This is a genomic window from Herbiconiux sp. (genome assembly GCF_004297105.1).
Classification (GTDB): Bacteria; Actinomycetota; Actinomycetes; order Actinomycetales; family Microbacteriaceae; genus Herbiconiux.
The window spans coordinates 1-56,459 of the sequence record NZ_SCVE01000006.1 but is presented as its reverse complement, the minus strand read 5'-3'; the positions used below and the strand labels follow the sequence as shown (position 1 = coordinate 56,459).

The window sequence follows — 56,459 nt, the reverse complement described above, 5'->3', positions numbered from 1 at the left end:
TCGGCGCGATCGTGTTCGTGGCGAGTGGCCTGCTGATCAAGGTGCATCGCGTAGACTGAAGGTCGCATCGGGTTCACCCGCTCTTCGCGTCCGCCGAGACCCCGTCTCGTTGCCCGGCCGCATGCTGCCTTTCGGAACAGGCACCCTTTGCGTTCCGCCTCACTCCCAGGAGAACGATGTCAAGGTCCGGCAATCGCCGAACACGCACAGCCGACAACACCGGCCTCATCCCGATCCTCGCGCGCAAAGTGCGCGAGGTCGAAGCCGCCGCGCAGCGGGGCAAAGTCGCCCCCGCCAATCGCACGAAGTTCCTCGTGGTGGCTCTGCTCATGCGCGAGGAACGCGCCTCGATCAAGACGGATGCGGCACTCAGCGACGCCGAGCGCGCCGAGCAGCTGAAGCGGCTCGACGGAATCGCCTCGATCCTGGCGCGCACCGCCGCGCGGGACACGTCGCTCATCGCCCTGCTCGAGAACGACGCCACCAGCCTCTCGCCGGCGGCCAAGAAGCTGCGTCGCGAGTACCTCGAAGACGCCGGCTACGACGTGCCCGACGACGAGCCCGACGTGATCGCACCCACCGCGACGGTCGTGCCACCCGAGCTCGCCGAGCGCCAGGTGGTGCCCACTTCGGTGAAGTCGCGGCAGCTCGCCAACCCGTTCATGGCCCCCGACCTCACCCCGGCCAAGCCGCACGGTGCGGGCCGGCTCAGCAACTGGGAGCTGCTCGGGCCCCTCTACCGTGCCTTCGAGTACGGGGCCGGCGGGCGGGCCGCCAGCATGGAGCTGCCCGAGGCGCCCACCATCGACCGGCTCTCACCTCCCGGTCACGAGCTCATGGTGCACCAGTCCCGGTTCCTGCAGAGCGTGCAGGCCGGGCACCGCACCTTCCTGCTGGCGGATGAGCCCGGCCTCGGCAAGACGGCTCAGTCGCTGCTGGCCGCATCCGTCGCCGACGCGTACCCGCTGCTCGCGGTGGTGCCGAACGTCGTGAAGATGAACTGGGCCCGCGAGGTCGAGATCTGGACGCCGCACCGCCGCGCCACCGTCGTGCACGGAGACGGCGAGAACCTCGACGCCTTCGCCGACGTCGTGGTGGTGAACTACGAGGTGCTCGACCGGCACCTGTCGTGGCTCGGCACCATGGGCTTCCGCGGCATGGTGGTCGACGAGGCGCACTTCATCAAGAACATGTCGTCGCTGCGCTCGCGCAACGTGCTGGCGCTGGCCGACCGCATCCGGCACACGGCCCCCGGCGGCAACCCGCTCATGATGGCGCTCACCGGCACGCCGCTCATCAACGACGTCGACGACTTCCGCGCGATCTGGCAGTTCCTCGGCTGGATCGACGGCACCAAGCCCACGCCCGTGCTCATGGAGCGACTCGAGGAGGTGGGCCTCACGCCCGCCGACACCGGATTCTTCGCCGAGGCGCGTGAAGCCGTGATCGACATGGGTATCGTGCGCCGCCGCAAGATCGACGTGGCCGCCGACCTGCCCTCGAAGCGCATCGTCGATCTGCCCGTCGAGCTCGACGACGACCTCGGTCGCTCGATCCGCGACGCCGAGCGCGAGCTGCAGGCCCGCCTCGTCACCCGCTACCGCCGCCTGGTCGCCGCTCGCGCGGCGTCCCGCGGCGACGAGGTCGACGACCTGCCCGACGACGACCTCATGCGCCTCGTGGCCCGCCAAGAGCTCGAAGACACCCAGGCCACCGAACAGGGCCTCAACGTGTTCACCATGGTGCGTCAGATCGGCACCGCGAAGGCCGGCCTCGCCGCCGACTACGCGGCGCAACTGGCCCGCTCGGTGGGAAAGGTCGTGTTCTTCGCGAAGCACATCGCGGTGATGGATGCGGCCGAGGAGCTCTTCGCCAAGCGCGAGCTCAAGACGGTCTCCATCCGCGGCGACCAGTCGGCCACGCTCCGCCAGCGCGAGATCGATGCCTTCAACAACGATCCGGATGTCTCGGTCGCGGTGTGTTCGCTCACCGCCGCCGGCGTCGGCCTCAACCTCCAGTCGGCGTCGAACGTGGTTCTCGCGGAGCTCTCCTGGACGGCGGCCGAGCAGACCCAGGCCATCGACCGGGTGCACCGAATCGGCCAGGAAGAGCCGGTGACGGCCTGGCGCATCATCGCCGCCCAGACCATCGACACGCGCATCGCCGAGCTGATCGACTCGAAGCAGGGCTTGGCGGCCCGAGCCCTCGACGGCTCCGACGCCGAGGTCGGCTCGACCGACAGCGTGCAACTCGACGCCCTCGTGTCGTTGCTCCGCTCAGCCCTCGAAGACTGAGTGCACAGCAGCGCGACGCCTAGCGTGGACTTCGCCAAGCTAGCCGCACAGCGGCGCCGATAGCGCCTCGCTGTGCGCCTCGTTTGGCCTTCTCCGCGGATGAAGCGCCGAACGGGCTCTCAGTCGGCGCGGCCGAGCACGTCGAGCAGCCAGGCGTACTCGTAGGCGACTTCCTCCCAGCGGGCGTAGCGGCCCGAGACGCCGCCGTGGCCTGCCGACATCTCCGTCTTGAGCAGCACCGGGGCGTCCACCTCACGCAGACGCGCCGTCCACTTGGCCGGCTCCACGTAGAGCACGCGGGTGTCGTTGAGGCTGGTCACCGCGAGGATGCGCGGGTAGGTCTGCGCGGTCACGTTCTCGTAGGGCGAGTACGACTTCATGTAGGCATAGACCTCGGGGTCGTGCAGGGGATCGCCCCACTCGTCCCACTCGATCACCGTCAACGGCAGCGACGGGTCGAGGATCGAGGTGAGTGCGTCGACGAAGGGCACCTGCGCCAGGATTCCCGCGAACAGCTGCGGGGCGATGTTGGCCACCGCGCCCATCAGCAGCCCCCCGGCGCTGCCACCCTGGGCCACGAGCTGCTCAGGGGTGGTGAGGCCCAGCGCGATCACCCGTTCGGCGCACGCCACGAAGTCGGTGAAGGTGTTCTTCTTCGTGAGCGTCTTGCCGTTCTCGTACCAGTGCCGGCCCATCTCGCCGCCGCCCCGGATGTGCGCGATCGCGAACACCACGCCCCGGTCGAGCAGCGACAGCCGCGGAATCGAGAACGACGGGTCGATCGACGCCTCGTAGGAGCCGTAGCCGTAGAGCACGAAGGGAGCCGGCGTGCCGGAGGAGAGGATGCCCCGGCGTGCCACGATCGAGATCGGCACCTGCGTTCCATCCGGAGCCGTGGCCCACTCGCGCCGCTGCTCGTACTCGCCGGCCGAGTACCCGCCGAGCACCGGCGCCTGCTTCAGCAGCGTCGAGGTGCCCGTGTGCACGTCGTAGTCGAACACCGACGAGGGCGTGACGAACGAGGTGTAGCCGTAGCGGATGGTGGGCTGCTCCCACTCGGGGTTGCCCGAGGTGCCCACCGAGAAGAGCGGTTCGTCGAAGCGCAGTTCGGTGAACGCCGCACCCGCGAGAGACGTGGTGCCGGCGTCAAGCGGCAGCACCGCCACGCGGGTGAGTCCGTCGCGGCGGTAGTCGAGGGTGAGGTGCCCGGCGAAGGCGTCGACGTCTTCGAGCCGAACGGCGGGGTCGTGCGCCCGCACGGTCTGCCAGCGAGAGCGATCGGATGGCGCATCCGGAGCCACCGCGATCAGCTCGAAGTTGAGGGCGCCGTCGTTGTGCAGCACGAGCAGGCGGTCTTCGCCGCCCACCACCGCATGTTCCACCGAGTACTCGATACCCTCGCGGCGTGGCCAGACCACCTGGAACGTGGCATCCGGATCGGTCGTGTCGAGCAGGTGCACCTCGCTCGTGATCTTCGAGCCCAGGGCGATCTCGAGGTACTTCTTGCTGCGCGTGAGCCCCACGCCCACCCAGTAGCGCTCGTCGGGCTCGGTGAACACGGTCTCATCCGCACCGGCGGAGGTGCCCACCGTGTGCCGCCAGATGGTGTCGGGCCGCCATGACTCATCGACCGTGGGGTAGAAGACGCTGGTGCCTTCGCCCGAGAACACCGCACCGGGGAAGGTGTTCTCGACCACGTCGGGCAGGTTGTCGCCCGTGTCGAGGTCGCGGATGCGGAGCGTGTACCGCTCGTCGCCCACGGTGTCGACGGCGTAGGCGAGAAGCCGGCCGTCCGGACTGACGTCGAAGGAGCCGAGCGAGTAGAAGTCGTGGCCCTCGGCTTCGATGTTGTCGTCGAGCACGATCTGCTCGCCGGGCACGGGCACGCCGGGTTCGAGCGACGGGGGAGTCCAATCGTCCGGCCCGCTCACGGCGGCGCGGCAGTGCACACCGTACTGGGCGCCCTCGACGGTGCGCGTGTAGTACCAGAAGCCGCCGTCGCGCACGGGCACCGACAGATCGGTCTCGCGGGTGCGTGCCTTGATCTCGTCGAACAGTCTCGCGCGGAGGGGCGCGAGGTGTGCGGTGGCCTCCTCGGTGTACGCGTTCTCGGCCTCGAGGTAGGCGATGACCTCGGGATCGTTCTTGTCGCGCAGCCACTCATAGGCGTCGACCACGGTGTCGCCGTGGTGAACGCGATCGAGGGGCTTGCGGGCGGCGACGGGAGGGCGCATGTGACGAGCCTAATCCGTGCTCGTTCCGCGCCGCCGCTTCCACGGCGCGGTTCGGAGTTGACCTCGACTGGGGGGAATGCGATCATCGTGTCGGCTCAATCGATGCCACCCCCAGTGCATGAACAGCCGATGAAATCTCGGGATGCGCGCCACACACGAGATCAGTCGGGAGAACACGCGGGTGGACCTCACCGTCATCGTCGTGTTGGTGATCGCCCTCGCCCTGTTCTTCGACTTCACCAACGGCTTTCACGACACCGCCAACGCCATGGCGACACCGATCGCCACGGGAGCCCTGAAGCCGAAAGTGGCCGTCGCGCTGGCGGCCGTGCTGAACCTGGTCGGCGCCTTCCTGAGCACCGAGGTGGCGAAGACCATCTCGGGTGGCCTCATCAAAGAGGGCTCGAACGGTGTGCAGATCGTTCCCGAGATGATCTTCGCGGGGCTCATCGGTGCCATCGTCTGGAACCTCGTCACCTGGCTCTTCGGCCTGCCGTCGAGCTCGTCACACGCCCTCTTCGGCGGCCTCATCGGCGCGGCCATCGTGGGCGCCGGCTTCGGTGTCGTCGACTACTCCGTGCTGGTCAGCAAGATCATCCTCCCGGCCCTCGTGGCCCCGCTCGTGGCCGGTCTCGTCGCTTTCATCGCCACTCGGCTCGCCTACGCGATCACCCGGATGCCGGCCTCGAGCGCGCAGTCGGGCGTGCGCGGGCGGTTCCGCTACGGCCAGATCTTCTCCTCCTCGCTCGTGGCGCTCGCGCACGGCACCAATGACGCGCAGAAGACCATGGGCGTCATCACTCTCACCCTCATCTCGGCGGGTCTGCTCGATGCGGGCAGCGGACCCAGCCTCTGGATCATCGTCACCTGTGCAGTGGCCATCGCCCTCGGCACCTACATGGGCGGCTGGCGCATCATCCGCACGATCGGCACCGGACTCACCGAGGTCAAGCCGGCCCAGGGCTTCGCCGCTGAGACCGGGACCGCGGCGACCATCCTCGCCTCGAGCCACCTGGGCTTCGCACTCTCGACAACGCAAGTGGCCTCCGGATCGGTGATCGGATCGGGACTCGGCCGCAGAGGCGCCTCGGTGCGCTGGCGCACCGCGGGGCGCATCGGCCTCGGCTGGCTGATGACCCTCCCGGCCTCCGCGATCGTCGGCGCCCTGGCCGCGTTCGTGGCCCGCACGGGCGCCACGGGCATCGTGATCGACCTCGTGGTGGGCCTCGGGGTGATCGTCACGATCTTCGTGCTCTCGCGCCGCAACCGCGTCGACTCGAGCAACGCCATCAGCGAGGTCGACGCGGCCACGATCGCGGTGCGCAGCCCCAAGGCCACGAGGCGCAAGCGGAAGGCGGCACGATGATCGACTGGGGTGCCTTCATCGTGGTGGCTCTGGCGTCGCTGCTGGCGACCGCCGTGGTCGTGAGCCTCTACTCGTTCGGCCTGCGCTTCCGCTTCCTCACGAAGCCGGATGCGCAGACAGGCCGGCAGTCCAGGCCGGCCTACGCCACCGTGCTCTCGTCCATCTGCTTCGCCCTCAGCGCCCTCGCCGTGCTCTTCGGGATCTACCTGATCGTGCCCTTCTTCCACGGCTGACACCCTTCTACGATGGGGTCATGACTCTGGAGTCCACCGCGATACCCGTCAGTCCCGTCGTGCCCATCGTGCGCTCCGCGTTCGACCAGGGCGTCACCACCTCCCTCGCGTGGCGCATCCGTCAGCTGAAGGCCTTGAAGAGCATGCTGATCGAGCGGTCGTCCGAGATCGAGGATGCGCTGTTCCACGACCTCGGCAAGAACCCCGCCGAGGCGCAGCTCACCGAGATCGGCATCGTGATCGCCGAGATCGAGCACACGCTCGCGCACCTGCGCGGCTGGCTGCGACCGAAGCGGGTAGCGGTTCCGCTCGCGCTGGCTCCGGCGAGCGCCTCCACGATGCTCGAGCCGCTCGGCGTGGTGCTCGTGATCGCACCCTGGAACTACCCGCTCCAGCTGCTGCTGGCTCCTGTCGCGGGTGCCCTGGCGGCCGGCAACGCGGTGGTGATGAAGCCGAGCGAGCTGGCACCGGCGACATCCGCTCTCATGGCCGAGCTGGTGCCGCAGTACCTCGACTCGCGCGCGGTGGCCGTGGTGGAGGGCGGGGTGGAGGAGACCACCGAGCTCCTGGCCGAGCGGTTCGACCACATCTTCTACACGGGCAACGGTGCCGTGGGCCGCATCGTGATGACCGCGGCCGCCAAACACCTCACACCGGTCACCTTGGAACTCGGCGGCAAGTCGCCGGTGTACGTCGATGACACGGTCGACCTCGCCGCCGCCGCGCGGCGCATCGCCTGGGGCAAGTTCATGAACGCCGGCCAGACCTGCGTGGCCCCCGACTACCTGCTCGCCACCGCCGAGGTGTCCGAGCAGCTCGTGCCGCACCTGGTCGACGCCATCGCCGAGCTCTACGACGGCGATCCCCGTTCGAGCTCGAGTTACGGCCGCATCGTCAACGAGAAGCAGTACACCCGGCTGCGGGGGCTGCTCGAGGGCCAGACCGTACTCACCGGGGGCCGCACCGACGACCGCAGCCGCTACATCGCTCCCACCGTGCTCGGCGACGTCGACCCCTCCTCGCCGGTGATGACCCAGGAGATCTTCGGTCCGATCCTGCCGATCGTGACGGTGGGCGGCCTGGATGACGCCATCGCCTTCATCCGCGCCGGGGAGAAGCCCCTGGCGCTCTATGCCTTCACGAACTCGCGAACCACGGCGAAGCGCATCCTCACCGAGACCTCCTCGGGCGCGGTCGGCTTCGGCGTGCCCGTGGCACACCTGAGCGTCACCGGACTGCCGTTCGGCGGCGTGGGGGAGAGCGGCATGGGCAACTACCACGGCCGCCGCAGCATCGAGACGTTCAGCCACGAGAAGGCGGTTCTGTCGAAGCGCCTGGCGCCCGACACCCTGAAGCTCGTGTACCCGCCGTTCACCGAACGCAAGGCGGGATTCATCCGCGGCCTGATGCGCAAGCTCAGCTAGAGTCGTGTCGTCCAGCCACAAGCGATACGACAAGCAATGGAGCTCTACATCGTGACCACCCCTGACACGACCCCTACGAACACCGACGTCCCCGCCACCACCACCACTCGCACGGAGACCGACAGCCTCGGCTCGGTCGAGATCCCCCGAGACGCCTACTGGGGCATCCACACGGCCCGCGCCCTCGAGAACTTCCCGGTGAGCCGCCGCCCCATCTCGGTCTACCCCGACCTCATCAACTCGCTCGCCATCGTGAAGCAGGCCGCGGCACGCGCGAATCGCGAGATCGGGGTGCTCGACCCCTGGAAGGCGGAGTGGATCGAGGAGGCGTGCGAGCGCATCCGCACCGGTGAGTTCCACGACCAGTTCATCGTGGGGGTCATCCAGGGCGGTGCGGGCACCTCGACCAACATGAACGCCAACGAGGTCATCGCGAACGTGGCGCTCGTGGCTCATGGTCACCCGCAGGGTGCGTACGACATCCTGCATCCGCTCGACGACGTGAACCGCAGCCAGAGCACCAACGATGTGTACCCCACGGCCGTGAAGCTCTCGATGTGCTTCGGCCTCGAGCGTCTGCTCGCCGAGCACGAGCTGCTGCGCGACTCGTTCGCCGCGAAGGGCCTCGAGTTCGCCCACGTGCTGAAGGTGGGCCGAACCCAGTTGCAGGATGCGGTGCCGATGACCCTCGGCCAGGAGTTCCACGGTTTCGCCACCACCCTCACCGAGGATCTCGAGCGGATGCGGTCGGTGCTGCCGCTGCTCTGGGAGATCAACCTGGGCGCCACCGCCATCGGAACGGGCATCACCGCCGACCCCAACTACGCCGCCACCGTGTGCCGGCACCTGCGGGAGCTCACCGGATTCGAGCACGTCACCGCGGCCGACCTCGTGGAGGCCACGAGCGATGCGGGCGTCTTCATGACCCTGTCGGGCATCCTGAAGCGTTCGGCCATCAAGCTGTCGAAGATCTGCAACGACCTCCGGCTGCTCTCCAGCGGCCCTCAGGCGGGCTTCGGTGAGATCAACCTCCCGGCGCGCCAGGCCGGCTCGAGCATCATGCCCGGCAAGGTCAACCCCGTGATCCCCGAGGTGGTGAACCAGGTGGCGTTCTCGGTGGCCGGTGCCGACATGACCATCACGATGGCGGCCGAGGGCGGCCAGCTGCAGCTCAACGCCTTCGAGCCCGTGATCGCCCACTCGCTGCTGCAGAGCCTCGCGTGGATGACGGGCGGCTGGCGCACCCTGCGGGTGAACTGCGTCGACGGGATCACCGCGAACCTCGACCGGCTCGACACGATGGTGTCGACGTCCGTGGGCGTGGTCACGGCGCTCACGCCCTACATCGGGTACGCCGCGGCATCCGCCCTGGCGAAGACGGCGTTGCTCACGCACCGCAACATCGCCGACCTCGTGGTGGAGGCCGATCTGATGAGTCGCGAGCGCGTGATGAAGCTCATCTCACCCGCACGGCTGTCGGGCATCGAGGCGATCACGTCGGCGATCCCGATCATCGAGCTCGACGAATCCAGCCCCCGCCCGCTCTGAATAGGATGGCGGGATGGTCACCGCTTCGCCCATCCCGCCCTCCGACCTGATCGCCCGCCTGCATGCGATCGTGCCCGGCAGGCTGCTGACCGAGGGCGCCGCGCTCGAGGCGACGCGCACCGACAGATCGGGCTGGTGGTCGGCCGCCGCCCCGCTCGCGCTCGTCGAGGCGGAGTCGGCCGAGGAGGTGCAGGCGGTGATGCGTCTGGCCTCCGAGACGGGAACCCCCGTGGTGCCGCGCGGTGCGGGAACCGGTCTGGCCGGGGGAGCGACGTCGACCCCCGGATGCATCGTGCTCAGCGTTCTTCGGATGAACCGCATCCTCGAGATCTCGCTCGACGACGAGCTGGCCGTGGTCGAGCCCGGGGTCATCAACCAGCACCTGAGCGACGCCCTCGCCCCTCACGGCTACGTGTTCTCGCCCGACCCGGCGAGCAAGGCGATCTCGACCGTCGGCGGCAACATCGCCACCAACGCTGGGGGCCTGATGTGCGCCAAGTACGGAGTCACGCGGGAGGCCGTTCTGGGTCTGTCGGTCGTGCTCGCCGACGGTGAGCTGCTGACCACCGGCCGGCGCACGGTGAAGGGGGTGACGGGATACGACGTCACAGCTCTGATGACCGGGTCGGAGGGCACTCTCGGAGTGATCGTCGGAGCCACCGTTCGGATCCGGCCGATCCCCGCGGGGGCCGTGTGGACGGTCGGGGCCTTCTTCGACGATGTGACCGCAGCGGCGGCCGCGTGCGCCTCGGTGACGGCGGCGAGCATCCGGCCCGCGGTGATGGAGCTCATGGATGCGGCGGCCTGCGCCGCCGTGAGCCTCTATCTCGGGCGTGAGCCGATCGCGCCGGGCGCGGCCTTCGTGCTCGTGCAGGCCGACGGTGCCGGCGCGGCCGAGGAGGCGCGTGCCGTCGAGGGTGTGCTGCGGAGTTCGGGAGGGCATCGCGTGATGGTGTCCGACGACGAGGTGACGGGGGAGGAGCTGCTCGCGTTCCGGCGCAGCTTCGGCCATGCGCTCGACGCCCAGGGCGAGGTTCTGGTGGAGGACGTGTGCGTGCCGCGCACTCAACTGGCCGCGATGTTCGCCGAGATCGAGCGAATCGGTGCCGCCTACGGGCTCGAGATCCCCACCGTCGCGCATGCCGGCGACGGCAACCTGCACCCCAATTTCGTGATCCCGCGCGATCGCACCGAGCCCGGGGAGTTCGTGCCCGATTTCGTGTGGCAGGCGGCCGACGAGCTCTTCACGGCGTGCGTGCGGCTCGGCGGCACGCTGACCGGAGAGCACGGGGTGGGCCTGCTCAAGAAACGGTGGCTGGCCGGTGAGCTCGGAGAACGCGGACTCGACATCCAACGGCAGATCAAGCAGGTGTTCGACCCCGCGGGCATCCTGAATCCGGGCAAGGTGTATTGAACCGGCTGCAGTACGCTGGCAGCGACCGCGAACGTGAGGAAAGCTCTTGACGCTCTTCGATCCCCAGATCCCCCAGGCGGCAGGTACGGGCAGCGCCGTGGCGCAGCCGCCTGCGCTGCCTGGCCGTGCCGCCGACGCGCTGCCGCCGATGCCCGTGCTGCCGGCACCCGGTTCTGCTCCCCGACGATCGACCACCACACTCGTGCTCGGCATCGTGGGGATCATCGTTCTCGGTTTCGTCTTCCTGGCGGTCATCGGCTACCTCGTGCTGGGTCTCGGCCCCGCCGCCTTCGTGATCTGCGCCGTCATCGCGCTCGTCCCGCTCGCGGTCGTGATCACGGTCATCACCCTCATCGACCGGTGGGAGCCCGAGCCGCGGCCCGCGCTGTGGTTCGCTTTTCTCTGGGGGGCTGCGGCATCCGTCGCCATCGCGCTCATCGTCGACTTCAGCGTGCAGCTCATCGTGGAGGTGGCGAGCGACGGCACGGTCTCCCCGAGCGACCTGTGGTCGTCGGTGATCCAGGCGCCGGTCGTGGAGGAGAGCGCCAAGGCGGCGGGTGTGCTCATCCTCCTGCTGTTCTTCCGCAAGCAGTTCGATGGGCCGGTCGACGGGCTCGTATACGGAGCCACGGTGGCGGCCGGGTTCGCGTTCACCGAGAACATCCTCTACTTCGGGCAGTCGCTGATCGAGTCGGGTGGCGTCGGGCTGGGCTTCACGTTCGTGCTGCGCGGCATCATGTCGCCGTTCGCCCACGTGATGTTCACGGCCTGCACCGGTGTCGCTCTCGGCTTCGCCGCGCGACGCAGGGGATGGCTGCCGGGCGTCGGTATCTTCCTGCTCGGCCTGCTGCTGGCCATCGGTCTGCATGCGCTCTGGAACGGCTCCACGTTCCTGGTCGAGGGCCTCGGCGGGTATTTCCTGCTCTACTTCGTGGTTCAGGTGCCGCTCTTCGTTCTCGCGGTGGTGTTCGTGGTGCTGCTGCGCAGGTCCGAGGCGAAGCTCACCCGCGCCCGTCTCACCGAGTACGCCGACGCGGGCTGGTTCACCGCGGCTGAAGTCGACATGCTCTCCACGGGAGCGGGCCGCCGCCAGGCGTTGCGCTGGGCGAAGACGTTGCCCGGCGACGGGGCTGCCGCGATGCGATCCTTCACCCGGCACGCGACGCGTCTGGCGTTCGTGCGGCAACGCCTGCTCGTGGGCCGCTCGGCCATCGCCCCGCGGCAGGACGAGTCCGAGCTGCTCGACGCCGTCCTGGGCGACCGCCTGGCGCTCTCCGCCGCGGCGGGCATCCGCCTCACCTGAGGGCGCCGGCCGGGGAGCTTTTGACCTCCGCGGCGGGGTGGGCTTGGATGGATGCATGACAGATTCAACGAACTCCAAGCCCGAGATCGACATGCCCGAGGGGCCGGCGCCCACCACCCTCGAGATCGTCGACATCGTCGAGGGAACCGGAGCAGAAGCCACCCCCGGCGCCACCGTCGAGGTGCACTACCTCGGTGTCGAGTACGAGACCGGCGAAGAGTTCGACTCCTCCTGGAACCGCGGCGAGACCATCACCTTCCCCCTGAACGGCCTCATCGCCGGCTGGCAGGAGGGCATCCCCGGCATGAAGGCCGGCGGCCGCCGCAAGCTCACCATCCCGCCGCACCTCGCCTACGGCCCCGCCGGAAGCGGCCACTTCCTGGGCGGCAAGACGCTCATCTTCGTGATCGACCTCGTCGAGGTTCCGTAACCGCGAGGTAACCGCCGCGTCACCCCCTCTGCGTCATCCTCCCGGGATTCGGCGAGTAGACTTGCTTGCCGGATTCCGGGGAGGTTCTGTGGCGGAAACAGAGTTGGCGCGAGAGCGTGAGTACGTGGCTGCGCTCTACGAGCGCCTTGACCGTCTCCGCACCGAGGCAGAGGCCGAGCTCGTCACCGTCCGGCGCGAGAACGTCGGCGGCAACCACCAGTCCCGCTCCGAACGCGACGCGTTCGCGCGGGTCTACGAAGACCGCATCGCCCAGTTGCGCGAGGTGGGCGAGCGACTCGCCTTCGGGCGTCTCGAACTCACCGATCCGGATGCGGGTGGCAGCACCCTGCGCTACATCGGCCGCATCGGTCTGCGCGACGAGAACCTCGAACCACTGCTGCTCGACTGGCGCGCCCCGCAGGCCCGCGCCTTCTACCAGGCCACCGCCGCGACGCCGCTCGGCGCCCGTGCCCGCCGGCACCTCACCACGCGCGGGCGCGACGTCATCCGTATCGAGGACGAGGTGTTCGACAGCACCCTGCTCGATGAGGAAGGCACCCAGCTGCAGGGCGAGGGCGCACTGCTCGCCGCGCTCTCGGCGCAGCGCACCGGGCAGATGCACGACATCGTGTCCACCATCCAGGCCGAGCAGGACAGGGTCATCCGCTCCGACCTCGCCGGCTTCCTCGTGGTTCAGGGCGGCCCCGGCACCGGCAAGACCGCCGTGGCCCTCCATCGCGCCGCCTACCTCCTCTACACGCACAGGGACCGGCTCGGGTCGAGCGGGGTGCTCGTGGTCGGGCCGTCGCGCGCCTTCCTGCAGTACATCAACGCGGTGCTGCCGAGCCTCGGCGAGACCGGCGTCGTGCTCTCGAGCCTCGGTCAGCTCTACCCGGGGCTCGATGCGACGGCGGAAGACGCGCCCGCAGTGGCCGCGCTCAAGGGCTCGGCCGAGATGGCGGCGCTCATCCGTCGCGCGGTGCGCTCGCGTCAACGCGTGCCCGAGGCCGACGTGCGGCTTGAGATCAACGGGGAGTCGCTCATCCTCCAGCCCCAGCTGATCGCGGATGCGATGGCCAAGGCGCGCGAGACCGGAAAGCCCTACAACGAAGGCCGGGTGTCGTTCGTGAAGAACGTGCTCGGGCAGCTCACCCGGCAGCTCGCCGACCAGCTGCGCCGGCGCGGCAGCACGGTCGACGACGCCGACATGGCCTACCTCCGTGAAGACATCCGCACCGCCTACGACGTGCGCGTGGCGCTCAACACGGCGTGGATCCCGCTCACCCCCGAGAAGCTGCTCGAAGACCTCTACGCCCGCCCGCAGTGGCTCGCCACGCTCACGGGACACTGGTCGAGAGCCAAGCGCGAACTGCTCCGCCGCGAGCGCGGCGCTGCGTTCACGGTGTCGGATGTGCCGCTGCTCGACGAGGCCGCAGAGCTGCTCGGTGACTACGACCAGGGCGACGTGGCGAAGAAGCGCGCGGAGAAGGCGCAGCACAAGCGCGACCTCGAGAACGCGAAGAACGCGATCCGCAACATGGACGTGGCGGGCCAGGTGTCGGCGGAGTCGGTTGTGGCCGGGTTCGCCGAGTCGGTGGTGAGCCTCACCACGGCGGAGCGCGCGGCATCCGATCGCAGTTGGACCTACGGGCACATCGTGGTCGACGAGGCGCAGGAGCTCTCACCGATGCAGTGGCGGGTGCTTCTGCGCAAGTCGCCGTTGCGCTCGTTCACGATCGTGGGCGATGTTGCGCAGGCCAGCTCCGCGGCGTCGTCGACGAGCTGGGAGGCCACGCTGTCTCCGCTCGTGGGCGAGAACTGGCGGCTCGAGGAGTTGACGGTGAACTACCGCACGCCCTCGCAGATCGTGGATGCCGCCGAGCGCGTGGCCGAGGCCAACGGTCTCCGGGTGACGCGGTCGCAGTCGGTGCGCACGACGGAGTGGCCGGTGACGGCGCTTGCGACGTCTGATCTGGGCGGGCTCGACGCCGCCGTGGTGGACGAGCTCACGTCGATGCTGCGCGCGGGCGGAACCGCGGCGGTCATCGCGCCGGAGTCGCTGTTCGATCGCCTGCGCTCGGTGCTCTCCGCGGAGTTCGAGGGCGCGATCGGCGTGGGCGTCGCCGGGCTCACCCGCGACATCGCACTCCTGACGCCCGCCGACGCCAAGGGCCTCGAGTTCGACTCGGTGGTGGTGGTGTCGCCGGCCGCGCTGATCGCGGAGAACACGCGCGGCGCATCCGCTCTGTATGTGGCCATGACGCGGCCCACGCAGCGACTCAGCCTCGTGTTGGCGCCGGGCGAGCACCCGCCCGCGGGCCTATAGCGGAACTCAGGGCTGTGGGTCGAGCGCGTCGTAGGCGCGGAAGCTGTGCACGAAGCGCACGATGACGGCCGCCACCACCACGATCGCCAAGCCGCCCACGAGTGGCGGGAACCACAGGGCGGCGAACACCGAGAGCGCGCCCACGTAGAGGTCGCCGATGCGCGGCCCGCCCGTCACCACCACGGTGAAAACGCCCTGCAGCCGCCCCCGCATGTTGTCGGGCACGGCGGTCTGCAGCATGGTGCTGCGGAAGATGGCGCTGACCTCGTCGCTCGCGCCGGCGCCCACGAGGGCGAGCGCAGCGAGCACGATGGCCACGACGTTGGCGTCGGCGAGGTCCTGGCTCGCGGGGGTCCCCGAGAGGAACGCCACCAGGATGACCACGCCGAACAGCGCGATGAACACCCCGTAGCTCTGCACGGCCCGGGCGATCGCCCGCCCCTGCCACCGCACGTGGCCGAGCCGCCCCGAGAAGATCGAGGCCAGCATCGACCCCACCGCGAACGTGGCGGTGAGGATGCCCACCGTGATCGGCCCGCCGCCGAGCACCAGCACGCCGAGCGCCGGATAGAGCACACGCGGCTGCCCGAAGGTCATGGCCGCGATGTCGATCAGGAACGACGCCCGGATGTTCGGGGCACGCTTGAGGAACGCGAAGCCCTGTCGCAGCGACTCGAGCCCGGGCCGTCTGATCTCGCCCTCAGGCAGGATGCGCGGCAGCCCGATGATGCCCACGAAAGCGGCGATGAAGAGCACGACGTCGGCGGAATAGGTCCACCCGTACCCGACCGTGGCCACGAGCACACCCGCGAGTGCGGGGCCGAGAGTCACCATGATCCCGATGGTGATGCCGTTGAGCGCGGCCGCGGCCGGCAGCAGCTCGCGGGGGAGGATGCGCGGGTAGATCGCCGACCGGGTGGTCTGGATGACGGTCGCGGCCACGGCATTCACCGTGGCGAGGGCGTACAGCGCCGCCACGCTGTCGGCTCCGCCCCAGGCGAGCGCCGCGAGCAAGGCCGTCGACGACCACGCCACGATCGCCGCGATGAGTGCCACCCTGCGGCGGTCGAAGGCGTCGGCGAGCATGCCGCCGTAAAGACCGGCCAAGACGATCGGAACCAGCGCGAACAGGGCGACGCCCGACACGGCGAGGGTGGATCCGGTGAGGCGGTAGACATCGAGACCCACCGCCACGATGGTCATCTGGCTGCCGATGCCCGAGATGGCCTGGCCGGCCCAGAGTCGCGCGAACGCGGGGCTCGCTCTCAGCGGCGTGAGGTCGACGAACGGATTGCGACGCTTCGCCGGTTCGCCGGCCGGGCCGCCGACGGTTCCGCCGACCTTCGGAGGCGGGGGCGTCGACGGCTCGGGCGCGGGCTCCGGGGGAGGTGCTCCGGTCTCCCCGCTCACGCCTGGTTGTTCTGCGCGGCGGCGGCCGCGTTGCGCTCCACGAGGTCGGAGTGGTGGATTGCCGCGACATCCGGGTGCGCGCGGAGACGGCTCTTGAACGCGTTGTCACCGTAGGTCGAGAAGATCGGGTTGGTCGGATCGACCGTGATGCCCTTCGCCTCGGCCGCGAGTGCCTCGGGCAGCGGCAGCACGGGGATCGTGGAGTCGAGCGCCGGGGCGTAGAAGAAGGGGATGGAGATGCGGTCGTCGCCGATGCGCGGCGAGATGACGCGGTGCACGGTGGCCTTGAGGTAGCCGTTGGTGGCGACCTCGAGCAGTTCGCCGATGTTCACCACGAAGGCGTCGTCCATCGGGGGAGCGTCGATCCACTCGCCGTCCTTCTCCACCTGCAGGCCGCCCTTGCCGGGCTCGACGAGGAGGAGGGTGAGAACGCCGCTGTCCTTATGGGCGCCCACGCCCTGCTTGGGCTCCGGGTCGCTCTTGCCGGGGTAGCGCACGATCTTGATGAGCGTGGACGGTCGCTCGGCGAAGGCCTCGTCGAACACGTTCTCAGGAGCGCCGAGAGAAACCGCCCAGGCGCGGAGGAGGGTGAGGCTCACACGGGACAGCTCGTCGTACCACTCGGCGACCGTCGTCTGCAGCTCGGGCAGAGCATCCGGCCACTGGTTCGGACCCTCGAGTCGCATGTAGTCAGGAGTGTCGGCAGTGATCTCGACGGGCTCGCGTTCGGTGCCGATGTCGATCTGCTCGCGCCAGTCGACCTTGCCCTGGGTGAGCTCGCCGCCCACGCGGGTGTAGCCGCGGAAGTGCGGGCTCGTGATGTTCTCGATGGCCAGCTTGTCGGCCTCCGGGAGATCGAAGAAGGCGCGAGCCGTGGTCATCACGCGCTCGATCAGCTCGTGGGGCACGCCGTGGCCCACGAGATAGAAGAAGCCGTAGTCGTGGGTGGCCTCGCGGAGGTCGATGCGGAAGGCCTCTGCATCGGCATCAGAGCCGGAGAGGCGAGAGAGGTCGAGCACGGGGAGGGTGTCGGTGCTGAGGGGCGAACCGAGTGTGGTGAGTGTCATAGTTGAATCCGTTCCGAGGTCTACCAACGCTGTTCCAGTCTGGTGTGTTCCCGCCGCGGGGTCGAACTGGGCTGCTGATTGTTACGGCCGTGTTTCTGCTAGGCTCTACAGGTTGCCGTGAAAACGGCCGCGGATAAAGAGAGCCGCAGCACAAGGCTGGACGGCACCGCGCAACGAGAGAAAGGGGATCCCATCTATGGCACTCGAAGCAGACGTCAAGAAGGCGATCATCGACGAGTACGCTACCCACCCCGGTGACACCGGATCCCCCGAAGTGCAGGTCGCAATGATGACCCGTCGCATCAAGGATCTCACCGAGCACCTCAAGGAGCACAAGCACGACCACCACTCACGTCGTGGTCTGCTGCTGCTCGTGGGCCAGCGCCGCCGCCTCCTGGGTTACCTCCAGGACATCGACATCGACCGCTACCGTTCGCTCATCGAGCGACTCGGCCTGCGCCGCTAGTCGAAGCAGCACCTCGTCACGAATCGTCGTGACTCCTTCGAAAGGGCCGTCATCCTCCGGGATGGCGGCCCTTCTCGTTCGCGGGAATAGATTCCGCGACGAGTTGTTGAGTAGATTATTCATGCAAACGCATTGAAATGATCACGACCCAGGAGTCGACCATGCAGTTCGGAATCTTCACCGTCGGAGACGTCACCACCGACCCGACGAACAACACCACCCCCACCGAGAACGAGCGCATCAAGGCCATCCTGACCATTGCGCAGAAGGCCGAAGAGGTGGGCCTCGATGTCTTCGCCCTCGGCGAGCACCACAACGAGCCCTTCGTTCCGTCGAGCCCCACGACGATGCTCGGCTACGTCGCGGCCAAGACCGAGAACCTCCTGCTGAGCACGGCCACCACGCTCATCACCACCAACGATCCGGTGAAGATCGCCGAAGACTACGCGATGCTCCAGCACGTGGCCGACGGCCGCGTCGACATGATGATGGGCCGTGGCAACACCGGCCCCGTCTACCCGTGGTTCGGCAAGGACATCCGCCAGGGCATCCCCCTCGCCATCGAGAACTACGCCCTGCTCCGCCGCCTCTGGGATGAGGACGTCGTCGACTGGGAGGGCACGTTCCGCACTCCTCTGCAGGGCTTCACCAGCACACCGCGCCCGCTCGACGGGGTCGCTCCGTTCGTCTGGCACGGCAGCATCCGCAGCCCTGAGATCGCCGAGCAGGCCGCCTACTACGGCGACGGGTTCTTCGCGAATCACATCTTCTGGCCGAAGGAGCACTTCCAGCGCCTCATCGCCTACTACCGCCAGCGCTTCGAGCACTACGGCCACGGCCAGGCCGACCAGGCCTACGTCGGCCTCGGCGGGCAGGTCTTCATGGCCAAGAACTCGCAGGACGCGGTGAACCAGTTCCGCCCGTACTTCGACAACGCTCCGGTGTACGGCCACGGCCCGAGCCTCGAGGACTTCACCGAGCAGACCCCCCTCACGGTGGGCAGCCCGCAGCAGGTCATCGACCGCACGCTCACGTTCCGCGACACCTTCGGTGACTACCAGCGCCAGCTCTTCCTGATGGACCACGCAGGCCTGCCCCTCAAGACCGTTCTCGAGCAGCTCGACATGCTCGGCGAGCTCGTGGTGCCCACCCTCCGCAAGGAGATGGACGCCAAGCGCCCCGCCCACGTTCCGGACGGCCCCACCCACCAGTCGCAGATCGAGCGGATGGCGGCCCGCGCCGCGGCCCGCGAGGTCGCCGAGGCCGATGCCCAGTCGGTCGTGGCCGCCGAGGCCGCCCGCAGTGGTGCACTGGCCGGAGCCGGGGCGGGCGCCGGCACAGCACGCAGCGCCGGAACCGGCGCCGCCTTCGGCATCAAGGGAGCCTGATCATGACCGAGAACACATCCAGCCCCAAGAAGCTCGTGGCCGTCTCCGCAGGCCTCAGCCAGCCCTCCTCCACGAGGCTCCTGGCCGACCGGCTGGCGGAGGCGACGGTCGCCGACCTCCGCGACCGCGGCATCGACGTGGAACTCACCATGATCGATCTCCGCGACGTGGCGAACGACATCACGAGCAACCTCATGACCGGCTTCGCCAGCTCGAAGCTGCAGGGGGCGATCGATGCGGTCTCCAACGCCGACGGTCTGATCGCCACCACGCCCATCTTCACGGCGAGCTACAGCGGTCTGTTCAAGTCGTTCTTCGACGTGATCGACAACACGGCCCTCACCGGCCTCCCGGTGCTGATCGCCGCCACCGGTGGCACCCCGCGGCACTCGCTGGCCCTCGACCACGCGATGCGCCCACTGTTCAGCTACCTGCGCGCATCCGTGCTCCCGACGAGCGTGTTCGCCGCCACCGAGGACTGGGGGCACGGCGCTGCGGATGACGGCTTCCCCACGCTTCCCGACCGCATCCGCCGTGCGGCAGGCGAACTCGCCGCCGCGGTGGCGGTGTCGAAGCGCTCCACCGAGGTCAAGGACCCGTTCGCCCTCGACTCCTCGTTCAGCCCGATCGGTGCCTACGGCGCCCAGTAGGCCCGACACAGCCACACCTGCTTGGGCTGGGTCGCAAGATTTGTCGCCTGACCGGTACTTTGGCGACAAATCCTGCGACCCTGTGCGCTCAGTGGGTGTGCTCAAGGGTTCGACCGGTGGGACATTGCTGCGATAGGCCCATGCAGGCACATGATCGTGCTTACATGGGCCTATGGCAGTGAGCGTGCGAACCATCCAGACCGCGATTCCGGCCACAGTCCTCAGGCAGCCCCAGGTGCGCGACGTGTTCGCGTCGCAGCCCGGCCTCACCCGGCTCGGCACCCGCCTCGTCTCCGCCTCCTTCGACGGATCGGGCATCGACACGCGCTACACCGTGATCGACGAGCTCACCCTCGACACGCAGACGGAGCATCCGCAGTTCTTCGACCTCGCCAGCGGCCACCTGCTCGCCCCCTCCACGAAGGCGCGCAACGAGCTCTACATCGAGCGCGCCAGCGCCCTCTACGTGGAGGCGGGCCGCAAGGCGCTCGACGCCGTCGAGGGAATCACCGCCGCCGACATCACCCATGTGGTGACCGTGTCGTGCACCGGCTTCTTCGCCCCCGGCCCCGACTACGTGCTCGTGCGCCAACTCGGCCTCGCGCCGAGCACCCTCCGCTATCACGTGGGCTTCATGGGCTGCTACGCCGCGTTCCCCGCGCTCCGGATGGCCAAGTCGTTCTGCGAGGCCGAACCGGATGCCGTCGTGCTGGTGGTGAGCGTCGAACTCTGCACCCTGCACATGCGCTCGTCGAACGAACCCGACCAGATCGTGGCGTCGTCGGTGTTCGCCGATGGGGCGGCGGCCGCGATCGTGACGGCGCGTGACCTGCCGTCATCCTCGCCCGTGCTCGACCTCGATGCGTTCGAGAGCGTGCTCACCCCGGTCGGCGAAGAGGACATGGCGTGGAAGATCGGCGACGAGGGCTTCGAGATGATCCTCAGCTCGTACGTGCCCAAGATCATCGACCAGCACATCTCCGGCGCGCTCGAGCCGCTCCTGGCGCGCGAGACGCAACTCGTGGATGCCCCGCACGAGTCGATCGCTCACTGGGCGATCCACCCCGGCGGCCGGAGCATCCTGGACAAGGTGGAGGCGAAGCTGCAGCTCTCCGAGGCTCAGCTCACGCCCTCGCGGGGCGTGCTGCGCGAGTACGGCAACATGTCGAGTGCCACGATCCTCTTCGTGCTGAAGGCGATCATGGACGGCTGGCCCGGTTCGGTCGATGACGGCGGGGCATCTGCCGGCGACCGCGTGTGTGCCATGGCGTTCGGCCCCGGCCTCACCGTGGAGACGGGACTGATGACACTGCGGTCCGCCCGGGAGGCCTAGAGCGTGGCGTTCGGAATCCCCTCGATGCGCAAGCGCGCGGTCGATGCGCGCGAACGCATGGACGAGCCGGACTGCAATCTGCTCACCCTCAACCGCACCTACGAGCAGTTCCGGCTCGTGAACCGGGTGGTGGCGGGCTGGCACGACACGTACCGGCGACGCATCCGGCCGCTCCTGTCGCGCACCGAGCCGTCGGCGCTGCTGGACATCGGATGCGGCGGGGGAGACGTGGCCCGTGCCCTCGCCCACTGGGCGGCCAGAGACCGACTGCTGCTCGAGGTGACGGCCATCGATCCCGACCCGCGCGCCCTGGACTTCGCCGAGCGCGCGCCGAACCCCGACGGCGTGCGCTTCCTGCGCACCACGAGTGCGGCCCTCGTGGAGATCGCGGTGCGCTTCGACTTCGTGATCTCGAACCACGTGCTGCACCACCTCGATGCCGAGCAGCTCGCCGACCTGCTGATCGACTGCGAGCTGCTCTGCCGAGGCCTCTCGATCCACAGTGACATCCGGCGCAGCCCGCTCGCCTACGCGGCGTTCTCGGTGGCGACACTGCCACTGCGCAACTCGTTCATCCGCGAGGACGGCCTCACCTCCATCCGTCGCAGCTACACCGAGGGCGAGTTGCGCGTGGCCGCACGCCGCGACTGGATCGTGGAGACCCAGGCGCCCTATCGCGTGCTGCTGAGCTACGCCGCGAGTGCCGCCGCCCGCGACACCGTGCCGATTCCGGATGCCTGACGGGGAGTCGCCTGCGCCGGAGCTCCCACGCTCCGCAGCCGCCGACGGGCCTGCCCCGCGGATACACGATGTCGCGATCGTCGGGGCAGGCCCGGTCGGCGTGTTCTTCGCGGCGGCCCTGGCCCAGCGGGGGATCGACGTCGTGGTGTTCGACAAGCGCTCCCGAGCGCATCGGCACTCCCGGGCGATCGGTATCCACCCGCCCTCGCTCGCCGCGCTCGGGCGGCTGGGCGTTCTCGACGAGATCGTGGTGGCGGGCGTGCGGATCGACCGCGGTGTGCTGCGCATCCACGGCCGGGAGCGCGCCCGGCTCGACTTCGCCTCGACCGGCGCGCAGCTGCCGTTCGTGGTCTCGCTGCCACAGCTCGAGACCGAGCGGATCCTGCGCACGCGACTCGCCGAGCTGGCTCCGGATGCGCTGCGCACCGGCGTGGAGGTGCTGCGGGTGGGGCGGGAGGCGGCATCCGTTCGCCTCGATCTCGGTGGCGGCCTCCCCTCGGTGCGAGCGAGGATGGCGGTGGGCGCGGACGGCCTGTCGGGGGTGGTCGCGGCCGCGCTGGGTCAGCGGGGTGCCGGCCGGAGCTACCCGTATCGCTACCTCATGGGCGACTTCGCCGACGCGACCGGCGACGGCGCGCTCGCGGTGCTGCACCTGCACCCGTCGGGGATCGTGGAGTCGTTCCCGCTCCCTGCCGGGCGGCGACGCTGGGTGACGCATCTCCCCGCGGGCGTCGGCGACGAGAGCGCGGATGCGGCACTGCTGGCACGGCTGATCGCCGAGCGCATCGCGCCTGAAGCCGCGCCCGACCCCGCCACCGCGACGATGAGCAGCGCCTTCGGCGTGCGGCGCCGCATCCTGTCCCGAATGGCCTCCGACGACGGGCGTCTGGCGGTGATAGGCGACGCCGCACACGAGGTGAGCCCGATCGGCGGGCAGGGCATGAACCTCGGCTGGCTCGACGCGGATGCACTGGCCGAGCGGATGCCGGCGCTCCTCGCCGCGCTCGGCTCGCCGCCGCACGACGCGGCGTCGCCGCTGGCCGATCTCGGCCGCGCCCGCCTGCGCTCGGCCCGCGCGGCCGCGCGCATCTCCGAGTTCAACATGACCATGGGCCGCCCCACGTCGGCCGCCGGCTTCGCCCTGCGCCGCGCCGTGGTCGCGACCGCCTCCCTGCCCCCACTCGGCCGCACACTCGCGCGCGCCTTCACGATGCACGACCGCTGATCGGCCCCCTCGACCTCGCGGATCCGTCAGCTGCGGCCCGTCCCGTGTGCGCTAAGGGCGCCAGGTGACGGATCCGGCACCCAGCCGGGCACGGCAGAATGGAGGCATGGACCACGCGCGGAGATGGAAGCCCTTCTGGCGCTGGGAGGTGTTCCTGTTCGCGGTCGTGCTCGTGCTGGCCATGGCGGCCAGCCTCGTGAGCCGCGCGGATTGGCCGGTGATCGGTCCCATCCTCACGATCGGTCTGCTCGTTCTCGCCCTGGCCGCTGCCGGCGCCCTTGTGGTGCCGCTCGTGCTCACCGCCGGGCGAGACAGTGAGAACACCCGCAAGACGCTCCGGGGCATCGAACTGGTGCCATTCGAGGAGGCGCCGACCCGCCGCATCCGGGTGCTCGAGAGCGAGCGGCGCCAGATGTCGATCGATGCCGCGCGGGCGAAGAGCCAGGGCGACGAACTGGTCGCGGTGCTGACTCCGGATGCCAGCCGCTGGCTCGGCAGGCAGCTGCGCGTGGCCGTCGACCTGGTCGCGGGCGACGGCAGCATCCACCGGGCGGGTTTCGTGCCACCGGAGCTCGACGCGGATCTGGACGCGCGCCTCCAGCCGCTCGTTCGCGAGCGCAAGGCGGCCACGGTGCCGGCCACGATCGTCGACCTCGGGGGCGATGCCGTCAAGCCGCTCCGTGTCGAGATCCGGCTCTGACCCGGCGCGGCGCGGCGAGTCGCGAGGAATCCGCGGTTCTCCCAGCCCCGGCTGGTAGCATGGGAGAGTTGAGAGCAGGCTGGCAGGTAGCTGGTCCTCGGTGGTGGTTTTCCGGCGCGATCTGATTCCGGAGAGTTTCTACTGGTGGCCAGCAGGTGCGAGAGCACCGCGTCACCCTTCAACACACGTTCAGGGAGCGTCAAAAATCCCTGTCATGAGGCCTGCTCCCACGCGAGGAGTCGCACGCCCACACGGGGCCGCGACGCTAAACAAAGGAGATAGACCTCTTGGAAGGTCCTGAAATCAAATTCGCCGAAGCCGTTCTCGACAACGGCAAGTACGGCACCCGCACCGTTCGCTTCGAGACCGGCCGCCTCGCGCAGCAGGCTCAGGGCGCCGTTGCCGCGTACCTCGACGAAGACACCATGCTGCTCTCCGCCACGAGCGTGAGCAAGCACCCGAAAGACAACTTCGACTTCTTCCCGCTCACCATCGACGTCGAAGAGCGTTCGTATGCAGCCGGCAAGATCCCCGGCTCGTTCTTCCGCCGCGAAGGCCGCCCCTCCACCGAGGCGATCCTCGTCTGCCGCCTGATCGACCGCCCCCTGCGTCCGTCGTTCGTCACCGGCCTCCGCAACGAGGTGCAGGTCGTCATCACGGTTCTGTCGATCGCTCCCGACGAGTTCTACGACTCGCTCGCGATCAACGCGGCCTCGGCCTCGTCGCAGATCTCCGGCATCCCGTTCTCGGGCCCCATCGGCGCTGTTCGTCTGGCTCTGATGCCCGGCTACGGCACCGAGGCCGACCAGTGGATCGCGTTCCCGAAGGCCTCGCAGCTCGAGGAGGCCGTCTTCGACATCGTCGTCGCCGGTCGCGTCGTGACCGCTGCCGACGGCTCGCAGGACGTCGCCATCATGATGGTGGAGGCGGAAGCCACCGAAGGTTCCTGGAACCTCATCAAGGCCGGCGCCACCAAGCCCAACGAGGCCGTCGTGGCCCAGGGCCTCGAGGCCTCGAAGCCGTTCATCAAGCAGCTCGTCGAGGCTCAGGCGTCGATGGCGCAGCAGGCCAACAAGGCCGTGCGCGAGTACCCGGTGTTCCTGCCCTACTCGAAGGCCACCTACGACGCCGTCGCCGAGCTCGCCTACGACGAGCTCGTCTCGATCTACCAGATCGCCGACAAGATCGAGCGCCAGGATGCCGACGACGCACTGAAGGACCGCGTCAAGGCCGAGGTCGCCGCCAAGGTCGAAGCCGGTTCGCTCGACGCCGAGGCGCTCGCGCAGTTCTCCGCCGCGTACAAGTCGGTCACCAAGGTGGTCGTTCGCGGCCGCATCCTGAAAGACGGCGTGCGCATCGACGGTCGTGGGCTCGCGGACATCCGCCCGCTCGACGCCGAGGTCGCGGTCATTCCCCGCGTTCACGGTTCCGCCATCTTCCAGCGCGGTGAGACCCAGATCCTGGGCGTCACCACGCTGAACATGCTCAAGATGGAGCAGCAGATCGACTCGCTGAGCCCGATCACGAAGAAGCGCTACCTGCACCACTACAACTTCCCGCCCTACTCCACCGGTGAGACCGGTCGTGTGGGTTCGCCGAAGCGTCGCGAGATCGGGCACGGCTTCCTGGCCGAGCGCGCCCTCGTGCCGGTGCTGCCTTCGCGCGAGGAGTTCCCCTACGCCATCCGTCAGGTGTCCGAGGCTCTCGGCTCCAACGGTTCGACGTCGATGGGTTCCGTCTGCGCCTCGACCCTGTCGCTGCTCAACGCCGGTGTGCCGCTGCGCGCCCCGGTCGCCGGCATCGCGATGGGTCTCGTCTCCGACGAGGTCGACGGCGAGACCCGCTACGCGGCCCTCACCGACATCCTCGGTGCGGAAGACGCGCTCGGCGACATGGACTTCAAGGTGGCCGGAACCAGCGAGTTCATCACCGCGATCCAGCTCGACACCAAGCTCGACGGCATCCCCACCTCGGTGCTCGATGGTGCGCTCAAGCAGGCGAAGGCGGCCCGTGAGGCCATCCTGAACGTGCTGAACGCGGCTATCGACGCCCCCGACGAGATGGCTCCCACCGCGCCCCGCGTGATCTCGGTGCAGATCCCCGTCGACAAGATCGGCGAGCTGATCGGCCCGAAGGGCAAGACGATCAACGCGATCCAGGACGAGACCGGCGCCGACATCTCGATCGAGGAAGACGGCACCGTGTACATCGGCGCCGTCGACGGTCCGTCGGCCGAGGCGGCTCGCGCCCAGGTCAACGCCATCGCGAACCCGCAGAACCCCGAGATCGGCGAGCAGTTCCTCGGAACCGTCGTCAAGCTCGCCACGTTCGGCGCGTTCATCTCCCTGCTCCCGGGCAAGGACGGCCTGCTGCACATCTCCGAGGTGCGCAAGCTCGCCGGTGGCAAGCGTGTCGAGAACGTCGAAGACGTGCTCGGCGTCGGCCAGAAGATCCTGGTGGAGATCACCAAGATCGACGACCGCGGAAAGCTCTCGCTCGCCCCGGTTCTCGCCGAGGCGGCCGACACCGAGGGCTCCGCTGCGCACAGCGAAGGCCCCGAGGCTCCCGCCGAAGGCTGAAGCCGGCCCTGATCACCGGATGCCCGTTCCACATCATGTGGGGCGGGCATCCGTCGTTCGGGCAGCGGAGCCGTGCTTCGTGCTCGCCCGCCGGCTCGCCGCTGGCGGGAGCCTACGCCGTAGTCGGGTTATGTCGTTGTCAGCGATCCGCCGGTGGTCGTGCAATCGGAGCTCTCGCCGGGGATGCGCGGCAGTTCTGCCGTGACGGTTCGCTGGCCGGATGGCTGGACAGTCACCGTGAGCGAGTGACAGCCCGCTGCGATTCCGGCGTCGGCCGATAGGCTGGCTCCTGATGATGAACGGCGCTGTACCTCTTCCACTTGACCTTCCGGAACTCTCGATCGGCACTGTCGCCGAAGGGCTGGTGCGGCGAACCATCCTGCCGAGCGGGGTGCGCATCCTCACCGAGCACATCCCGGGCAGTCGCAGCGCCACGATCGGCTACTGGGTGGCCGCCGGCTCACGAGACGAGCTCGGGGCCGATGACCGCCATCCGTCTCGTTTCGGATCGACGCACTTCCTCGAGCACCTCCTGTTCAAGGGCACCCCGAGCCGCACCGCGCTCGACATCGCGATCTCGTTCGACTCGGTCGGCGGAGAGCACAACGCGGTGACGAGCAAGGAGTACACCTGCTACTACGCGAAGGTGCGCGACGCCGACCTGCCGATGGCGATCGAGGTGCTCTCCGACATGCTCGCCTCATCGGTCCTCGACCGTGGCGAGTTCGAGACCGAACGCGGTGTCATCCTCGAAGAACTCGCAATGGCCGAAGACGACCCGGGCGACGTGGTGGGGGAGCGGCTCTTCGAAGCGGTGCTGGGCGATCATCCGCTCGGACGGCCCGTCGGGGGCACACCGGAGACGATTCGCGCCGTCACACGTGACGCGGTGTGGGACCACTACCGGGGCGCCTACCGGCCCAATGACCTCGTGGTGTCGGCCGCCGGTGCCGTCGACCACGACACGATCGTGGCCGCGGTCACCGCATCCCTCAGCGCCTCCGGCTGGAACCTGGTCTCCGAGGCCGCGCCGCGTGCCCGCCGCAGCACGACCGCCGTCGTCCCGTCTGCGGGTCGCCCGCTCACCATCATCGCGAAGCCCACCGAGCAGGCCAGTGTGATGCTGGGCCTCCCGGGCATCGTGGCCACCGATGAGCGCCGGAGCGCCATGGCGGTGCTGAACTCGGTGTTCGGTGGCGGCATGTCGTCGCGTCTCTTCCAGGAGGTGCGCGAGAAGCGCGGATTGGCGTACTCGGTGTACTCGTACGCCCCGAGCTATTCGGATGCCGGCGTCTTCACGATGTACGCCGGCTGCACGCCGGGCCGTGAGGGCACCGTGGCCGAGCTCATGCTCGACGAGCTGCGGCGGCTCGCCGAGCACGGCATCACGCCCGAGGAGCTGACCCGCGCCTACGGCCAGCTCTCGGGCTCGGCTGCTCTCGCCCTCGAAGACAGCGACACCCGGATGTCGCGCCTCGGCCGAGCCGAAATCACCCTGGGGGAGTTCGTCGACCTCGACGAGAGCGTGCGCCGTCTTCGGGAGGTCGGCATCGACGACGTTCAGTCGCTCGCAGCGGAACTCGTCGAGGGGCCGTTGAGCATCGCGGCGGTGGGGCCGCTTGCCGACGACGCCTTCACACAGGTGATGTCCGCGTCGCCTCTCACAAGCGGATCTCGACGGGCGGCTTCAGCCCCGGCGACCGGCGCATCCGTCGTGACGGTGGCGAGCTGATGGCCCACAACCTCTATCTCGTGCGGCACGGCGAGCAGCTCGATGCCGAGCACGGCGTGGTCGACGGGCCGCTGTCGCCGCGCGGCGTGCGTCAGGCCCGGCTGATCGCCGACCGGCTCGGCGGAGTGCCGTTCGACAACGTCTGGCATTCCCCGCTGCAGCGCGCCGAGCAGACCGCCGCCATCATGTCGGAGCACCTCCCCGCGCTCGACCCCAAGCCGAGCGCGCTGCTGTTCGACTGCGTGCCCACCGGCTATTCGCCCCAGATGCCGCACACGTTCGAGGCCTTCTTCAACTCGGTGAGCGAAGACGAGCTCGAAGCGGGCAAGGCGCAGATGGCCGATGCCGTGTCGGAGTTCCTCACCCCGGCCCGCGAGACCACCCACGACCTCCTCATCACGCACAACTTCGTGATCGGGTGGTTCGTGCGCGAGGCCGTCAGCGCTCCAGACTGGCGTTGGGCGGGCATCAACCAGGCGCACTGCGGCCTCACGATCATCCGCTTCAAGGCAGGCCGCATCCCCGAGCTCGTCTCCCACAACGACCTGGGCCACCTCCCGGTGGAACTCCGCACAGGGGTGAACGACCCGCAGCCGTACTAGGTGGCTGTGTTTGTTGCCGCAGGCGGGCCACTTCTTGAACCGAGCGAGCGTAGCTCGCTCGGCGCTGGCGTCGCGGCGACGATCCACCGGATCGTCGCTCCCAGCTCCAGCGCGCGGCGGCGCGCTCACCTTGTGTCGTCGAGTACGGCTCGCGGCTTTCCTGCGCGTGGCGTCGTTGTGGCAGTGAAACCGTGGGTGGGCCGAACAATTGTCGTTCTGACTGCCGTGTAACTACGTGAATGGGGCAGACCGACCCGCTATAGGGCTCCGGTCTTGCGTATTCGCGTAGTTGCGCGGCTCCGCGACGCCGGCCGAGACCGGCGGCGTCGAACCACCGGCAACCAGCACAACCACCCCGCTACAACGCCTTCCGATACCACCGCGTCGCATTCACATTCTCGTTGTACGCCTCGATACCCTCGTACCCGAGCCGCGCGTACAGCCGCGCCGCGCCCTCGAGCGTGTGGTGGGTGTCGAGCACGAGTTCGGTGGCGCCGAGGGCACGGGCCTCCGCCTCCAGCGCCTCCATCAGGGTGCCGGCCCAGCCGCGCCCGCGAGCCTCGGGCGAGAGCCACACATGCTTCACCTCGACGCGCACCACACCCTCGGCGAGGGAGGGCAGCATCCGGATGCCGCCGCAGCCGACTGCCGACCCCGAATCGTCTTCGACGACCAGGAAGACGCCTGCCGGGTGCGTGAACACGGCGCGCGAGGGGAAGACCACGCTGTACGCGCGGTCGATCGATGGGAACGACGCGGCCCGATAGGCGAAGTAGGCCTCCAGGAGTGCGTGCTCGGCGGGAGCGTCGACGTCGCCGGTACGGATGCGCATGACCTCCAGCCTAGGCCGGTGCCCTGCTGCGGCCCGGTAGATTGGAGGGCATGACTACGAAGGTTGCCATCGTCGGTGCGACAGGGAAGATGGGCCGGTTGTTCGCCGGTCTCGTCGAGGAGGCCGACGATCTCGATCTGGTGGCCGAACTGTCGTCGCAGTCCGCCCTCGACGAGATGCTGGCCGCCGACCTGGTGGTCGACGTGACCGTTCCCGGAGTCAGCCAGGGCGTGGTCGACTTCGCCGTGGCGAACGGCAAGCAGGTGCTCGTGGGTACGTCCGGCTGGTCGGCCGAGCGCATCACGACCCTGCGTCGCACGCTCGGCGACAAGCCCCGCAGCGGTGTGCTGATCATCCCGAACTTCTCGCTCGGCTCGGTTCTGGCCACCCGCTTCTCCGCCCTGGCCGCGCGCTTCTACGATTCGATCGAGATCATCGAGGCGCACGCCGCCTCCAAGGTCGACTCCCCATCGGGTACCGCCGTGCGCACGGCCGAGTTGATGCAGGCCGCCCGCTCCGAGCGCGGGCCGGTGGCCGCACCGCACTCCGACCAGCGGGCGCGCGGTCAGCAGGTGGCGAGCATCCCCGTGCACAGCCTGCGACTCGCCGGCATCGTGGCGAAGCAGGATGTGATCTTCGGCGGCACCGGTGAGGTGCTCACCATCACGCACGAGACGATCTCTCCCACCGCTTACGCGGCGGGCATCCTCGTCGCCCTCCGGGCAGCCGTCGACCTGCGCGGCGTGACGGTGGGGCTCGACCAGCTGCTCGATCTCGCGGGTGAGAGCACCACGGCGAACACGGTCGACGCATCCGCGACGGATGCCGCCGCGCCGGAGAACGTGTCGGGCCAGGCCGCGGCAGCCACGAGTGTGACACCGTGAAAGGCCGCGTCGCCGCCCTGATCATGGCGGCACTGCTCGCCCTCTACCTCGTGCTGGTGGGCCAGCGTGCCGTGATGTTCGTGCTCACGGGCGAGCCCATCGCCATCGTGATGGGCATCGCGCTGATCGCGCTGCCCATCGTGGGCGCCTGGGCGCTGGTGCGCGAGCTGATGTTCGGCTTCCGCACGCAACGGCTCGTCGAGCAGCTCGATCGCGAGGGCGAGCTGCCGGTCGACGACCTGCCGAAGCGGACGAGCGGCCGCCCGATCCGCGAGGCGGCCGACGCGGAGTTCGAGATCTACAAAGACGCGGTCGAGAACGACGAGACGAACTGGCGTGACTGGTTCCGCCTGGGTCTCGCCTACGATGCCTCCGGTGACCGCCGACGGGCGCGTCAGGCGCTGCGCACGGCGATCAGGCTCGAGCACGAGACCGCCCGGGCGCAACCGAGCGCCTGACCACCGGTCAGATCTGCGCGAGCGCCTTCTCGACGGTGTCGTCGCGGAAGACGAATCCGTCGGCTACGAGCTTCTGGCTCGACACATCCTGGTCGGCGAGCAGCAGGTCGCGCCCGGCGTCGGCCAAGGCGGCCTTCAGCGCCCAGCCGGGCACCGGAAGCCAGAACGGCCGGTGCAGCTGCTCCGCGAGCTCCTTGCCGATGATCGACGCTGCGACCGGCTCAGGGCCCGCGAGGTTCACGGGGCCGCTCAGTGCCGAATCGAGCAGGTGCCGGATGGCGGCGGCCTCGTCGTGCAGGCTGATCCACGGCCAGAGCTGGTCGCCCGAGCCGAGAGGGCCGGAGACCCCGGCCTTCGTCAGCAGCGTCAGCGGCTTCAGGGCGCCGCCGCCCGCGCCCACCACGAGACCCGTTCGCAGCGTCACCAGGCGGGTGCTCTCCGCCGCGGGCGCCGCAGCGCGTTCCCAGGCCTCGACGACCTTGGCCAGAAAACCCTCACCCTGCGGCGACTCCTCGGTGAGCAGCTCACCGGGCCTGTCGCCGTAGTAGCCGACGGCGGATCCGCTGAGGAACACCGACGGCGGCGAATCGGCCCGCAGGATCGCCTCGGCGATCGTGGAGGTGGCCTGCACCCGCGACTGCAGGATCTCGCGCTTGTAGGGGAGCGTCCACGGCAGTCGGGAGATGGATGCGCCCGAGAGGTTGATCACAGCATCGGCGCCGTCGATGATCGAGGTCTTGATCCATCGCGCCTCCGGGTCCCAGCTGCGCTCGGTGGGCGTGCGTGCGGGCCGTCGCACCAGGATCAGAACGGTGTGTCCGTCGGCGCGAAGCTGGGCGGCCAGCTCGGTACCGATGAAGCCCGAGCCGCCGGCGATGAGGATGGTGCGGGGATCGGCCATCAGGCGAGACTCGCTTCAAGGGTGATCGGGATGCCGGCCAGGGCGCGGGAGACGGGGCATCCGGCTTTCGCCGACTCGGCGATGCGCTGGAACGCGGCCTCACCGATGCCCGGTACCTGGGCGCTCACGAGGAGGTGACTGCCCGTGATGCCCTCGGCGGGGTCGAAGGTGACGGCCGCCGTGGTCTGGATCGAGTCGGGCGCGAAGCCCGCCGCGGCGAGCTCGTGCGAGAACGCCATCGAGAAGCAGGCGGCGTGTGCGGCGCCGAGGAGTTCCTCGGGCGTCGTGACGCTCTCGGACCCGTCGGAGCGGGCCCGCCAGTTCACCGCGAAGGTACCGGCACCCGAGGAGTCGAGGGTGGTGGTGCCCGATCCGCTCGCCAGATCTCCGCTCCACACGGTCGTGGATTCGCTCGTGACAGCCATGGGGCACACCTCTCCGTCGGTGTGACCAGACTATTCGGGTTGTCTGCGCAAAGGCAGTGGCCTGGCCGGGAGCGGCCTAGACGGCGGCGCGGCGCCGCACGCGTGTGCGAACGATCACCAGGTAGAGCTGGCAGCCGATGCAGTACCCGAACACCGAGTTGAGGAACGCGGCCACGAACGCCAGCGATGCCGCTGTCGTCACGGCGAAGGGCACGCCGAGGGCGGCGAGAACGAGGCCGGCGACGGTGACGATGAAGCCCACCAGCTGGGCGAACGTCGGTGGTTTGGGGTCTTCGAGCTCCGCGGGAGGCGCCAGCCGGGGCCGCACGAGCACCCGGAAGAGCGCGCCGTACGGATGCCGGGCCACGCCCGCCACGGCTCCCCAGAGGAACAGGAGGCTGATGGCGGCGAGCAGCAGGAACGCGGGGGTCAGGATGCGCGCCGCCGGCGCGGTGCCGCCATCCGTGGGGAACGAGAAGCTCAGCACCACGACGACCAGCAGCAGCACTGCCGTGATGCCGGCTCCGAACCGGGGTGAACGGGGGTCGATCATACGAACTCCTTCAATCGGGCCTCGACGACCGCGGGGCGCACGGCGCCACCGATGCGTGTGCGCACCACGCCGTCGCGGTCGAGGATGAGTGTGGTGGGCGTCTGCAGGATGCTGAACCGCCGCACGAGGTCAGCGCGGTCGGTGACGTCGACATCGAGGTAGGCGACATCCGCGTTCTGGGCGGAGATGCCGGAGAGCACGCGGCGGGTCGACGGGCAGCTCGCGCAGAACTCGGTGGAGAACTGCACCAGGGTGGCCCGCCGGCCGAACGCCGGCGCCTCGGTACCGGATGCGGGCGCGAGCAGCTGTGGGTCGAGAGCCTCGCTCGGCGCGGTGCTTCGGGCGGCGCCTTGGCGCGCCTTCCAGACCACGCCGGCGAGCGTCGCCAGCGTGACGAGACCGACGGCGAACACGAGGGGGACGAGCGGGTTCATGATGCTGGAACGGTAGCGCGCCGCATCCGTCTGCGGCCCACTGTGACGTTTGTTACGCGGGCCGCCGCTATCGTGAAGGGCGTGACTGACATCGAATTCCGTTCCGAGATGACCGTGGAGCTCGTGCGGTCGAGTGCCGACGATTCCGACGTCCTGTTCGCCGCGCGCGTCTCGACGCAGGGGGAGCAGACCCTCGAATCGGCCGAGTCGGGTGAGGCGGCGGATCCCAAGCGCGATCGCGGACTGATCAACTACCTCATGCGCGACCGCCACGGCTCGCCCTTCGAGCACAATTCGATGACGTTCTACGTGCAAGCGCCGATCTTCGTGTTCCGCGAGTTCATGCGGCACCGCATCGCCAGCTACAACGAGGAGTCGGGTCGCTACCGGCAACTGCGTCCCGTGTTCTACGTGCCGGGCGTCGACCGCAACCTGGTGCAGGTGGGCAAGCCGGGAGCCTATGACTTCCTGCCCGGCACCCCCGAGCAGACCGAGCTCACCCGGCGCGAGGTCGAGACGGCGAGCACGGCCGCCTTCGAGTCGTACGAACGGATGCTCGAGGCCGGCGTGGCCCGCGAGGTGGCACGCATCGTGCTGCCGCTCAACATCTACTCCTCGATGTACGTCACGGTGAACGCCCGCTCGCTGATGAACTTCCTCTCGCTGCGCACGAAGCGCGCCGACACGCACTTCCCGAGCTTCCCGCAGCGCGAGATCGAGATGTGCGCCGAGAAGATGGAGGAGCTCTGGGCGGGCCTCATGCCCCTCACCTACGCCGCCTTCAACGCGAACGGCCGCGTGGCCCCCTAGCCCGACATAAGCGAAACGGTCCGACGGATGCGATGGCCGGGAAGCGAACGCAACAGGCCCTCCTTGACGACCCAGGGTGAGCGCGCCGCCGCGGGAGCGACGGCACGCGAACATGTCGCCCACGCCGCAGCGGCGGCGGCGTGGTAACTTATATCCGTGCTGTTCGGTTCGCTCCTTCTTAGCTGCCGCGACGAGTCCTAGTTTCAAGGCCTCCCTCGTCGCGGAGTCTGTCGTTGGCTTACCACCAGATCTGATCACGAGGGAACGCACATCATGAAGAACAACCAGAAGCCGTCGGCGATGCCGGTGCACAAGTATCGTCCGTACCACGAGCAGATCGTGGTCGACCTGCCCGACCGCACCTGGCCGTCGAAGCACATCTCCGAGGCACCGCGCTGGTGCGCGGTCGACCTGCGCGACGGCAACCAGGCGCTCATCGATCCGATGAGCCCCGAACGCAAGCGCATCATGTTCGATCTGCTCGTGCGCATGGGCTACAAGGAGATCGAGGTCGGATTCCCGAGCGCCTCGCAGACCGACTTCGACTTCGTGCGCTCCCTCATCGAGGAGGATGCGATTCCGGATGACGTCACCATCCAGGTTCTGACGCAGGCGCGCGAGCACCTGATCAACCGCACCTACGAGGCGATCGCGGGCGCCAAGCAGGCCATCGTGCACCTCTACAACTCCACGAGCATCCTGCAGCGCGACGTCGTGTTCCGCACCGACAAGCAGGGCATCATCGACATCGCCCTCGAGGGCGCGCGCCTCTGCAGGGCGGCCGAGAAGTCGATCCCCGAGACCACGGTGTACTACGAGTACTCGCCCGAGAGCTACACGGGCACCGAACTCGAGTTCGCGGTCGACATCTGCAACCAGGTGCTCGAGGTCTTCGAGCCGACGCCCGACCGCAAGGTCATCATCAACCTGCCCTCCACGGTGGAGATGTCGACGCCCAACGTCTATGCCGACTCCATCGAGTGGATGGGCCGTCACCTGAACCACCGCGAGAACGTGATCATCTCGCTGCATCCGCACAACGACCGCGGGACGGCCGTGGCCGCTGCCGAGCTCGGCTACCAGGCGGGGGCCGACCGCATCGAGGGCTGCCTGTTCGGCAACGGTGAACGCACCGGAAACGTCGACCTGGTGGCGCTCGGCATCAACCTGTTCACCCAGGGCCTCGATCCGCAGATCGACTTCTCCGACCTCGACCAGGTGCGTCGCACCGCGGAGTACTGCAACCAGCTGAAGGTGCACGAGCGCAGCCCGTGGGCCGGCGATCTCGTGTACACCGCGTTCAGCGGCTCGCACCAGGACGCCATCAAGAAGGGCTTCGAGGCCATGGAGGCCGACGCGCTGGCGCAGGGCAAGCACGTCGACGAGCTGGTGTGGGCCGTTCCCTACCTGCCGATCGACCCGAAAGACCTGGGCCGCTCCTACGAGGCGGTCATCCGGGTGAACTCGCAGTCGGGCAAGGGCGGCGTGGCCTACCTGCTGAAGAACGACCACGCGCTCGACCTGCCGCGCAAGCTGCAGATCGAGTTCTCGGGTGTCGTGCAGGCCAAGACGGATGCGGAGGGCGGCGAGGTCACGAGTGACGAGATCTGGGCCATCTTCAACGACGAGTACCTGCCGGCGCCGGCCGACCGTGCCGAGGAGAAGTGGGGCCGGTTCGAGCTCACCCGCACGCGCACGGCGAGCGACCTGTCCGGGTCGGTCTCCCTCGAGGTCGAGCTGCGCATCGGCGATGCAGTGATCGAGACGGGTGCCACGGGCAACGGCCCGATCGCGGCGTTCCTCAATGTGATGAGCGAGCAGGGCATCGAGATCAAGCTGTACGACTACGTCGAGCACGCGCTGAGCGCATCCGGTGACGCTCTGGCGGCGGCGTACGTGGAGCTGCAGGTCGACGGCACACGGCTGTGGGGCGTGGGCATCGACGCCGACATCTCGACGGCGTCGCTCAAGGCCGTCGTCAGCGCGGTGAACCGGGCCATCCGGGTGAAGGATGCCGATCGCGAGCTCGCCTCCGTCTGAGGGCCGAGCGGGCCTGGGTCTGAGCTTCGAACTCGCCTGGGTCTGCGGGTCCGGTGACTTGCCACATGATGTGGCAAGTCACCGCCTCAGGCACCACCTTCTGGCAACTCGATTCGGTCGTGCCGCTAGTCTGAGCCCATGTTCTGGCAGGTTCTGGGTGACATCCTCCCGTTGGCGTTCGGCATCATCATCTCCCCGATGCCGATCGCGGCCGTGATCGCCCTGCTTCTCGGCCCGAAGGGCAAGCTCAACGCGGTCGCATTCACCGTCGGCTTCGTCGTGGCGACCTTCGCGGTGACGCTGATCTTCGCATCCGGAACCAAGGGCACCACCCAGTCCGACTCCTTCTTCGCGCAGCTCTTCCACATCGTGATCGGCTTCGCGTTCGCCGCCCTGTTCTTCTTTCTCGCCTGGAGGAGCTTCACGAACCGCCCCAAGAAGGGCGCGAAGCCGAAGGAGCCCAAGTGGCTCGCGGCCATCGACTCGTTCGGCTTCGTGAAGTCGATCGGGCTGGCTCTGCTTCTCGGTACCGCCAACGTCAAGAACCTCCCGCTCGAGATCGCCGCCGGCGCCACCATCGGCACGGCCAAGCTCGAATGGCCGTTGGTGTTCATCGCCGTGCTGGTGTTCGCCCTCGTGGGCTCGCTCGGCATCATCGTGCCCACCGTGATCGGCGCATCCGGATCGAAGTCGGTGACCGCGATGCTGGGCACCGTCAAGGCCGCACTCATCGCGCACAACAACCTCATCATGGCGGTGCTCTTCGTCATTCTCGGTGCAGTACAACTCGGCAAGGCGATCGGGTCGTTCGGCGGATAGCCCACCCCCGCGGGGGATACTGGACGGGTGCCCGTTTACCGAGATGAAGCCGTCGTGCTGCGTACCCACAAGCTGGGCGAGGCCGACCGCATCGTGACGCTGCTCACGCGTCAGCACGGCAAGGTGCGCGCCGTCGCACGCGGGGTGCGGCGCACGGCCTCTAAGTTCGGGGCCCGCCTCGAGCCCTTCATGGTGGCCGACGTGCAGTTCTACGAGGGCCGCACCCTCGACACCATCACCCAGGCCGTCACGCTCGGCTCCTACGGCGCCGAGATCACCTCCGACTACGCCAGCTACACGGCAGCCAGCGCCATGGTGGAGACCGCCGACAAACTCACCGAGCAGGAACCCTCCCTGCAGCAGTACCTCCTGCTCGTGGGCGCCCTCCGCTCGCTGTCCCGCGGCGAGCACGGTGTCTCGCTCACCCTCGACTCCTATCTCCTGCGCGCCCTCTCGATGGCAGGCTGGGCGCCGAGCTTCCACGACTGCGCCGTGACGGGCGAGGCCGGCCCGCACTCGGCATTCGTGGTGCAGCTGGGTGGGGTGGTGAGCGATTCGGTCGCCCCGCCCGGAACACCGCGACTGGATGCCGCCACCCTCGGTCTGCTCAGTGCTCTGCTCACCGGTGACTGGGCTGCGGCCGACGCCACGGAAGCCGGCACCCGCTCCCGCGCGAGCGGTATCGTGGCCGCGTACACCCAATGGCACCTGGAACGCGGGCTCCGCTCCCTCGAGCACGTCGAACGGTCGCAGACGAAGAAGGTCGCCACTCCGTGAGTTCCCGCAAGGCCCCTCCCGCCGAACCCTTCCGCCCCCTCGACTGGACGGGTCTCCAGCCCCCCGCGCTTCCCGCCGGCTCGGTGCCCGAGCACGTCGCCATCGTGATGGACGGCAACGGTCGCTGGGCCAACCAGCGCGGACTCACCCGCGTCGAGGGTCATCGCGCCGGCGAGGCCGCCCTGCTCGATGTCGTGGCCGGTGCCATCCAGATCGGTGTGAAGCACATCAGCGTGTATGCCTTCTCCACCGAGAACTGGAAGCGGTCGCCGGATGAGGTGCGCTTCCTCATGGGGTTCAACCGTGAGGTGCTGCACCGCCGGCGCGATCAGCTGAACGCCTGGGGTGTGCGCATCCGGTGGGCGGGTCGCAAACCCCGACTGTGGGCGAGTGTCATCAAGGAGCTCCAGTTCGCCGAGCGGATGACGGCGCACAACTCCACCCTCACCCTCACCATGTGCGTCAACTACGGCGGCCGCACCGAGATCACGGATGCCGTGCGGGCCATCGCCGACGACGTGGCGGCCGGGCGCATCCGGGCTTCTGCGGTGTCGGAGAAGCTGATCCAGAAGCACCTGTACGTGCCCGACCTGCCCGACGTCGACCTCTTCGTGCGCAGCTCGGGGGAGCAGCGCACCAGCAACTTCCTGCCCTGGCAGTCGGCGTACGCCGAGATGGTGTTCCTCGACCGGCTCTGGCCCGACTTCACCCGGGTCGATCTCTGGCAGGCCGTCGAGCACTACGCGGGCCGTAACCGGCGCTTCGGGGGAGCGGTCGACGCGCCCTCGGCGTGACGCGACGATTCTTCCGGGGCGCGGGAATGCGCATCCGGATGCCGGAGTTGGCATTGGTGTGAGTGAAGCCATCAAGATCGACATCTGGTCCGACATCGCCTGCCCCTGGTGCTACATCGGCAAGCGCAAACTCGAAGACGGCCTGGCGCAGTTCGCTGCCGGTGACCACTCGGTTCCCGTGGAGGTGGAGTATCACTCCTTCGAACTCTCGCCCGACACCCCGGTCGACTTCGACGGTTCGGCGGCCGACTTCCTCGCCGGTCACAAGGGCATGTCGCTCGCCCAGGTGGAGCCGATGCTCGCCCGGGTCACCGGTATCGCGGCCGATGTGGGACTCGACTACGACTACGACAACCTCAAGCACACCAACACCGTCAAGGCGCACCAGCTGGTGCACTACGCCAAGGCGCGCGGCCTGCAGCTCGAGGCCAAGGAGCGCCTGCTGAAGGCGTACTTCGTCGAGGGCAAGCACGTGGGGCGGATCGAGGATCTCGCCGACCTGGCCGCCGAGATCGGCCTCGACCGCGACGACGTGGTGCGCTCGCTGACCGCTGACGAGTACCTGAAAGACGTGCGCGACGACCAGAACCAGGCGATCCAGCTGGGTATCCAGGGCGTGCCGTTCTTCGTGATCGAAGGCAAGTACGGCATCTCCGGGGCTCAGGACGCATCGGTGTTCGCTCAGGCGCTCCGCCAGGTCGCCGACGAGAAGGTGGAGGTGGGGTCGTGAGCGACGTCGAGGTGACGGATCCCGTCGATGTGCAGATTCTGCCTCGTCAGCCCTTGACGCTCATTCCGCTCGGCGATGCCGGGGCCGCCTCGTGCGAGGGCGATTCCTGCGCGATCTGAGCTCGCGCGTTCGTCAGTCGCGGGGCGGGAGCGGGTCGGAGATGTCGGCCACCGTGGCGTCGAGTCCCTTCGCCAGTTCGGCGGCGTCGACGAAGGCGCTGTGGCCGTGGGCTCCGGCGCCGAGGGCCACTCGGCCCTCCAACGAGGCATCGACATACACGGGCCACGCCGTGGTGCTGCCGAGCGGCGTGATCGTGCCGCGCTCGTACCCGGTCGCCTCGAGGGCCACATCCTGGTGCGGCATCGAGAGCTTGTTCACGCCCACCAGCGCACGCAGTTTCGGCCAGCTGATCTGCCGGTCGCCGGGGATGAGGGCGAAGAGGAAGTCGCCGTCGTGGCGCTTCACCACGAGGCTCTTCACGATGTCGCCGGGGGAGAGCCCGAGCAGTCTCGCCGCGCCGTCGAGCGAGTCGGCGGCGGGGCGCTCCACGATCTCCACCGCGATTCCGCGGCGGGCGGCATCCGCCTTCACGCGATCGGTTCCGGTCAGGGCGTCTGCTGATTCATCCACAGGTCCATTCAACCCGACATTCCTCCACAGGATTCCGGACCGCGACGTACTCGGTGCCTCCGTCTGGGAGAATTGATCTCGATGTCCACAACACTCACCGCCCCCAAGCTCTCGATCGGGCCCATCACGCTCGACGTGCCGGTCGTGCTCGCCCCGATGGCGGGCATCACCAACACCGCGTTCCGCCGGCTCTGTCGCGAATTCGGCGCCGGGCTCTACGTGAGCGAGATGATCACGAGCCGCGCCCTCGTCGAGCGCACCCCCGAGACCATGCGGCTCATCACGCACCACCCGAGCGAGACGCCGCGCTCCATCCAGCTCTACGGGGTCGACCCGGCCACGATGGCGCAGGCCGCGCGCATCCTGGTGGAGGAAGACCGCACCGACCACATCGACATGAACTTCGGATGCCCGGTACCCAAGGTCACCCGCAAGGGCGGGGGTGCGGCGCTTCCCTGGAAGATCGATCTCTTCCGCGAGATCGTGGAGCAGGTGGTCGAGGCCGCGGGCCCGATCCCGGTCACCGTGAAGATGCGCAAGGGCATCGACACCGATCACCTCACCTACCTCGAGGCCGCCAAGGCGGCCGAGGGCGCGGGAGTGGCGGCCATCGCCCTGCACGCCCGCACCGCCGCCGACTTCTACAGCGGGCACGCCGACTGGTCGGCCATCACGACGCTCAAAGAGACCATCACGTCGATCCCGGTGCTCGGCAACGGCGACATCTGGTCGGGCGAAGACGGCGTGCGCATGATGGATGAGACGGGCTGCGACGGCGTCGTGGTGGGTCGCGGCTGCCTCGGGCGGCCGTGGCTGTTCGGCGACCTGGCGGCCGCTTTCCGGGTGCGCTCGGGCGAGCTCGACGCGGCGGAGGCCGCCGAGCTGCGGGCTGCGCCCTCGCTCGGCGACGTGGCGCGCACCCTGCGCCGGCACACCGAACTGCTCACCGAGTTCTTCGGTGACGAAGACCGGGCCTGCCGCGACATCCGCAAGCACATCGCCTGGTACCTCAAGGGCTACCCCGCCGGGCACGAGGTGCGTGCCGGGCTGAGCACGGTCACGAGCCTCGCCGCGATGGACGAGATCCTGGCCACCCTCGACTGGGAGGCGCCCTACCCGGGCGCCGACGCCGAAGGCCCGCGCGGTCGCGCCGGCAGCCCCAAGAAGCCGGCCCTGCCCGACCGCTGGCTCGAGTCGCACTCGCTCGAGCAGGGTGGCCGTGCCGACCTCGCCGATGCAGAGCTGAGTCACAGTGGTGGCTGACGCCCTCGACCTGTCCACGGCCGCGCCCACGAAGGGCTACGCCGATTCCGATGCGGAGCGGCTGCTCCCCGAAGAGCACTACACGAGGCGTAGCGACTTCGCGCGCGATCGGGCCCGCATCCTGCACTCCTCGTCGCTGCGACGGCTCGCCGCCAAGACGCAGGTGCTGAGCCCCACGGTGGTGGCCGACTTCGCCCGAAACCGGCTCACCCACTCCCTCGAGGTGGCACAGGTGGGCCGCGAGCTCGCCGACAGCCTCGATCTCGATCCCGATGTCGTCGACTCCGCGTGCCTCGCGCACGACCTCGGGCACCCGCCGTTCGGGCACAACGGCGAACGCGCGCTCAACGATTGGGCCAGCGACATCGGCGGTTTCGAGGGCAATGCGCAGAGCCTGCGCATCCTCAGCCGTCTCGAGCCCAAGGTGGTGGGCGACGACGGGCACAGCTACGGCCTCAACCTCACCCGGGCGAGCCTCGACGCGAGCTGCAAGTACCCGTGGCTGTTGGCCGATCCCGTCGAAGACCCGAGCGGCCGGCTGAAGTATGGCGTCTACGACGACGATGTCGAGGTGTTCGAGTGGCTGCGCCAGGGCGCGCCCGAGCGCCGGCTCTGTGTCGAGGCCCAGGTGATGGACCTCTCCGACGACATCGCCTACTCCGTGCACGACTTCGAAGACGCGGTGCTCAACGGGTACATCGACGTGGAGGTTCTCGGCGCGCGCGTCGACCACGAATCGCTGGTGCGCAGCATCCACGTCCGGTCGGGGGGCGGCTTCAGCCTCGACGAGCTCACGGCCGCGTTCGAACGGCTCGACTCCTTGCAGGTGTGGCTGTCGGAGTGGGATGACTCCCGGCACGACCACGCGCGCCTCAAGAACCTCACCAGCCAGCTCATCGGCCGGTTCGCGGGTGCGGCCACCCGGGCCACCCGGGAGTCGTACCCGACGCCGTCGATCACGCGCTACAAGGCGAACGTCGTGGTGCCCGAGTGGGTGGCGGCCGAGATCGCCACCCTGAAGGGCATCGTGTCGGTGTTCGTGATGTCGAACGACGCCCGGCAGCCCATCTACTCCCGGCAGCGGTCACTGCTGCTCGAACTCGCCGACACCCTCTGGCAGTCGGATGGCGCGGCCCTCGACACCTCGTTCGCCGCCGATTGGCGCACGGCCACCGACGACCGGGCGCGCAAGCGCATCGTGGTCGACCAGGTGGCGAGCCTCACCGACCAGAGCGCGGAGGCCTGGCACAGCCAGCTCCTCCGCCGAGACGCCACCGCCTCACGGCCGGCGTGGAACGTATCCTAGAACGATGGCAGGGCTGATCCGTCGCGGTGACATCGACGAAGTCCGGTCGCGCATCAACATCGCCGATGTGGTGGGCGACTTCGTCACCCTGAAGAGCGCCGGCGTGGGCTCGATGAAGGGCCTGTGCCCCTTCCACGACGAGAGGTCGCCGAGCTTCCACGTGCGCCCGCAGGTGGGCTACTACCACTGCTTCGGCTGCGGCGAGGGCGGCGACGTCTTCACCTTCCTTCAGAAGATGGACCACGTCACGTTCAGCGAAGCAGTCGAGCGTCTGGCGGCCAGCATTGGCTTCCAGTTGCACTACGAAGACGGCGGCGCGGCGGCCGACCACGGCAACCGTGCACGACTGCTTGCCGCAAATGAGGCCGCGCGGGAGTACTTCAGCGAGCAGCTCACCGCGCCGGGCGCGGATGCGGGGCGCGCCTTCCTCGGCGAGCGCGGCTTCGACGCCACCGTCGCCGCCCGTTTCGGGGTGGGCTACGCCCCTCAGGGCTGGGACAACCTCGGCAAACATCTCAAGGGTCGCGGCTTCACCGAGCAGGAACTCACGGCGGCCGGCCTCCTGAGCGCCGGCGACCGTGGCACCTACGACCGCTTTCGTGGCCGGGTGATCTGGCCCATCCGCGACCAGACCGGGCAGACCGTGGGCTTCGGCGCCCGCCGTCTGTTCGACGACGACAAGGGCCCGAAGTACCTCAACACCCCCGAGACGGCGGTGTACCACAAGGCCCAGGTGCTCTACGGTCTCGACCTCGCCAAGCGAGACATCGCACGCAGCCGCCAGGTGGTGGTCGTGGAGGGCTACACCGATGTGATGGCCTGCCATCTCGCCGGTGTCACCACCGCTGTGGCCACCTGCGGCACCTCGTTCGGCGTCGACCACATCAAGATCATGCGGCGCGTGCTCTCCGACGACGCGGCGGGGCTCGGTGAGGTGATCTTCACGTTCGACCCCGATGCGGCAGGCCAGAAGGCCGCCCTGCGCGCCTTCAGCGAGGAGCAACGGTTCGCCGCCCAGACCTATGTGGCCGTGGCGCCTGACGGTCTCGACCCGTGCGACCTCCGGCTTGCCAAGGGCGACGATGCCGTGCGGCGGCTGGTGAAGGGCAAGCGGCCGATGTTCGAGTTCGTGATCGCCCAGAAGCTCGCGGCCTACGACCTCGACACCGTGGAGGGCCGAGTGGCGGCGTTGCGCGATGCGGCGCCCATCGTGGCCGACATCCGGGATTCGGCGCTGCGCCCGGCCTACACGCGTCAGCTCGCCAAGATGCTGGCGATGGAACTCGACGACGTGCGCCGCGAGGTCGAGAACAGCTCGCGGAGCAAGGGCATCGACCGAGGCGAAAGGTCGGGCACACCGGATCGGGCGCTCGAGCGCGGCGGTAGCTCAGGCGCGCCGAGCAGCGGCTTGCAGAACCCTCGGGCCCAGGCGCTCGACCCGGCGACCGGCCGGGGCGGTGCGAGTGACCCGCTTTCGGCATCCGTGACCACGCTCGAACCGATCCCCGAGGCGCGGCCCGTCACGATCACGCAGCTGCCATCGACCACGGCCGTGCGGACCGAGCGCGATGCGTTGATGGCCATGCTGCAGGCGCCCACGGTCGTGGGCAAGGAGCTTCTCGCCCTGGCGAGCGGCTGCGGCTTCAGCAACGCGGCTCTGGCCGCGGTTCGCGATTCGATCGGCCGCAACCTCGACGCGTTCGATCAGCCCGACTGGGTGGCCCAGGTGCAGGCCGACGTGCCGCCCGAGATGAAGGGCCTCGTCGAAGAGCTGGCTGTGGCCCCCATCCCGGAGCGGCCCGACCGCCAGCCCGAGACCTACCTGCGGCGCATCACCAGCGACCTCATCCAGCGGCACCTGCGCCGGCGAAAAGACGAGGTGATCGGGCGCCTCCAGCGCACCGACGCCGTGGCCGACCCCGACACCTACCGCGAGCTGCAGCGGCAGCTCGTGCAACTCGAGGCCGACCGCCGCGCCTTCCTGGCGGATTAGGGCGAACCGCATAGGCTCAAAGCCTGATGGCTGAACGCAACGTACTGACCGCGTCCGACGTGACGATCGAGTATCCGTCACACAGCGTGAGCCCTGCGTTCACCGCGGTCAAGGGTTTCACCCTCACGATCGAACCGGGTGAGATCGTGGGTCTCGTGGGGTCGAGCGGCTCGGGCAAGTCGACGCTCGCGCACGTCGCATCCGGGCAGGCAGCAGTGCGTGCCGGCAAGGAGAACTCGCCCCGGGTGGTGGGCGGATCGCTCGACGTGCTCGGCTTCCAGATGCGCGGACTCAAGCGCTCGAAGCTCAACTCGCTCACCATGGGCGTGGGCTACGTGGCGCAGGATGCCGGCTCCAACCTCACCTCCAACATGACGGTCGCCGAGCTCGTGGCCGAGCCGCTCTTCCTGCGCGACAAGCGCTACGACCGGCACGAGGCCGGTCTGAAGGCGGCCACGCTGGTGGATGCCCTGCTCCTGCCCGTGGGCACGATGCTGAAGCAGCCGCACGAGCTCTCGAGCGGCCAGCGCCAGCGGGTGGCCGTGGCACGCGGCCTCATCCTCGACCCGGTGCTGCTCATTGCCGACGAGCCGACCGCGGGCATCGACGTCTCAGTGCGCGGTGCCGTCATCGATGTGATCGCGGGGCTGCAACGCGCTCGAGGGGCGAGCGCCTTGATCGTGAGTCATGACCTCGAGGCACTGCGACGGTCGGTCGACCGCATCGCGGTGATCCACGAGGGCCTGGTGGTCGGGCTCGGCACGATCGACGAGGTGCTCGGCGACCCGCGCCACCCCTACGTCGTCGGGCTCGCCCGCGAGACGCAGGGGCCGCACCAGCCGGATCCCGATGCCGATCCCATCGAAGACGGCTATGCCGACGCCGAGGAGTTCGACGACGATGCGTTCGAAGGCGATGCGTTCGAAGGCGACGCCGTCGACGATGAGTCAGAACGCGACGACGACGGCGCTGACGAGGCAGGCGGCCCGGATGCGGATGAACTGCGGTGAGCCCGTCCCGCTTCGAGGGTCGCCACGAAGCCGTGCTAGCCACGCCGACGACGGCCCTCGCGCCTGATCAGCGACCTGTCCAGGGCCCCATCGCAATCCTCCCCATCAGCCGGCCGCGCTTCGAGAAGGCGGTGACGGATGCCGGCGGCACGGTGGCGCCGCTCGATGACGACACCCGCGGCGTGATCTGGCTCGACAACGATGGCGCTTCCGATCTCGCCGAGGTTCTGCGCACGCATCCGGACATCAGTTGGGTGCAGCTGCCCTGGGCCGGGGTCGAGGGCTTCGCAGACGTGGTGCGCGGTCATGCCCGGCCCGGCCTCATCGTCACGAGCGCCAAGGGTGCCTACGCGCAACCGGTGGCGGAGCACATCCTCACCCTCACTCTCGCCCTGCTCCGGGAGCTTCCCACCCGCATCCGTGCACGCAGCTGGGGTGACAAGGCGGGATCATCGCTCTACGGCCTCGAGATCGTGGTGGTGGGCGCCGGGGGCATTGCCCGTGAGTTCCTGCGCCTGGCCGAGCCGTTCGGTGTCACCTCGACCGTGGTGCGCCGGAGCTCGGAGGCTGTGCCCGGAGCAGATCGCACCGTGACCGTCGATCGCCTGCGCGAGGTGCTGCCGACCGCCGACGTCGTCGTGGTCGCAGCCGCACTCACCGGAGACACCACACGGCTCTTCTCACAGACCGAGTTCGAGCTGATGAAGCCTTCGGCTCACATCGTGAACATCGCCCGCGGCGGACTCATCGACACCACCGCACTCGTCGAGGCACTCGAGTCGGGCGGCATCGCCGGTGCCGGGCTCGATGTCACCGACCCGGAGCCGTTGGCCGACGGTCATCCGCTCTGGTCGACGCCCAACACGATCATCACGCCGCACACGGCGGACACGCCCGAGATGACCGGGCCGCTGCTGGCCGCGCGCATCCGTCAGAACGTCTCCGCGTTCCGGGAAACCGGGGAATTCGTGGGTGTCGTCGACCCGGAGGCCGGCTACTGATCGAACGCCCTCGAAATGGGTGATAGTGTATTCACGCTGTTCCAGCAGCATTCCTCGATAGCTCAATTGGCAGAGCAGCCGGCTGTTAACCGGCAGGTTCTTGGTTCGAGTCCAAGTCGGGGAGCGAAGGCCTCGCGGCTCCACCCGCGGGGCCTTTCTTCGTTGTGAGGGCCTTCGTTGTGAGGGCCGGGTCGCGCCGTAGGGTGTGGCGAGGGTTCACCGGCGAGATCAGCAGCAGATCGACTCCCGCACTGTGCAGAAGCGGCACCAGCTCCGTATCGCCACGGGCCAGGATGTCCCGCACATGGGCGTGGAAGATCTCGGCCATCGTCGGGGTGGCGAGGTAGTCTCGTCCGCCGTGGTGGATCACCCGGCAGTACTTCTGGTCTTTCGGCATTCTCACACTGTCCGTCCTGCTGCCCTCGCAGGCTACGCCGGGGAGAAAAGGCGAACCAGGGCTTGCCAAGGGTGCCACTTCGGTGTGTGCGGACTGCCCGGCCAGGGGGTGGCATCTGGCAGAGTTGATCGGATGTCGTCACCCCGCACCCCCGAAGAGCGCACCGCACTGCGTGCCGCACTCGCGGTGGGCCTTGCCACGGCGGCGTATGGCGTGTCGTTCGGCGCCCTGGCCACCCTGTCGGGGCTCGACATCTGGCAGACCTGCTTCCTCAGCCTCGTGATGTTCACCGGCGGCTCGCAGTTCGCCCTCATCGGGGTGCTGGCCTCAGGCGGCCTCACCGCCGGGGGCGCCGCCGTCACCAGTGCGGCGCTCCTCGGCACCCGCAACGTGTTCTACTCGATCCGGATGGCGCCCGTGATCGGTCCCGGATTCTTCCGCCGCGCCGCAGCGGCGCAGCTCACCATCGACGAATCGGTGGCGGTGTCGACCGCGCAGACGACGCCGAGCGCCCAGCGGCTCGGCTTCTGGGTGACGGGCATCCTGATCTACGTCGGCTGGAACCTCACCACGCTCATCGGCGCACTGATCGGCGATCTGCTCGGTGACGTGAGTGCCTACGGTCTCGACGCTGCAGCGGCTGCAGCCTTCCTCGGGCTGCTCTGGCCCCGCCTGAAGGTGCGGCAGACCCAGGCCGTGGCCGTGGCCGCCGCGCTGGTCGCCACGCTGCTCACGCCCGTGCTGGTGCCCGGGCTGCCCGTCATCGTGGCCGCCGTGGTGGCCATCGTGGTGGGCGGGTTCAATCTCTTCGCCCGCACCCCGCGCGAGCCGGGGGAGTCGACATGACCACCTGGCAGATCGTCATCCTGGCCTCGGTGATCTGCGTGGCCCTCAAGGTCACCGGCTACCTCGTGCCACCACGCGCCTTCGAGCACCCCACGGTGGCCCGCATCACGAACCTGCTCACCGTGGCGCTGCTGGCCGCTCTCATCGCCGTGCAGACGCTCGGGGCGGGGCAGTCGATCCAGGTCGACGCGCGGCTGCCCGCCGTGGTGGTGGCCGCCGGGCTCTACGCGCTGCGGGTGCCGTTCGTGCTCGTGGTGATCGCCGCCGCGGCTGTGGCAGCCCTCATCCGCGCCTTCACCTGACCAGGCCCCGGATGCGGCGGCAAGTGCCGCAAGTGCCGCTCAGGCGTCGAGGTCGTCGGTTCCGGGAAGCCAGGCGTTGCCCGGCTCGCCCCACCCGCGCTTGCGGGCGATCTTCGCCGCCACCCGGTTGAACGGCCGCTCGAGACGGTCGACGTACAGCCGGCCCTCGAGGTGGTCGAACTCGTGCTGGAAGATGCGGGCGAGCCATCCGTCGGCCTCGATCTCGTACTGGACGCCCTCGAGATCGGTGGCCCGGAGGATGGCCTTCGCGCCGCGCACGAGCGGGAAGCGCTCGCCCGGGAACGACAGGCAGCCCTCCGACTCGTCGTCGGGGTCGGCAGGGAGCGTGGAGGTGGGGGTGATGAAGAGTTCGGGGTTGATGGCCACGCCGCGGTGAAGGACCTCGTCGTCGTCGGTCCAGCCGTACACGAAGAGGCGGAGGGGCACGCCCACCTGCGGGCCGGCGAGACCCACGCCCGGCGCGGCATCCATGGTCTCGAACATGTCGGCCACGAGGGTGCGGAGATCGTCATCCCACTCGGTCACCGGGGCGGCGGGGGAGTGCAGAACGGGTTCGCCGGAGATCCGGATCGGGAGAACGGCCATTCACTAAGCCTATCCGCGAGGGCACCGGGGTAGTGTCGTCGGGTGCCTCCTGAACTCCTCCAAATCGGCGAGCAGATCGCGTTCGACCCGAAGCAGTTCATCGGCATCCCGATCGCCCTCGTGGGTGCGGTCTTCCTGAGCCTCGGAGCCCAGTTCCAGCACCGCGGTGTGGCCAAGGTCGAGGCGAGGATCGGCGAGGTCGAGAGCGGCCTCAACGCCAAGCAGATGATGGCGCTGCTCGCACGGCCCTCCTGGGTGGTGGGCACGCTGATGCTCGGTCTCGCGGTGGTGTTCCAGCTCACGAGCCTCGGCTTCTCGCCCATCATCGTGGTGCAGCCGCTCGGTGCCGTGGCGCTCGTGATCACCGCCGTGCTGAACTCGCGCATCAGCAAGGTGAAGCTCAACCGCAGCTCGGTGATCTCGATCGTGCTCTGCGTGGGCGGCGTGGGCCTGTTCGTGCTCGTCGCGGCCTTCACCGCCGTCGACAAGCCCGTGACGGCCGCAGACCTCGCGGTGATCCTCATCGTGCTGGCGGTCGTCCTCGTCATCCTCTCCGTGCTCTTCCTCACGTTCCGCAAGACATTCAAGGCGCTGATGTACATCGTGGGCGCCGGCGTGCTCTACGGCTTCGTGGCGACTCTGGCCAAGGTCATCATCAGCCGCCTGTTCCAGTCCCAGTTCGACGGACTCACGATCCTCGCCGTCGTAGGACTGCTCGCGGCCTTCGCGCTCGGCGGCTACTTCGTGCAGAACGCCTACGCATCGGGCCCGCCCGATCTCGTGATCGCGGGGCTCACCGTGATCGACCCGCTGGTGGCCGTGGCCATCGGCATCACCGTCCTGGGTGAGGCCTCCCAGGCACCGCTCTGGGCATTGTTCGCCTACCTCGCATTCGGGCTCGTCGCCATCCTCGGCGTATTCGGTCTGGCGCGTTACCACCCGCAGGCGCAGCGCTAAGGTAGTTTCTTCACATGATGCGTGCCCGCACGACAAGGAAGAACACGGTTTGACAGACTCCCGAGATCCGAACACCGAACCGGATGCCTCACCCGCACCCGGCACGACGGACCGGCCGCTCCGCATCCTCATCGGGGCCGACACCTTCACACCCGACGTCAACGGCTCGGCGCGTTTCTCCGAGCACCTGGCGTCGGGGCTGGCATCGCGCGGCCATGACGTGCACGTCGTCTCACCCGCGGCGAAGCTGCGCCCCGGCACCCACACCGAGATCTTCGACGGCCAGAAGGTCACCGTGCACCGGCTCTACAGCTGGCGCTGGTATCCGCACGACTGGCTCACCTTCGCGCTGCCGTGGCGCATCAAGCAGAACAGCGCCCGCATCATCGACGAGGTGAAGCCCGACGTGGTGCACTTCCAGTCGCACATCATCGTGGGCCGCGGTGTCTCCACCGAAGCGCAGAAGCGCGGCATCCGGATCGTGGGTACGAACCACGTGATGCCCGAGAACATGCTAGCGTTCACGGGCATCCCGAAGTTCTTGCAGAACTGGGCGATCGGGCTCGCCTGGGCGGCCGCACGGCGGTCGTTCATCCGAGCGGATGCGGTCACGGCTCCCACGCGCAGGGCTGCCGACTACTTCGAGAAGGCCACGGGCATTCCGAACGTCTACGCCATCTCGTGCGGCATCAATGCCGACAACTACGTGGCCGACTTCACTCCCCGAACTGAGAACCGAATCCTGTTCGTGGGTCGCGTCGCGGGGGAGAAGCACCTCGATGTGCTGCTCAAGGCCGTTCAGATGCTGCCCGCCGACCTCGATGTGAAGCTCGACATCGTGGGCGGCGGCGACCAGCTGAAGAACCTGCAGAACATGGCGAACCAGATAGGAATCGGATCGCGCACCACCTTCACGGGCTACGTCACCGAAGAAGAGAAGCAGCGCCTCTACACGGCGGCCACCGTGTTCGCGATGCCTTCGATCGCCGAATTGCAGAGCATCGCCACCATGGAGGCCATGGCGAGCGGTCTGCCCGTGGTGGCGGCCGACGCGATGGCGTTGCCGCACCTCGTGCACGACGGCGAGAACGGATTCCTCTTCACTCCGGGCAGCGAGAAAGACCTCGCCGAGAAGCTCGAGCGCGTGCTGAGGCTGCCGCAGGACGAGCTCGACGCCATGAAGAACGAGTCGCTCTCGATCGTGGCGGCGCACGACATCAACCGCACGCTCACGACGTTCGAGCACCTCTACCGCGGCGAGCCGGTCACCGACCCGGTCGCCCTACCCCGGCAGGCCACCGACGCGCCGTGACGCGGATGCCGGCTGCGGGGCGGTATCGTTGTTGCGCGGTCGGCCCGGCTCAGGCGGGGCTTCTCGCGGGGCGGTAGCTCAGCTGGTTAGAGCAGCGGACTCATAATCCGTCGGTCACGGGTTCAAGTCCCGTCCGCCCTACCGTATATGCCCCGGTCAACCGCCGTTTTGATAACGGTGTGGCCGGGGCATATCGCTGCTTGCATGGCAAATGCATGGCAATTGCGATTCACTCGACGATGCGAAGGTGACGGACAGGGGTTCCTTCCGCTTGTTCAGCGTCCCTGCGGGCGAACGCGGCCTCCCGCTTGGCGTCGAGGAATGCAAGCCGTTCCTGCGGTGTCGGCTGCCAGTCAGGGTCGTACACCCACACGGCATCATCGCCGTCCTCGTAGGTCGAGTGCACCCTCAGGCCGGCCGCCTTTGCCGCTCGCCGCAGCAGCCGCCTTAGCTCGGGCAGATCCGACATGTCGCCACCGAACTCGTCGAACTCGATATAGAACTCGCGGTCGGTCCTGAGATAGCCGATCTGCTCGGCGATGTACGCGGGAGAAATGTCCACCATGGTGGACAGAATAGGGCCTAGCTCGAAGTCGTGTCGTTATCGTAGTCGGGAGTTTGAGCCTGCCGCAGATCGGGTCCGAGCCTTCCTCCGTCGGGCAGAGCCACTGGGCCTCCATCGGGTCGCTGAGTCGGGATGGAGCACTCCTCGCACGTCATCCACCCGGCGGGGTCTCCGACGGGCGAGTGGAAGCCTCGCCGCTCGCATTCCGCGGCCAGCGCTTCCATGCGTTCGTTGTGGTTGATGAGCATGCTGACAGTCGCGTCGTCCTTCACGAAGTATCCGCCTTCGCGCCGTTCCCACATGCCGATCGTCTCTAGCTCGAGCGCAGCGACCGAGGTCTCCGCCGAGATGCTGCTCAGATAGTCGTCCGACACGAACCCTGGGGTGCCTTCTTGGAAGCTGTTGACGATCGCGAATGAGTGGAGTTGAAACGCGGCGCGGCTCATCACCCCCCGGCCCTCTACGTCCAGGAAGCTCGTGTCGTCGTCTGTCATGATGTCTCCTTCAGAATGCGATGCACTGTCCCGACCGAGCATCCGACGGCATCGGCGATTGCTCGTATGGTTTGCCCGCTCGACCTGCGTAGCCTGATGTTGTCGTCGCGCTCCGTGGTATCGAAGCGACGACCCGGGCGCAGTTTGCCGTCGAGCCCGCGGACCGTTCTGACCTGGATGCGCCCGTTTTCGTCGGGGTGCCAGTCATCCAGATCTTTCCGCATCTTCATCACGGTTGTCGGGCTGCTCTGGATCATCTTCGCCAGCGCTCTTATACTCGCGCCTTCATCGCTCATGTCTCATCCCCTCTAATGTTCAACTGTACCAGATTGGCACAGTTGAACATGGATCGGGGTGGTTGCCTCGACCCTCACGCGGCCGGGGCGATGAACCCTGAGACGGCGTAGTTCGGGTGACTATCGAAGTCCTGCACGGTCATGTCGTAGCCCATGGTCTGGCGGGGGTCCTGATGCCGTGCACCGCTCTGCATGTCGCGCAGCGAGACTCCGGCGGCGAACCCGTTCGTGATGTAGCTGCGCCTCAGAGAGTGCGGGGTGATGTTCGCGTCGATGCCGCAGGCTCGGACCATGCGCTTGATGGCGATCGCTGCGGCCCGTCGACTCATCGGTGTGCTCCCCAAGCGCGCTGTGTGATTCCGCGAGCGGAGCAGCAGCGGGCCTGACTCCCTACCCCCAGCGGCAGCGTCCATGGCGCGCTGCACGGCCGCGGGGAGCGGGATCAGCGCATCCTTGCTGCCTTTGCCGACGACGCGGAGCACTCGGTGCCCACGGGTGACATCGTGAAAGTCCTCAATCTGGACGGAGAGAGCCTCGGAAACGCGCAAGCCGATCAGACCGAGCATGGCCACCAGCGCTTCGTCCATCGGGTCGGACTGTCGGGAGTGCGCCAGGACCGCGCCGAGCTCGAAGCGGTTGAGCCAGGTGCGCCGAGATGGGTTCGGGTAGTGGCGGGGCGCACGCAGATACTCGGCGGGCGACTTCGGGATGATGTCGTCGAGGAACGCGAACCGGTAGAAGTTCTTGACGATGGATACGTAGCCGGCGACGGTCGACGGGCAGCAGTGCCGGTCGTCTTCGAGGTGGCGGCAGAACATCTCGAGCATGGGCCGCGTTGCGTCCAGCGGGTCGATGCCGAGGTGATCGAAGTAGTCGAAGAGGATCTTCGCGACGACGCGGTAGTGCTCGCGAGTCGCCCCGCGGTACCGGGACAGGAAGCTGAGCGCCGCGATCTCGGGGCGGCTGGTGGGCGTGATGGTGCTAATAGGGTGGTGCATGGTCGTTCTCCGTTGCTAACTCAATGGAAGCGGCAAGGCCCGTCTGAGTGTTCTAAGCGCTCGGCGGGCCGCCGTCGTTTCACCGATGGTAAGCACGCCCAACAACGACGAAAGACCCCGGTCAACCATCCGTTATGGAAGGTTGACCGGGGTCAAGTTTCGTGCAGTCTAGCGACGTGTCTATAACCGCGCATGATGAGCTCGATGCTAGCGGGGCCACGACCGCCGCTTGTAGACGTACTGAACGGGGATCTCGTCCCTTGACAAGGGTCTGTCTATCGGAGGACGGACCAGCGCTGGCGTTATTCTGTCGCGATCGTGTTCCTCGGCCAGCTGGTCGGCCCTCGCATCGTCGCCTAGCTCACGTAGCCGCTCGATCGCGGAGGCCGCCAAGATGTCGAGCCTATTCACCTCAGCCTCGGCCGCCTGCAACCGATCGCGCTCGTTGACAGCCTTGTAGCCGCAGAACTGACGGATCAGTTCGAAGACTGGCCGTTCTCGCTCCAGGTAGATCTTCCACTCGCGCTCCGGTGGACTGTACTTTTCTTCGTTGTCCAGGGGGCTCACGAACTCATGACCGTGTTTCACTCTCATGCGGATCTCCGCCTCTTGCTCTTCAACCCAAGCGAGCATCTTTTGGGGATTCCCTCGGCAGAGAAGCTCCGCGATAGCGAGCGAACCCTCGGCTGAGACGATGAGGGATTCCTCATGCATGAACGGTTTGAATGGTGCCGAGGCCTCGTGGGCGGATACGCCGGCGAGGGCTTCGAATCCTCCCAGGTCAAACACTTTCGTCGCGCCTACGTGGCCCACCCCGTAGAGGAGTTCCGCAATCTCCCAATTGAAGTACTCGCCGTAGACCGCTTCGAGCGCACGCAACTCGACTTCGTGAATCTCGACTGTGCCGAGGGCCTCCCATTGGGCCATTAGGGCATCGTACTCAAGCACTCCGCTCCAGGGGCCCTTTATGCGGGCGTATGGCACGTTTCGTTTGCGGCCCGCCTTGCTCCCCTCAACGAACTCAATATCAGCTCGGTGTTTGTGCTTTGTCTTCTCCTCCCCGCGAAGTAGTACTCGTTCAGACGTTCCGCCGATATCTCGATCACGGAAAATGACCTCATCACCAATCTTCACAGTTGGATTCTCTCAAGGGCAGCTCTAGACCTTCGCAGTTTCGCCTCGGCGGCGGGCAGGTACGCCCACGGATCGATTGGTCTCGTTAGGTGCTCCCGGACCACTGAAGGGAAGAACTTCCATCTGGAGCCGATTTTGAAGCCAGGAACCTGCCTCGGTTCCGGCTGATGCTCGGCAACATTCACCGCCCGACGATAGATACTTTCCTTGGACACGCCCAGTATCTCCGAGATACCAACGACACCGACTGCGTATTCCGTGTTCGATTCCATGCCGCGATCATCGCAGCGGCGTCTTGCAGGCGTTGACAAGTGCGGGCTTGGCGTGTCGTCGGTGGCCATGTCTACGATGACGATGCGCGGGCCGGCGCGCTCTGATAGGTCGGTTGTCAGGCCAGGTAGGCGCTGCCGCGGTTCGTGACTCCCACCGCGATGCGGTTGTAACTCACAGTGCCGTCAGGGCCGGCCGCGCGAGACTGCGTCTCCCAGATATCGAAGCTCCCGTCCGCGTTGCTTGTCGCGAGGAGCGGGTGGATGCCGCCGCCGTCGCGCGTAAACACGATCGAGTAGCCGCCACGCCCCAGAAGGCGGGCCCGGTACGTGACCCCCATCCCGGAAGGGTCGCACAGATCGTAGCGGGAACAAAATGAAAGCCCCCAGCCCGACCCGTGAGGGCCGAGCCAGGGGCTCCGAACGTTCTGCGGTTCAGGGGTTGCGGTAGAGGATGTCGTGGTTGCAGTTGTTTCTGAGAACGATCCGATCGCCCTCGTAGTGGAAGGTGACGCGGTTGCCCTTGTCGACGTAGGCTTCCCACACCTCGTCGCGGGTGCCCTTCATCTTGTGAGTGTTCAGGCCCGGGTGGTGAGGGTTCGCGGCCAGCTTCCGGATGCAATCGCTCACGGCGTCCTTCATCTGCTGCTCCTTCTTTCGGAACACCCTTCGGAAGTTCGTCGAGAATTGGAGCTCGTACGTCACGCCTCGGGCTCGTTCAGCCACGCCAACGCGTCATCGACGTTGTCGAACCGGACGTAATCACCGCTGGCGTGCTCTGCCATAGAGCGGGCCTCTTCGGTCTGCCACGCTTCGCTCCAGTAGTACGCCTGCGTGGAGTCCGCCGATGCGTTCCCCACCTGCACGGTTTCCCTCGGCATGCTCACGGAGAAGATGAATGCCCCTTCGGTCAGAATCCGATCCGGGCGAATATCGTCATCGACGGGGTCAGCGTGAAATGCTGGCGGCCACTGGACGGTCGGGCGCGGCGCAGCAGATACCCCGAAGAGTGCAATGAATGTGGCCCCCATGGCGACAGGCGCGGGGACCCGAAAGCCCACCTTGCTCATGATTCGGTCTCTGCCTCAGCGGTCTTTGCTAGGTAGTCCCCCAGGGCGGCGTGCAGATCAACCACGCGCTCTCGGGACATAACCACACGCGCTACCGGCACAACGGGAAGAAGGGTGCCTTCGAACTGTTGGCGGACCTCGTCCGTGATCTCGCTCGGGAAAAGCGGGGGGTTCAGGTGCCCTAGGTTGAGGTACACGTCGTTCGCAGCGCCCGTGCTCGTGGGCGCTCCCTGCTGCACGAAGATCTGGTTCGCGAACACGGGCACGACGGTCGGATCAAGCATCCACTGCGCGTTGATCTGGACGCCTTCTTGCTCAGCCATATTCCGAGTATGTCAGAGGTCCGTGGTACAGGGCGACCCCTCGACAGGCGCCTAGGGCGAACACCCACGCAGCGACGAAGAGCCTCCGTGACCTCTCCGAAGAGAAGGCCACGGAGGCTCAATTCACAACCATTGTCCGGGGCTGCTGCAGTCCACGGTACTCGCACGCCGCGTACGAGGAAAGACCCCTCGGGGCCGGCCCGTGGGGAGCTGGCCCCGAAGGGTCATAGATTCATCTGCATCATCGCGTCACTGATGATTACCCTCGCCACGATAATCGGGTCGGAACGCTGGCGGCAAGGGGTTGCGTATCCGTGTGACAGGTGCCGGCGATACGAGAACGCCCCCGACACGGCCGGGAGGGGTGTCGGGGGCGGGGTCTCGTACGCCGGGTTCGGCGAGTCCCTGTTCCTGCGAGTCCATTCTTGCGTCGCGGCGCGGGCACTGTCAGCCTCCAAAACGGGGGTGACGGGACGTGGGGACTGTCGGTGCGGACTCTGCGGGGGTACAGTCGGGGCTCCGGATGGGGGTTTCCGAGGTGGGGCCAGGGACCCCCATCCTCACCGCCGCCTGAGAGGCCAAACCCCGAAGCGAAAGCTTCCGGGGAGTATTGCCTGGGACCACTTCCAACTAGATGTGTCGTTACTTCGTACTTAGTTACATTGTCGCCCCCGGACGGGGGCTGTCGACACGTGTAGGCGAACCGCTACTGTCGATCGATGCTGTTCGACCCGACCCGGGCAGTGTGAGAAAGAGGTTCCCCGT

At 68.1% G+C, this 56,459-nt stretch carries 57 protein-coding genes and 2 tRNA genes (1 of these 59 running past the window's edge); 40 read left to right on the top strand and 19 right to left on the bottom strand.

Annotation, left to right across the window (positions count from 1 at the left end; genetic code table 11):
* Both EPO52_RS01770 and EPO52_RS01765 read left to right on the top strand, forming a co-directional pair.
* On the top strand, positions 1-59 hold the 3' portion of the coding sequence (locus tag EPO52_RS01770; RefSeq protein ID WP_290801077.1) for a DUF6804 family protein. Its footprint begins 277 nt before the window's first position; the window shows 59 of its 336 coding nt (coding positions 278-336); its start codon lies off the left edge, out of view; its stop codon occupies positions 57-59.
* A 117-nt stretch (positions 60-176) separates the two neighbouring features.
* Positions 177-2,294, top strand: coding sequence for a DEAD/DEAH box helicase (locus tag EPO52_RS01765; protein WP_290801074.1), 2,118 nt, complete (start codon positions 177-179; stop codon positions 2,292-2,294).
* Between the two features lie 119 nt (positions 2,295-2,413).
* Here the strand turns inward: EPO52_RS01765 and EPO52_RS01760 are convergent, their stop codons facing one another.
* Entirely contained in the window at positions 2,414-4,528 is a 2,115-nt protein-coding gene (locus EPO52_RS01760) for a S9 family peptidase (RefSeq protein WP_290801071.1), read from the bottom strand.
* Positions 4,529-4,709: 181 nt separating this feature from the next.
* On the opposite strand from EPO52_RS01760, the gene EPO52_RS01755 reads away from it, so the two are divergent.
* The 8 genes from EPO52_RS01755 (at position 4,710) to EPO52_RS01720 (ending at position 14,572) form a co-directional block, all read left to right on the top strand.
* Positions 4,710-5,894, top strand: a complete 1,185-nt coding sequence (locus tag EPO52_RS01755) for an inorganic phosphate transporter (RefSeq protein ID WP_290801782.1) — start codon at positions 4,710-4,712, stop codon at positions 5,892-5,894.
* On the top strand, positions 5,891-6,127 hold the full coding sequence (locus EPO52_RS01750) for a hypothetical protein (RefSeq protein WP_290801069.1): 237 nt from the start codon (positions 5,891-5,893) through the stop codon (positions 6,125-6,127). The genes EPO52_RS01755 and EPO52_RS01750 overlap by 4 nt, the downstream gene beginning before the upstream one ends.
* Positions 6,128-6,147: 20 nt before the next feature.
* Positions 6,148-7,551: an aldehyde dehydrogenase family protein gene (locus tag EPO52_RS01745; RefSeq protein WP_290801067.1), complete on the top strand. Its 1,404-nt coding sequence runs from the start codon at positions 6,148-6,150 to the stop codon at positions 7,549-7,551.
* 51 nt (positions 7,552-7,602) lie between these two features.
* Positions 7,603-9,099 carry an aspartate ammonia-lyase gene (locus EPO52_RS01740; protein ID WP_290801064.1) on the top strand — a complete coding sequence of 499 codons (1,497 nt, stop codon included), beginning with the start codon at positions 7,603-7,605 and terminating at the stop codon, positions 9,097-9,099.
* Between the two features lie 13 nt (positions 9,100-9,112).
* Positions 9,113-10,513: an FAD-linked oxidase C-terminal domain-containing protein gene (locus tag EPO52_RS01735; RefSeq protein WP_290801062.1), complete on the top strand. Its 1,401-nt coding sequence runs from the start codon at positions 9,113-9,115 to the stop codon at positions 10,511-10,513.
* Between the two features lie 46 nt (positions 10,514-10,559).
* Positions 10,560-11,816 (top strand): PrsW family intramembrane metalloprotease, encoded by a 1,257-nt coding sequence (locus tag EPO52_RS01730; protein ID WP_290801059.1) that lies wholly within the window; start codon positions 10,560-10,562, stop codon positions 11,814-11,816.
* A gap of 55 nt (positions 11,817-11,871) precedes the next feature.
* Complete coding sequence (locus EPO52_RS01725; protein ID WP_290801057.1) at positions 11,872-12,246, top strand: FKBP-type peptidyl-prolyl cis-trans isomerase; 375 nt, start codon at positions 11,872-11,874, stop codon at positions 12,244-12,246.
* Between the two features lie 88 nt (positions 12,247-12,334).
* Positions 12,335-14,572 (top strand): UvrD-helicase domain-containing protein, encoded by a 2,238-nt coding sequence (locus tag EPO52_RS01720; RefSeq protein WP_290801053.1) that lies wholly within the window; start codon positions 12,335-12,337, stop codon positions 14,570-14,572.
* 6 nt (positions 14,573-14,578) lie between these two features.
* Here the strand turns inward: EPO52_RS01720 and EPO52_RS01715 are convergent, their stop codons facing one another.
* Together EPO52_RS01715 and EPO52_RS01710 are read right to left on the bottom strand one after the other, a co-directional pair.
* Positions 14,579-15,841, bottom strand: a complete 1,263-nt coding sequence (locus tag EPO52_RS01715; RefSeq protein ID WP_290801780.1) for an MFS transporter — start codon at positions 15,839-15,841, stop codon at positions 14,579-14,581.
* Positions 15,842-15,978: 137 nt separating this feature from the next.
* A complete protein-coding gene (locus EPO52_RS01710) occupies positions 15,979-17,049 on the bottom strand; it encodes a 2-oxoglutarate and iron-dependent oxygenase domain-containing protein (protein ID WP_290801051.1) in 1,071 nt (356 codons plus the stop codon).
* Between the two features lie 196 nt (positions 17,050-17,245).
* On the opposite strand from EPO52_RS01710, the gene rpsO reads away from it, so the two are divergent.
* From rpsO to EPO52_RS01660, 10 genes are all read left to right on the top strand, one after another.
* Entirely contained in the window at positions 17,246-17,515 is a 270-nt protein-coding gene (rpsO, locus tag EPO52_RS01705) for a 30S ribosomal protein S15 (protein WP_290801048.1), read from the top strand.
* 161 nt (positions 17,516-17,676) lie between these two features.
* Positions 17,677-18,903, top strand: coding sequence for an LLM class flavin-dependent oxidoreductase (locus EPO52_RS01700; protein ID WP_290801045.1), 1,227 nt, complete (start codon positions 17,677-17,679; stop codon positions 18,901-18,903).
* Between the two features lie 2 nt (positions 18,904-18,905).
* Entirely contained in the window at positions 18,906-19,553 is a 648-nt protein-coding gene (locus EPO52_RS01695; RefSeq protein WP_290801042.1) for an FMN reductase, read from the top strand.
* Between the two features lie 172 nt (positions 19,554-19,725).
* Complete coding sequence (locus tag EPO52_RS01690; protein WP_290801039.1) at positions 19,726-20,886, top strand: type III polyketide synthase; 1,161 nt, start codon at positions 19,726-19,728, stop codon at positions 20,884-20,886.
* Between the two features lie 3 nt (positions 20,887-20,889).
* A complete protein-coding gene (locus tag EPO52_RS01685; protein WP_290801036.1) occupies positions 20,890-21,627 on the top strand; it encodes a class I SAM-dependent methyltransferase in 738 nt (245 codons plus the stop codon).
* Complete coding sequence (locus EPO52_RS01680; RefSeq protein ID WP_290801033.1) at positions 21,620-22,852, top strand: NAD(P)/FAD-dependent oxidoreductase; 1,233 nt, start codon at positions 21,620-21,622, stop codon at positions 22,850-22,852. The genes EPO52_RS01685 and EPO52_RS01680 overlap by 8 nt, the downstream gene beginning before the upstream one ends.
* Positions 22,853-22,958: 106 nt before the next feature.
* Positions 22,959-23,552 (top strand): hypothetical protein, encoded by a 594-nt coding sequence (locus tag EPO52_RS01675; RefSeq protein WP_290801031.1) that lies wholly within the window; start codon positions 22,959-22,961, stop codon positions 23,550-23,552.
* 287 nt (positions 23,553-23,839) lie between these two features.
* A complete protein-coding gene (locus EPO52_RS01670) occupies positions 23,840-26,131 on the top strand; it encodes a polyribonucleotide nucleotidyltransferase (protein ID WP_290801029.1) in 2,292 nt (763 codons plus the stop codon).
* A gap of 295 nt (positions 26,132-26,426) precedes the next feature.
* A complete protein-coding gene (locus EPO52_RS01665) occupies positions 26,427-27,863 on the top strand; it encodes a pitrilysin family protein (protein ID WP_290801777.1) in 1,437 nt (478 codons plus the stop codon).
* Entirely contained in the window at positions 27,863-28,465 is a 603-nt protein-coding gene (locus tag EPO52_RS01660; protein WP_290801027.1) for a histidine phosphatase family protein, read from the top strand. Before EPO52_RS01665 ends, EPO52_RS01660 begins: the two co-directional genes overlap by 1 nt.
* A 358-nt stretch (positions 28,466-28,823) precedes the next feature.
* Here EPO52_RS01660 and EPO52_RS01655 read toward each other — a convergent pair whose 3' ends face one another.
* Positions 28,824-29,297 carry a GNAT family N-acetyltransferase gene (locus EPO52_RS01655; RefSeq protein ID WP_290801024.1) on the bottom strand — a complete coding sequence of 158 codons (474 nt, stop codon included), beginning with the start codon at positions 29,295-29,297 and terminating at the stop codon, positions 28,824-28,826.
* Positions 29,298-29,347: 50 nt separating this feature from the next.
* On the opposite strand from EPO52_RS01655, the gene dapB reads away from it, so the two are divergent.
* Positions 29,348-30,181, top strand: a complete 834-nt coding sequence (gene dapB / locus EPO52_RS01650) for a 4-hydroxy-tetrahydrodipicolinate reductase (protein ID WP_363339107.1) — start codon at positions 29,348-29,350, stop codon at positions 30,179-30,181.
* A gap of 23 nt (positions 30,182-30,204) precedes the next feature.
* Positions 30,205-30,639: a tetratricopeptide repeat protein gene (locus EPO52_RS01645; RefSeq protein WP_290801774.1), complete on the top strand. Its 435-nt coding sequence runs from the start codon at positions 30,205-30,207 to the stop codon at positions 30,637-30,639.
* Between the two features lie 7 nt (positions 30,640-30,646).
* Here EPO52_RS01645 and EPO52_RS01640 read toward each other — a convergent pair whose 3' ends face one another.
* The 4 genes from EPO52_RS01640 to EPO52_RS01625 all read right to left on the bottom strand — a co-directional run bounded on the left by EPO52_RS01640 (position 30,647) and on the right by EPO52_RS01625 (position 32,952).
* Positions 30,647-31,540 carry a TIGR01777 family oxidoreductase gene (locus EPO52_RS01640; protein WP_290801022.1) on the bottom strand — a complete coding sequence of 298 codons (894 nt, stop codon included), beginning with the start codon at positions 31,538-31,540 and terminating at the stop codon, positions 30,647-30,649.
* Positions 31,540-31,965: an OsmC family peroxiredoxin gene (locus EPO52_RS01635; RefSeq protein WP_290801019.1), complete on the bottom strand. Its 426-nt coding sequence runs from the start codon at positions 31,963-31,965 to the stop codon at positions 31,540-31,542. Before EPO52_RS01635 ends, EPO52_RS01640 begins: the two co-directional genes overlap by 1 nt.
* 76 nt (positions 31,966-32,041) lie before the next feature.
* Positions 32,042-32,518 carry a DUF4395 domain-containing protein gene (locus EPO52_RS01630; RefSeq protein ID WP_290801016.1) on the bottom strand — a complete coding sequence of 159 codons (477 nt, stop codon included), beginning with the start codon at positions 32,516-32,518 and terminating at the stop codon, positions 32,042-32,044.
* Positions 32,515-32,952, bottom strand: a complete 438-nt coding sequence (locus EPO52_RS01625) for a thioredoxin family protein (RefSeq protein WP_290801013.1) — start codon at positions 32,950-32,952, stop codon at positions 32,515-32,517. Before EPO52_RS01625 ends, EPO52_RS01630 begins: the two co-directional genes overlap by 4 nt.
* Before the next feature lie 108 nt (positions 32,953-33,060).
* Here EPO52_RS01625 and thyX point away from each other — a divergent pair, with 108 nt between their 5' ends.
* The 7 genes from thyX to EPO52_RS01590 all read left to right on the top strand — a co-directional run bounded on the left by thyX (position 33,061) and on the right by EPO52_RS01590 (position 39,041).
* Positions 33,061-33,762: an FAD-dependent thymidylate synthase gene (thyX, locus tag EPO52_RS01620; protein ID WP_290801772.1), complete on the top strand. Its 702-nt coding sequence runs from the start codon at positions 33,061-33,063 to the stop codon at positions 33,760-33,762.
* Between the two features lie 273 nt (positions 33,763-34,035).
* The gene (gene leuA / locus EPO52_RS01615; protein ID WP_290801010.1) at positions 34,036-35,802 is read left to right on the top strand and encodes a 2-isopropylmalate synthase; all 1,767 of its coding nucleotides are present in this window, start codon (positions 34,036-34,038) and stop codon (positions 35,800-35,802) included.
* 138 nt (positions 35,803-35,940) lie between these two features.
* On the top strand, positions 35,941-36,621 hold the full coding sequence (locus tag EPO52_RS01610) for a GAP family protein (protein ID WP_290801008.1): 681 nt from the start codon (positions 35,941-35,943) through the stop codon (positions 36,619-36,621).
* A 27-nt stretch (positions 36,622-36,648) separates the two neighbouring features.
* On the top strand, positions 36,649-37,398 hold the full coding sequence (gene recO / locus EPO52_RS01605) for a DNA repair protein RecO (protein ID WP_290801005.1): 750 nt from the start codon (positions 36,649-36,651) through the stop codon (positions 37,396-37,398).
* Complete coding sequence (locus EPO52_RS01600) at positions 37,395-38,192, top strand: isoprenyl transferase (protein WP_290801002.1); 798 nt, start codon at positions 37,395-37,397, stop codon at positions 38,190-38,192. Before recO ends, EPO52_RS01600 begins: the two co-directional genes overlap by 4 nt.
* Positions 38,193-38,250: 58 nt before the next feature.
* Positions 38,251-38,922 (top strand): DsbA family oxidoreductase, encoded by a 672-nt coding sequence (locus EPO52_RS01595; protein WP_290800999.1) that lies wholly within the window; start codon positions 38,251-38,253, stop codon positions 38,920-38,922.
* Positions 38,919-39,041, top strand: coding sequence for a hypothetical protein (locus EPO52_RS01590; protein WP_290800996.1), 123 nt, complete (start codon positions 38,919-38,921; stop codon positions 39,039-39,041). The genes EPO52_RS01595 and EPO52_RS01590 overlap by 4 nt, the downstream gene beginning before the upstream one ends.
* Before the next feature lie 13 nt (positions 39,042-39,054).
* Here EPO52_RS01590 and EPO52_RS01585 read toward each other — a convergent pair whose 3' ends face one another.
* Positions 39,055-39,552, bottom strand: coding sequence for a YbaK/EbsC family protein (locus EPO52_RS01585; RefSeq protein WP_290800994.1), 498 nt, complete (start codon positions 39,550-39,552; stop codon positions 39,055-39,057).
* A gap of 81 nt (positions 39,553-39,633) precedes the next feature.
* On the opposite strand from EPO52_RS01585, the gene dusB reads away from it, so the two are divergent.
* The 8 genes from dusB (at position 39,634) to EPO52_RS01545 (ending at position 47,670) form a co-directional block, all read left to right on the top strand.
* Positions 39,634-40,815: a tRNA dihydrouridine synthase DusB gene (dusB, locus tag EPO52_RS01580; RefSeq protein ID WP_290800991.1), complete on the top strand. Its 1,182-nt coding sequence runs from the start codon at positions 39,634-39,636 to the stop codon at positions 40,813-40,815.
* Positions 40,808-42,121, top strand: a complete 1,314-nt coding sequence (locus tag EPO52_RS01575) for a deoxyguanosinetriphosphate triphosphohydrolase (RefSeq protein WP_290800989.1) — start codon at positions 40,808-40,810, stop codon at positions 42,119-42,121. The genes dusB and EPO52_RS01575 overlap by 8 nt, the downstream gene beginning before the upstream one ends.
* 4 nt (positions 42,122-42,125) lie before the next feature.
* A complete protein-coding gene (dnaG, locus tag EPO52_RS01570) occupies positions 42,126-44,114 on the top strand; it encodes a DNA primase (RefSeq protein WP_290800987.1) in 1,989 nt (662 codons plus the stop codon).
* A gap of 26 nt (positions 44,115-44,140) precedes the next feature.
* Complete coding sequence (locus EPO52_RS01565) at positions 44,141-45,124, top strand: dipeptide/oligopeptide/nickel ABC transporter ATP-binding protein (protein ID WP_290800984.1); 984 nt, start codon at positions 44,141-44,143, stop codon at positions 45,122-45,124.
* Complete coding sequence (locus EPO52_RS01560; RefSeq protein ID WP_290800981.1) at positions 45,121-46,125, top strand: D-isomer specific 2-hydroxyacid dehydrogenase family protein; 1,005 nt, start codon at positions 45,121-45,123, stop codon at positions 46,123-46,125. The genes EPO52_RS01565 and EPO52_RS01560 overlap by 4 nt, the downstream gene beginning before the upstream one ends.
* A gap of 51 nt (positions 46,126-46,176) precedes the next feature.
* Positions 46,177-46,249, top strand: a tRNA-Asn gene (locus tag EPO52_RS01555).
* 405 nt (positions 46,250-46,654) lie between these two features.
* Positions 46,655-47,368 carry an AzlC family ABC transporter permease gene (locus tag EPO52_RS01550; protein WP_290800978.1) on the top strand — a complete coding sequence of 238 codons (714 nt, stop codon included), beginning with the start codon at positions 46,655-46,657 and terminating at the stop codon, positions 47,366-47,368.
* The gene (locus EPO52_RS01545; protein ID WP_290800975.1) at positions 47,365-47,670 is read left to right on the top strand and encodes an AzlD domain-containing protein; all 306 of its coding nucleotides are present in this window, start codon (positions 47,365-47,367) and stop codon (positions 47,668-47,670) included. Before EPO52_RS01550 ends, EPO52_RS01545 begins: the two co-directional genes overlap by 4 nt.
* A 39-nt stretch (positions 47,671-47,709) precedes the next feature.
* Here EPO52_RS01545 and def read toward each other — a convergent pair whose 3' ends face one another.
* Positions 47,710-48,276, bottom strand: a complete 567-nt coding sequence (def, locus tag EPO52_RS01540) for a peptide deformylase (RefSeq protein WP_290800973.1) — start codon at positions 48,274-48,276, stop codon at positions 47,710-47,712.
* Positions 48,277-48,318: 42 nt separating this feature from the next.
* On the opposite strand from def, the gene EPO52_RS01535 reads away from it, so the two are divergent.
* The 3 genes from EPO52_RS01535 to EPO52_RS01525 all read left to right on the top strand — a co-directional run bounded on the left by EPO52_RS01535 (position 48,319) and on the right by EPO52_RS01525 (position 50,686).
* Positions 48,319-49,233, top strand: coding sequence for a DMT family transporter (locus tag EPO52_RS01535; protein WP_290800970.1), 915 nt, complete (start codon positions 48,319-48,321; stop codon positions 49,231-49,233).
* A 49-nt stretch (positions 49,234-49,282) separates the two neighbouring features.
* Positions 49,283-50,545, top strand: coding sequence for a glycosyltransferase (locus EPO52_RS01530; RefSeq protein ID WP_290800967.1), 1,263 nt, complete (start codon positions 49,283-49,285; stop codon positions 50,543-50,545).
* A gap of 67 nt (positions 50,546-50,612) precedes the next feature.
* Positions 50,613-50,686, top strand: a tRNA-Ile gene (locus EPO52_RS01525).
* Between the two features lie 88 nt (positions 50,687-50,774).
* Here the strand turns inward: EPO52_RS01525 and EPO52_RS01520 are convergent.
* From EPO52_RS01520 to EPO52_RS01480, 9 genes are all read right to left on the bottom strand, one after another.
* Positions 50,775-51,110, bottom strand: coding sequence for a hypothetical protein (locus tag EPO52_RS01520; RefSeq protein ID WP_290800964.1), 336 nt, complete (start codon positions 51,108-51,110; stop codon positions 50,775-50,777).
* 17 nt (positions 51,111-51,127) lie between these two features.
* A complete protein-coding gene (locus EPO52_RS01515) occupies positions 51,128-51,604 on the bottom strand; it encodes a hypothetical protein (RefSeq protein WP_290800962.1) in 477 nt (158 codons plus the stop codon).
* On the bottom strand, positions 51,601-51,900 hold the full coding sequence (locus EPO52_RS01510; RefSeq protein WP_290800960.1) for a helix-turn-helix domain-containing protein: 300 nt from the start codon (positions 51,898-51,900) through the stop codon (positions 51,601-51,603). The genes EPO52_RS01515 and EPO52_RS01510 overlap by 4 nt, the downstream gene beginning before the upstream one ends.
* Positions 51,901-51,974: 74 nt before the next feature.
* On the bottom strand, positions 51,975-52,898 hold the full coding sequence (locus tag EPO52_RS01505; protein ID WP_290800957.1) for a tyrosine-type recombinase/integrase: 924 nt from the start codon (positions 52,896-52,898) through the stop codon (positions 51,975-51,977).
* A 207-nt stretch (positions 52,899-53,105) separates the two neighbouring features.
* The gene (locus EPO52_RS01500) at positions 53,106-54,032 is read right to left on the bottom strand and encodes a hypothetical protein (protein ID WP_290800954.1); all 927 of its coding nucleotides are present in this window, start codon (positions 54,030-54,032) and stop codon (positions 53,106-53,108) included.
* 388 nt (positions 54,033-54,420) lie between these two features.
* Positions 54,421-54,642 carry a hypothetical protein gene (locus EPO52_RS01495; RefSeq protein ID WP_290800951.1) on the bottom strand — a complete coding sequence of 74 codons (222 nt, stop codon included), beginning with the start codon at positions 54,640-54,642 and terminating at the stop codon, positions 54,421-54,423.
* Positions 54,643-54,736: 94 nt separating this feature from the next.
* Positions 54,737-54,943 (bottom strand): hypothetical protein, encoded by a 207-nt coding sequence (locus tag EPO52_RS01490; RefSeq protein ID WP_290800948.1) that lies wholly within the window; start codon positions 54,941-54,943, stop codon positions 54,737-54,739.
* A 59-nt stretch (positions 54,944-55,002) separates the two neighbouring features.
* A complete protein-coding gene (locus EPO52_RS01485) occupies positions 55,003-55,371 on the bottom strand; it encodes a hypothetical protein (RefSeq protein ID WP_290800945.1) in 369 nt (122 codons plus the stop codon).
* Complete coding sequence (locus EPO52_RS01480; RefSeq protein ID WP_290800942.1) at positions 55,368-55,694, bottom strand: hypothetical protein; 327 nt, start codon at positions 55,692-55,694, stop codon at positions 55,368-55,370. Before EPO52_RS01480 ends, EPO52_RS01485 begins: the two co-directional genes overlap by 4 nt.
* Positions 55,695-56,459: the final 765 nt, after the last annotated feature.

Bases quoted from the DNA above. Each gene is read 5' to 3' on its own strand.
- EPO52_RS01765 (WP_290801074.1), top strand. From the start codon at position 177: ATGTCAAGGTCCGGCAATCGCCGAACACGCACAGCCGACAACACCGGC.
- EPO52_RS01760 (WP_290801071.1), bottom strand. From the start codon at position 4,528: ATGCGCCCTCCCGTCGCCGCCCGCAAGCCCCTCGATCGCGTTCACCAC.
- EPO52_RS01750 (WP_290801069.1), top strand. From the start codon at position 5,891: ATGATCGACTGGGGTGCCTTCATCGTGGTGGCTCTGGCGTCGCTGCTG.
- EPO52_RS01745 (WP_290801067.1), top strand. From the start codon at position 6,148: ATGACTCTGGAGTCCACCGCGATACCCGTCAGTCCCGTCGTGCCCATC.
- EPO52_RS01735 (WP_290801062.1), top strand. From the start codon at position 9,113: ATGGTCACCGCTTCGCCCATCCCGCCCTCCGACCTGATCGCCCGCCTG.
- EPO52_RS01725 (WP_290801057.1), top strand. From the start codon at position 11,872: ATGACAGATTCAACGAACTCCAAGCCCGAGATCGACATGCCCGAGGGG.
- EPO52_RS01710 (WP_290801051.1), bottom strand. From the start codon at position 17,049: ATGACACTCACCACACTCGGTTCGCCCCTCAGCACCGACACCCTCCCC.
- rpsO (WP_290801048.1), top strand. From the start codon at position 17,246: ATGGCACTCGAAGCAGACGTCAAGAAGGCGATCATCGACGAGTACGCT.
- EPO52_RS01700 (WP_290801045.1), top strand. From the start codon at position 17,677: ATGCAGTTCGGAATCTTCACCGTCGGAGACGTCACCACCGACCCGACG.
- EPO52_RS01695 (WP_290801042.1), top strand. From the start codon at position 18,906: ATGACCGAGAACACATCCAGCCCCAAGAAGCTCGTGGCCGTCTCCGCA.
- EPO52_RS01690 (WP_290801039.1), top strand. From the start codon at position 19,726: ATGGCAGTGAGCGTGCGAACCATCCAGACCGCGATTCCGGCCACAGTC.
- EPO52_RS01680 (WP_290801033.1), top strand. From the start codon at position 21,620: ATGCCTGACGGGGAGTCGCCTGCGCCGGAGCTCCCACGCTCCGCAGCC.
- EPO52_RS01675 (WP_290801031.1), top strand. From the start codon at position 22,959: ATGGACCACGCGCGGAGATGGAAGCCCTTCTGGCGCTGGGAGGTGTTC.
- EPO52_RS01665 (WP_290801777.1), top strand. From the start codon at position 26,427: ATGAACGGCGCTGTACCTCTTCCACTTGACCTTCCGGAACTCTCGATC.
- EPO52_RS01660 (WP_290801027.1), top strand. From the start codon at position 27,863: ATGGCCCACAACCTCTATCTCGTGCGGCACGGCGAGCAGCTCGATGCC.
- EPO52_RS01655 (WP_290801024.1), bottom strand. From the start codon at position 29,297: ATGCGCATCCGTACCGGCGACGTCGACGCTCCCGCCGAGCACGCACTC.
- dapB (WP_363339107.1), top strand. From the start codon at position 29,348: ATGACTACGAAGGTTGCCATCGTCGGTGCGACAGGGAAGATGGGCCGG.
- EPO52_RS01645 (WP_290801774.1), top strand. From the start codon at position 30,205: ATGGCGGCACTGCTCGCCCTCTACCTCGTGCTGGTGGGCCAGCGTGCC.
- EPO52_RS01640 (WP_290801022.1), bottom strand. From the start codon at position 31,540: ATGGCCGATCCCCGCACCATCCTCATCGCCGGCGGCTCGGGCTTCATC.
- EPO52_RS01635 (WP_290801019.1), bottom strand. From the start codon at position 31,965: ATGGCTGTCACGAGCGAATCCACGACCGTGTGGAGCGGAGATCTGGCG.
- EPO52_RS01630 (WP_290801016.1), bottom strand. From the start codon at position 32,518: ATGATCGACCCCCGTTCACCCCGGTTCGGAGCCGGCATCACGGCAGTG.
- EPO52_RS01625 (WP_290801013.1), bottom strand. From the start codon at position 32,952: ATGAACCCGCTCGTCCCCCTCGTGTTCGCCGTCGGTCTCGTCACGCTG.
- thyX (WP_290801772.1), top strand. From the start codon at position 33,061: ATGACCGTGGAGCTCGTGCGGTCGAGTGCCGACGATTCCGACGTCCTG.
- leuA (WP_290801010.1), top strand. From the start codon at position 34,036: ATGAAGAACAACCAGAAGCCGTCGGCGATGCCGGTGCACAAGTATCGT.
- EPO52_RS01610 (WP_290801008.1), top strand. From the start codon at position 35,941: ATGTTCTGGCAGGTTCTGGGTGACATCCTCCCGTTGGCGTTCGGCATC.
- dusB (WP_290800991.1), top strand. From the start codon at position 39,634: ATGTCCACAACACTCACCGCCCCCAAGCTCTCGATCGGGCCCATCACG.
- dnaG (WP_290800987.1), top strand. From the start codon at position 42,126: ATGGCAGGGCTGATCCGTCGCGGTGACATCGACGAAGTCCGGTCGCGC.
- EPO52_RS01565 (WP_290800984.1), top strand. From the start codon at position 44,141: ATGGCTGAACGCAACGTACTGACCGCGTCCGACGTGACGATCGAGTAT.
- EPO52_RS01550 (WP_290800978.1), top strand. From the start codon at position 46,655: ATGTCGTCACCCCGCACCCCCGAAGAGCGCACCGCACTGCGTGCCGCA.
- EPO52_RS01545 (WP_290800975.1), top strand. From the start codon at position 47,365: ATGACCACCTGGCAGATCGTCATCCTGGCCTCGGTGATCTGCGTGGCC.
- def (WP_290800973.1), bottom strand. From the start codon at position 48,276: ATGGCCGTTCTCCCGATCCGGATCTCCGGCGAACCCGTTCTGCACTCC.
- EPO52_RS01520 (WP_290800964.1), bottom strand. From the start codon at position 51,110: ATGGTGGACATTTCTCCCGCGTACATCGCCGAGCAGATCGGCTATCTC.
- EPO52_RS01515 (WP_290800962.1), bottom strand. From the start codon at position 51,604: ATGACAGACGACGACACGAGCTTCCTGGACGTAGAGGGCCGGGGGGTG.
- EPO52_RS01510 (WP_290800960.1), bottom strand. From the start codon at position 51,900: ATGAGCGATGAAGGCGCGAGTATAAGAGCGCTGGCGAAGATGATCCAG.
- EPO52_RS01505 (WP_290800957.1), bottom strand. From the start codon at position 52,898: ATGCACCACCCTATTAGCACCATCACGCCCACCAGCCGCCCCGAGATC.
- EPO52_RS01495 (WP_290800951.1), bottom strand. From the start codon at position 54,642: ATGGGGGTCACGTACCGGGCCCGCCTTCTGGGGCGTGGCGGCTACTCG.
- EPO52_RS01490 (WP_290800948.1), bottom strand. From the start codon at position 54,943: ATGAAGGACGCCGTGAGCGATTGCATCCGGAAGCTGGCCGCGAACCCT.
- EPO52_RS01485 (WP_290800945.1), bottom strand. From the start codon at position 55,371: ATGAGCAAGGTGGGCTTTCGGGTCCCCGCGCCTGTCGCCATGGGGGCC.
- EPO52_RS01480 (WP_290800942.1), bottom strand. From the start codon at position 55,694: ATGGCTGAGCAAGAAGGCGTCCAGATCAACGCGCAGTGGATGCTTGAT.